The 57,671-nt window shown below is 57.0% G+C and carries 46 protein-coding genes and 1 pseudogene (2 of these 47 cut by a window edge); 18 read left to right on the top strand and 29 right to left on the bottom strand.

Going from position 1 to position 57,671, the window contains the following annotated elements:
• From CEE69_RS00760 to CEE69_RS00725, 8 genes are all read right to left on the bottom strand, one after another.
• Positions 1–1,216 carry the 5' portion of a NirA family protein gene (locus tag CEE69_RS00760; RefSeq protein ID WP_099258647.1) on the bottom strand. Its footprint begins 626 nt before the window's first position, so 1,216 of the gene's 1,842 nt are visible here — the first part of the coding sequence; the start codon lies at positions 1,214–1,216; its stop codon lies off the left edge, out of view.
• Positions 1,209–3,470 (bottom strand): molybdopterin oxidoreductase family protein, encoded by a 2,262-nt coding sequence (locus CEE69_RS00755; RefSeq protein WP_099258646.1) that lies wholly within the window; start codon positions 3,468–3,470, stop codon positions 1,209–1,211. The genes CEE69_RS00760 and CEE69_RS00755 overlap by 8 nt, the downstream gene beginning before the upstream one ends.
• Positions 3,467–5,287, bottom strand: coding sequence for a DmsC/YnfH family molybdoenzyme membrane anchor subunit (locus tag CEE69_RS00750; protein ID WP_099258645.1), 1,821 nt, complete (start codon positions 5,285–5,287; stop codon positions 3,467–3,469). The genes CEE69_RS00755 and CEE69_RS00750 overlap by 4 nt, the downstream gene beginning before the upstream one ends.
• 5 nt (positions 5,288–5,292) lie before the next feature.
• Positions 5,293–6,228: a GAF domain-containing protein gene (locus CEE69_RS00745; protein WP_099258644.1), complete on the bottom strand. Its 936-nt coding sequence runs from the start codon at positions 6,226–6,228 to the stop codon at positions 5,293–5,295.
• A gap of 12 nt (positions 6,229–6,240) precedes the next feature.
• A complete protein-coding gene (locus CEE69_RS00740) occupies positions 6,241–7,089 on the bottom strand; it encodes an ABC transporter ATP-binding protein (RefSeq protein WP_099258643.1) in 849 nt (282 codons plus the stop codon).
• Positions 7,090–7,178: 89 nt separating this feature from the next.
• A complete protein-coding gene (locus CEE69_RS00735; protein ID WP_199169766.1) occupies positions 7,179–8,177 on the bottom strand; it encodes an ABC transporter ATP-binding protein in 999 nt (332 codons plus the stop codon).
• Positions 8,174–9,289, bottom strand: a complete 1,116-nt coding sequence (locus tag CEE69_RS00730; RefSeq protein WP_099258642.1) for an ABC transporter permease — start codon at positions 9,287–9,289, stop codon at positions 8,174–8,176. Before CEE69_RS00730 ends, CEE69_RS00735 begins: the two co-directional genes overlap by 4 nt.
• An 81-nt stretch (positions 9,290–9,370) precedes the next feature.
• Positions 9,371–10,990, bottom strand: coding sequence for a CmpA/NrtA family ABC transporter substrate-binding protein (locus CEE69_RS00725; RefSeq protein WP_099258641.1), 1,620 nt, complete (start codon positions 10,988–10,990; stop codon positions 9,371–9,373).
• A 717-nt stretch (positions 10,991–11,707) separates the two neighbouring features.
• Between CEE69_RS00725 and CEE69_RS00720 the strand changes: the two genes are divergently transcribed.
• The 4 genes from CEE69_RS00720 (at position 11,708) to CEE69_RS00700 (ending at position 16,579) form a co-directional block, all read left to right on the top strand.
• Complete coding sequence (locus CEE69_RS00720) at positions 11,708–13,345, top strand: alginate export family protein (protein ID WP_099258640.1); 1,638 nt, start codon at positions 11,708–11,710, stop codon at positions 13,343–13,345.
• A 289-nt stretch (positions 13,346–13,634) separates the two neighbouring features.
• Positions 13,635–14,531 carry a UDP-2,3-diacylglucosamine diphosphatase gene (locus CEE69_RS00710; RefSeq protein ID WP_099258638.1) on the top strand — a complete coding sequence of 299 codons (897 nt, stop codon included), beginning with the start codon at positions 13,635–13,637 and terminating at the stop codon, positions 14,529–14,531.
• Positions 14,532–14,579: 48 nt separating this feature from the next.
• Positions 14,580–15,827, top strand: coding sequence for a DUF3419 family protein (locus CEE69_RS00705; RefSeq protein ID WP_099258637.1), 1,248 nt, complete (start codon positions 14,580–14,582; stop codon positions 15,825–15,827).
• Positions 15,824–16,579, top strand: a complete 756-nt coding sequence (locus CEE69_RS00700; RefSeq protein ID WP_099258636.1) for a class I SAM-dependent methyltransferase — start codon at positions 15,824–15,826, stop codon at positions 16,577–16,579. Before CEE69_RS00705 ends, CEE69_RS00700 begins: the two co-directional genes overlap by 4 nt.
• Before the next feature lie 22 nt (positions 16,580–16,601).
• On the opposite strand, the gene CEE69_RS00695 is transcribed toward CEE69_RS00700, so the two are convergent.
• Positions 16,602–17,669: a transporter gene (locus CEE69_RS00695; RefSeq protein WP_099259181.1), complete on the bottom strand. Its 1,068-nt coding sequence runs from the start codon at positions 17,667–17,669 to the stop codon at positions 16,602–16,604.
• Positions 17,670–17,807: 138 nt separating this feature from the next.
• Positions 17,808–19,262: a sulfatase gene (locus tag CEE69_RS00690; protein WP_099259180.1), complete on the bottom strand. Its 1,455-nt coding sequence runs from the start codon at positions 19,260–19,262 to the stop codon at positions 17,808–17,810.
• Between the two features lie 220 nt (positions 19,263–19,482).
• Between CEE69_RS00690 and CEE69_RS00685 the strand changes: the two genes are divergently transcribed.
• Genes CEE69_RS00685 through CEE69_RS00675 form a run of 3 tightly spaced genes read left to right on the top strand, consistent with a single transcriptional unit; the run spans position 19,483 to position 23,534 of the window.
• Positions 19,483–20,973 (top strand): sulfatase-like hydrolase/transferase, encoded by a 1,491-nt coding sequence (locus tag CEE69_RS00685; protein ID WP_099258635.1) that lies wholly within the window; start codon positions 19,483–19,485, stop codon positions 20,971–20,973.
• On the top strand, positions 20,970–21,383 hold the full coding sequence (locus CEE69_RS00680; RefSeq protein WP_099259179.1) for a (2Fe-2S) ferredoxin domain-containing protein: 414 nt from the start codon (positions 20,970–20,972) through the stop codon (positions 21,381–21,383). Before CEE69_RS00685 ends, CEE69_RS00680 begins: the two co-directional genes overlap by 4 nt.
• Before the next feature lie 48 nt (positions 21,384–21,431).
• Positions 21,432–23,534, top strand: coding sequence for an FAD-dependent oxidoreductase (locus tag CEE69_RS00675; RefSeq protein WP_099258634.1), 2,103 nt, complete (start codon positions 21,432–21,434; stop codon positions 23,532–23,534).
• A 131-nt stretch (positions 23,535–23,665) separates the two neighbouring features.
• Here CEE69_RS00675 and CEE69_RS00670 read toward each other — a convergent pair whose 3' ends face one another.
• Complete coding sequence (locus tag CEE69_RS00670) at positions 23,666–24,211, bottom strand: FKBP-type peptidyl-prolyl cis-trans isomerase (protein ID WP_099259178.1); 546 nt, start codon at positions 24,209–24,211, stop codon at positions 23,666–23,668.
• Between the two features lie 311 nt (positions 24,212–24,522).
• Between CEE69_RS00670 and CEE69_RS00665 the strand changes: the two genes are divergently transcribed.
• The gene (locus tag CEE69_RS00665; protein WP_099258633.1) at positions 24,523–24,822 is read left to right on the top strand and encodes an MTH1187 family thiamine-binding protein; all 300 of its coding nucleotides are present in this window, start codon (positions 24,523–24,525) and stop codon (positions 24,820–24,822) included.
• Between the two features lie 721 nt (positions 24,823–25,543).
• Positions 25,544–26,053 carry a transposase gene (locus tag CEE69_RS00655; RefSeq protein ID WP_099258631.1) on the top strand — a complete coding sequence of 170 codons (510 nt, stop codon included), beginning with the start codon at positions 25,544–25,546 and terminating at the stop codon, positions 26,051–26,053.
• Positions 26,054–26,207: 154 nt separating this feature from the next.
• Here CEE69_RS00655 and CEE69_RS00650 read toward each other — a convergent pair whose 3' ends face one another.
• Together CEE69_RS00650 and CEE69_RS00640 are read right to left on the bottom strand one after the other, a co-directional pair.
• Positions 26,208–28,730 carry a heavy metal translocating P-type ATPase gene (locus CEE69_RS00650; protein ID WP_099258630.1) on the bottom strand — a complete coding sequence of 841 codons (2,523 nt, stop codon included), beginning with the start codon at positions 28,728–28,730 and terminating at the stop codon, positions 26,208–26,210.
• Positions 28,731–29,055: 325 nt separating this feature from the next.
• The gene (locus CEE69_RS00640; RefSeq protein ID WP_099258628.1) at positions 29,056–31,014 is read right to left on the bottom strand and encodes a hypothetical protein; all 1,959 of its coding nucleotides are present in this window, start codon (positions 31,012–31,014) and stop codon (positions 29,056–29,058) included.
• A gap of 205 nt (positions 31,015–31,219) precedes the next feature.
• Between CEE69_RS00640 and pyrE the strand changes: the two genes are divergently transcribed.
• Positions 31,220–31,801, top strand: a complete 582-nt coding sequence (gene pyrE / locus CEE69_RS00635) for an orotate phosphoribosyltransferase (protein WP_233214461.1) — start codon at positions 31,220–31,222, stop codon at positions 31,799–31,801.
• Here pyrE and CEE69_RS00630 read toward each other — a convergent pair whose 3' ends face one another.
• Positions 31,802–32,017: a hypothetical protein gene (locus CEE69_RS00630; protein ID WP_099258626.1), complete on the bottom strand. Its 216-nt coding sequence runs from the start codon at positions 32,015–32,017 to the stop codon at positions 31,802–31,804.
• 453 nt (positions 32,018–32,470) lie between these two features.
• Between CEE69_RS00630 and CEE69_RS00620 the strand changes: the two genes are divergently transcribed.
• On the top strand, positions 32,471–33,373 hold the full coding sequence (locus tag CEE69_RS00620; RefSeq protein WP_233214460.1) for an efflux RND transporter periplasmic adaptor subunit: 903 nt from the start codon (positions 32,471–32,473) through the stop codon (positions 33,371–33,373).
• 9 nt (positions 33,374–33,382) lie between these two features.
• On the opposite strand, the gene CEE69_RS00615 is transcribed toward CEE69_RS00620, so the two are convergent.
• From CEE69_RS00615 to rpmF, 6 genes are all read right to left on the bottom strand, one after another.
• A complete protein-coding gene (locus tag CEE69_RS00615; protein WP_099258624.1) occupies positions 33,383–34,096 on the bottom strand; it encodes a response regulator transcription factor in 714 nt (237 codons plus the stop codon).
• Positions 34,083–35,372 carry a beta-ketoacyl-ACP synthase II gene (gene fabF, locus CEE69_RS00610; protein WP_099258623.1) on the bottom strand — a complete coding sequence of 430 codons (1,290 nt, stop codon included), beginning with the start codon at positions 35,370–35,372 and terminating at the stop codon, positions 34,083–34,085. Before fabF ends, CEE69_RS00615 begins: the two co-directional genes overlap by 14 nt.
• A 444-nt stretch (positions 35,373–35,816) precedes the next feature.
• A complete protein-coding gene (locus CEE69_RS00600) occupies positions 35,817–36,062 on the bottom strand; it encodes an acyl carrier protein (RefSeq protein WP_007324899.1) in 246 nt (81 codons plus the stop codon).
• A gap of 139 nt (positions 36,063–36,201) precedes the next feature.
• Entirely contained in the window at positions 36,202–36,960 is a 759-nt protein-coding gene (fabG, locus tag CEE69_RS00595) for a 3-oxoacyl-[acyl-carrier-protein] reductase (protein WP_099258621.1), read from the bottom strand.
• Between the two features lie 179 nt (positions 36,961–37,139).
• Complete coding sequence (fabD, locus tag CEE69_RS00585; RefSeq protein WP_099258619.1) at positions 37,140–38,069, bottom strand: ACP S-malonyltransferase; 930 nt, start codon at positions 38,067–38,069, stop codon at positions 37,140–37,142.
• Between the two features lie 40 nt (positions 38,070–38,109).
• A complete protein-coding gene (gene rpmF / locus CEE69_RS00580; protein WP_099259176.1) occupies positions 38,110–38,292 on the bottom strand; it encodes a 50S ribosomal protein L32 in 183 nt (60 codons plus the stop codon).
• A gap of 339 nt (positions 38,293–38,631) precedes the next feature.
• Between rpmF and CEE69_RS00570 the strand changes: the two genes are divergently transcribed.
• From CEE69_RS00570 to CEE69_RS33585, 3 genes are all read left to right on the top strand, one after another.
• On the top strand, positions 38,632–40,044 hold the full coding sequence (locus tag CEE69_RS00570) for a magnesium chelatase (RefSeq protein WP_199169774.1): 1,413 nt from the start codon (positions 38,632–38,634) through the stop codon (positions 40,042–40,044).
• A gap of 119 nt (positions 40,045–40,163) precedes the next feature.
• Entirely contained in the window at positions 40,164–41,594 is a 1,431-nt protein-coding gene (locus tag CEE69_RS00565; protein WP_099258618.1) for a malic enzyme-like NAD(P)-binding protein, read from the top strand.
• On the top strand, positions 41,500–41,694 hold the full coding sequence (locus CEE69_RS33585) for a DUF1589 domain-containing protein (RefSeq protein ID WP_158230933.1): 195 nt from the start codon (positions 41,500–41,502) through the stop codon (positions 41,692–41,694). Before CEE69_RS00565 ends, CEE69_RS33585 begins: the two co-directional genes overlap by 95 nt.
• Positions 41,695–41,974: 280 nt before the next feature.
• Here the strand turns inward: CEE69_RS33585 and CEE69_RS00555 are convergent.
• The 3 genes and pseudogenes from CEE69_RS00555 to CEE69_RS00545 all read right to left on the bottom strand — a co-directional run bounded on the left by CEE69_RS00555 (position 41,975) and on the right by CEE69_RS00545 (position 45,833).
• A pseudogene (locus tag CEE69_RS00555) lies at positions 41,975–43,248 on the bottom strand (cytochrome-c peroxidase).
• Positions 43,249–43,428: 180 nt separating this feature from the next.
• On the bottom strand, positions 43,429–44,532 hold the full coding sequence (gene mutY / locus CEE69_RS00550) for an A/G-specific adenine glycosylase (RefSeq protein WP_099258616.1): 1,104 nt from the start codon (positions 44,530–44,532) through the stop codon (positions 43,429–43,431).
• A gap of 131 nt (positions 44,533–44,663) precedes the next feature.
• Positions 44,664–45,833, bottom strand: a complete 1,170-nt coding sequence (locus CEE69_RS00545) for a PDZ domain-containing protein (RefSeq protein WP_099258615.1) — start codon at positions 45,831–45,833, stop codon at positions 44,664–44,666.
• A 281-nt stretch (positions 45,834–46,114) separates the two neighbouring features.
• Here CEE69_RS00545 and CEE69_RS00540 point away from each other — a divergent pair, with 281 nt between their 5' ends.
• The gene (locus CEE69_RS00540) at positions 46,115–47,638 is read left to right on the top strand and encodes an ammonium transporter (RefSeq protein ID WP_099258614.1); all 1,524 of its coding nucleotides are present in this window, start codon (positions 46,115–46,117) and stop codon (positions 47,636–47,638) included.
• A gap of 89 nt (positions 47,639–47,727) precedes the next feature.
• On the opposite strand, the gene CEE69_RS00535 is transcribed toward CEE69_RS00540, so the two are convergent.
• Genes CEE69_RS00535 through CEE69_RS00520 form a run of 4 tightly spaced genes read right to left on the bottom strand, consistent with a single transcriptional unit; the run spans position 47,728 to position 51,909 of the window.
• On the bottom strand, positions 47,728–49,005 hold the full coding sequence (locus CEE69_RS00535; protein ID WP_099258613.1) for a molybdopterin molybdotransferase MoeA: 1,278 nt from the start codon (positions 49,003–49,005) through the stop codon (positions 47,728–47,730).
• Between the two features lie 6 nt (positions 49,006–49,011).
• Positions 49,012–49,638: a molybdenum cofactor guanylyltransferase gene (locus CEE69_RS00530; protein WP_099258612.1), complete on the bottom strand. Its 627-nt coding sequence runs from the start codon at positions 49,636–49,638 to the stop codon at positions 49,012–49,014.
• Positions 49,639–49,665: 27 nt separating this feature from the next.
• Positions 49,666–51,078 (bottom strand): NAD(P)/FAD-dependent oxidoreductase, encoded by a 1,413-nt coding sequence (locus CEE69_RS00525; RefSeq protein WP_099258611.1) that lies wholly within the window; start codon positions 51,076–51,078, stop codon positions 49,666–49,668.
• 3 nt (positions 51,079–51,081) lie between these two features.
• Complete coding sequence (locus CEE69_RS00520) at positions 51,082–51,909, bottom strand: glycosyltransferase (protein ID WP_199169765.1); 828 nt, start codon at positions 51,907–51,909, stop codon at positions 51,082–51,084.
• 673 nt (positions 51,910–52,582) lie between these two features.
• Between CEE69_RS00520 and dgt the strand changes: the two genes are divergently transcribed.
• From dgt to CEE69_RS00500, 3 genes are all read left to right on the top strand, one after another.
• The gene (dgt, locus tag CEE69_RS00510; protein ID WP_008672323.1) at positions 52,583–53,725 is read left to right on the top strand and encodes a dGTP triphosphohydrolase; all 1,143 of its coding nucleotides are present in this window, start codon (positions 52,583–52,585) and stop codon (positions 53,723–53,725) included.
• A 235-nt stretch (positions 53,726–53,960) separates the two neighbouring features.
• Positions 53,961–54,968, top strand: a complete 1,008-nt coding sequence (locus CEE69_RS00505) for a PIN/TRAM domain-containing protein (RefSeq protein WP_007338937.1) — start codon at positions 53,961–53,963, stop codon at positions 54,966–54,968.
• A 120-nt stretch (positions 54,969–55,088) separates the two neighbouring features.
• The gene (locus CEE69_RS00500) at positions 55,089–55,418 is read left to right on the top strand and encodes a co-chaperone GroES (RefSeq protein ID WP_007330019.1); all 330 of its coding nucleotides are present in this window, start codon (positions 55,089–55,091) and stop codon (positions 55,416–55,418) included.
• Positions 55,419–55,532: 114 nt separating this feature from the next.
• On the opposite strand, the gene CEE69_RS00495 is transcribed toward CEE69_RS00500, so the two are convergent.
• On the bottom strand, positions 55,533–56,459 hold the full coding sequence (locus CEE69_RS00495; protein ID WP_099258609.1) for an ABC transporter ATP-binding protein: 927 nt from the start codon (positions 56,457–56,459) through the stop codon (positions 55,533–55,535).
• Positions 56,456–57,671, bottom strand: partial view of a hypothetical protein gene (locus tag CEE69_RS00490; RefSeq protein WP_099258608.1) — the 3' end only. Its footprint extends 1,541 nt past the window's final position; only the last 1,216 of its 2,757 coding nucleotides appear in the window; its start codon lies off the right edge, out of view; its stop codon occupies positions 56,456–56,458. Before CEE69_RS00490 ends, CEE69_RS00495 begins: the two co-directional genes overlap by 4 nt.

Here is a 57,671-nt window from a genome sequence, read left to right as displayed (position 1 = left end):
GCCCGACGGGGAAGACGATTCCGAGCGAATTCAAACCGGGCTGTTTTTGCGGGAACACACCGACGTGAGCACTGCGGTCCTCAATATCCTGGACGGTCAAACGGTTCACATCGACCTTGGTCAGCGTTCGGCCCATTTGCGATTCGACTTCCCCGATGAATTTCTCGAATCCCATGTCATCGAGAACGTATTTCAGCCGTGCTTTTTTGCGGTCGGTGCGGTCGCCGGTTCGGATGAAGACTCGAACAATCGCGGCTGCAACCTCCACGCATTCACTTTCGCGAAGCAGCACGCCGGTGTAGCGGGCAAAGTCTTTGTGACCGGTGATGCCACCCAAACAAAGTTGGAAGTAGACGCCGGCGGGCAAGTCCTCCGACGCGTTCTCGTCGAGCACGCGAACGGCTTTGAAACCGATGTCGTTGGTGTCTTCGAGTGATGCAATTCGGCCACCGCCTTCGAAGGCGATGTTGAACTTGCGAGGCAACCCGTACATCTCGCGATGGTTGAGTATGTAGTGGTGCATGCGTTTGGCGAGCGGCAGGGTTTCGATCAATTCGTCCGCGTCCAAGCCCGACATTGCGCTGCTGGTGCAATTACGAATGTTGTCGCCGCCACTGCCCAACGGAACGATGTTCAGCTCGCGGGTGCCGAACAAAATGTTCATGGCTTGGTCCGCGGGGATCTCACGCAGTTGGATGTTGCCGCGAGTGGTCAGGTCCAGGTACGGGCCAGCGGATCGGTCTGCCAGATCAGCCAAGCCTCTCAATTGCCAAGCTTGGATCTGACCACCGGGAAGTCGCAACCGGCACATGAAGCTGTCTTGAGCCGGCGTGACATAGAACAGCCCGTGGAACTTTTGCAGGAACACGTCCGTGCTCTTGGGGAACTCGCCCGCGTCGCTGCGAGCCTGCATTTCGTCCCACATGTCGAGCGGGTTTTTGTCACGTTTGGCTTGCTCTTCTTTCGAAAGCTTTTTGCCTGCCGCGAGTACCGCTGATTGGGCTTCGAAAGCGAATCGGTCGGGGCCCGTTGGCACCGATTCGCCGTCAACCGTCGTGGAACCCGCACCAATCGCAAGCGTTGTCCCCTGACCGCCTGAACCTGAGATGACGGGCAGGCCTTGAACGGCGCGAGCGACATCGGCGCCGAAGGTGAAGCCGGCGAGGTATTGCTGTTGTTCGTCAGAAAACGGTTTGGAGTCCTGTTGGTCAGTCATGGTCGCTTGTCAAAACGGGGGCGATACGTACCGCACAGTCCTTGTAGCTGGGTTGGCCACTGTGTGGGTCAAAGTGAGAAAGAGTCAGCCGATTGGTGCACTCGTAGTGCATCGGCATGAAGGCTTGTCCGGGCTGGACCGAGTGGGTCAGGCAAGCCGTCGCGTCGGCGTGGCCGCGGCGTGATCGGACGCGAACCAGGTCGCCGTGTTCGATGCCAAGTTCTTCCGCGTCGTTGGGATGCATCTCGACATAAGGTTGGTTCGGATACAGCGAACGAAGCAGTGGGCTTTGGCGAGTTCGCGTTTGTGTGTGCCATTGGCTGACGGTTCCCCGGCCGGTCAGCAACACAACGGGATAATCGCCATCCGACGGTTCTGGCATTGGGGTAACGTCATCGACAATCAAACGGGCTCGTTTGTCGTCGTAGAAGAATTGGCCATCGGCGAATAATCGGCGTTGTTGTTCCGGTTCGAATCCTCCGCTCGCATGATCTTCTGACCATGGCCACTGGATGCCGCCGCAGCGATCGATTTGTTCGTAGCCTTGAATGCCCGTGATGTCGCTGGGCTGATCGCGACTGGCACGTTGCATGATTTCAAACGCGGCTTCGGGCGATGACCAATCGGCGAACATGTCACCGAGACCCCAGCGATGTGCGATCCCGCGAAAAATTTGAAAATCGGCGAGAGCTTGGCCGGGTGCGTGGCGAACCTTTTTGAGCAATCCGTAGCGGCGTTCGCTGTTGATGAACGTGCCTTCTTTTTCGCCCCATCCTGCCGACGGAAGAATCAAGTCCGCGTGCGAGCAGGTCTCCGTTGTTTGGTACATGTCTTGGACGACCAGGAAATCCAATTGATCGAACAACTCTCGAACATCGCCCTGGTCAATCCAACTGTGTGCCGGATTGGTTGCCACGACCCACAGGCCTTTGATCTCGCCGTTGCGAATGCCTTCGATGATTCGGTCGTACTTCCAACTGGTTGTCGTAGGGATTTGCTCGACGGGAATGTTGAGTGCTTCAGCAACCTTGTGACGGTCCGCATCGTTGTCGAAGGAATGATGCCCGAACAGGTTGGTTGTGTTGCTCCACAACCGCGAGCCCATCGCGTTGCATTGACCGGTGATGCTATTGGCTCCCGTTCCGGGACGCCCAATGTTTCCGGTGATCAGAGCGATGTTGATGATCGCTTGAGCGGTGCGAGTGCCTTGGTAACTTTGGTTGACCCCCATCGTCCACCAGAGTGAAACCGCGCGGCCTCGCCCGATCGCTTCCACCGCATGGGACACGTCATCGACGCCCAAGCCGGCTTCTTCGCAAACGGTTGCCAAATCGTACTGGGCAACGTGCTCACGCAGTTCGTCAAAACCTTGCGTGTGGTTTTGAACGAAATCATGGTCGACGAAGTCACGTGTGATCAATTCGTTCGTGATCGCGTACAGCAACGCCAAGTCGTTCTTGGGTCGCAACTGCAAGTGCTGGGTTGCCGCAGCGGCGGTTTCGGTCCGCCGAGGATCGATGACGATGATCTCCGGATTGTTGGGATTGCGAAGCACGCGTTCCCACATGATCGGGTGCCCGATGCAAGGGTTGGCTCCGATGAAGACCAAGCAATCGCTTTGTTCGAAATCGTCGTAGGTGTACGGCGGCGAGTCGAACCCGAAGGACTCTTTGTAAGCGGTGACCGCGGTTGCCATGCACTGACGCGTGTTCCCATCGCAGTGGCGAATCCCCATCCCGAATCGTGCCAATGCGCCGAGGAACGCCATCTCCTCGCAAGCAATTTGTCCGGTCGACAAAAACGCGATGGACTCGGGCCCATGTTCGGCTTGGACCTTCTTCATGCCGTCGCAGAACTTCGTGAAAGCGTCGTCCCACGTGATCGGCGATCGCTTTCCGGAGTCGTCACGAAGCAGCGGCTGGGTGGCTCGTTCGGGAGAATCCAAAACTCGCAGGGCTTCCCAACCCTTGGGGCACGCCATGCCTAAGTTGACCGGGTAGGTCGTTTCGGGAGTCAGTCCAACGGCTTCGCCATCCTTTAAGTGCAATCGCAACCCGCAACCGGTCGCACAGTAGCCACACGTTGCCGTGGTCGTTGTGTCTGCCGCCAGTGAGTCGTGTGTCATCCCCAACCCGTGATCACCGGGATGAAGGATCAACTCGCGGGTCATCGGCCCGGTTCGTCGTTGCAACAAAGTTGGCAACTGGAATCCTTTCGCGACGCCGTTCCGGATGTCTTTCGTTGAGATACTCATCGGAGGGTCCCCGGCATGCGATCGTGAACAACACTAGAGAAATAGATCAATCGTTCGGTGGTCTCGCCTGCCACCAGAAGTAAAGTTGCCGCCAAAGTGCAAAGAGCCATCAACGTCATCGAGCCGCCAATTGCCAAGACCGTTGAAAGAACCAACAACGCCAAGCCGCCATAGCCGAATGCGACTCGTCCCAGACTCCATTTGGAAAGGTGATGACGGACCAATCGTTGGCTGCGTCGATCCCATGAGTCGTTCTTTGGTCCTGGTTCACTGCGAAGCAGAATGCTGTGTTCCCAAGCCAGTTTCGCGATCAAAGCGACGGTCGTCAGGCCGAGCAAGATCGAGACGGAACTTCGTTGCTGCGTCGTCGCGGCGATCACCAACGCACTGGTTGCCATGCCGCCAATCAGCGCGGTTCCCATGAACCGAATCATCGTTCGATCGAAACGCCAGAGAACACGTTTGGTCGCGATGTAAATCATCGCGCTGCTGAACAATCCTGCGATTCCGAACGTGATGGCTCCGAGCAGGATCAGTCCGGGAACCCAGTCGGGGATCGATACCCAACTCGGTAAGTATTCGGACACCGCAGGCAGCCACATCGCGACGACGCCCATCGTCAGGATGCCCACAAATTTACCCAGGAGAACTGCTTCGCGGCTGAGCCATGACGTTCGCAGTCCCAAGAAGATCCGCCAGGATCGCAGGGGTTGGCCGAGGTGAAGTGGAGCCAGATTCATTCCAACCATCGAAATCACCAGAGCCACCGTCGCGGTCCAACGAGTCGTCTCGGTGGGCATCGGTGAACCTGCCAGCCATCCGATCCCGGCCAGTATTCGCTCGGTCAGCAGCATTCCCACGCCAACTTGAGTGGCAATCAGCAATCCAACGAGCGGCCAGTGGTCTTCGGCAGGTTCGTCAATCCAGTTGTCCTGCGCGACGCCTTGGAATCGTTTGTTCGGGTCTTCGCTGCGGAAGACGGTGGTTGGTCGCGTGATCGACGAAAGCGGTGCTCCGGCAACCAAACGCTCATCCGCGGGGACTTCTTGACATTGCTGTTCAACGACGCGAATTGCAATCGCTTCGTTGGGGCACGATTGCACACACGCGGGTGCTTCGCCAACGGACAGTCTTTGGTGACACATGTCACACTTGCGAACGATGCCCAAACGTTTGCTGTACTTGGGGACCTCGTAAGGACACATCATCGTGCAGTACTTGCATCCGATGCATTGATCGTCGAGGTGCCGGACGATGCCTGTTTCGGGATCTTTGTCGTATGCTTTGACCGGGCAACCGTTCAGGCAGCCTGGGTCTTCGCAGTGATGGCATGCGGTCGTGACGTGTTGCACGCCGATCGCGGCGGGAATCGTCGCGGTTTCCGGTTCGGGCGTAGACTCGGTTTCTCCGATGACCAAGGTGCCAACGCGGCGCCAACTTTCGGTCTCGTCCAGGCCGTTCATTGTGTGGCAAGCCACCACGCAGGCCTTGCAGCCACTGCACGTGTCGAGGTTGACATCGAAAGCGAATTGCTGTCCCGGACCCGGCGGACTGGCGGGCATCAGCTTGGAATAGTAGCGTGCTTGCGCGGGTTGGTCGGCTGTCGGAGCCGCGGTCTGTTCTTCAGCGGTTCCGGCGTCATGTGCCGAAGCAAAGTCTTCCACCGCGGTCAGCGTTTGCTGTTCTTGCAGCAGGAGGCTGACCAGGTCGAACGAGTCGCCTTGGCCTTCGATCGGCAACCCCGGTGATGGCACTGCGACTTGCGCAGCGCCATCGGGGTGGGCGAAGTTCGAATCGGTAGGAAGAAGGCTGGACATGAGAATCAGAACATCAAAACGGTGATGGAGCTGAGATGGGATCCGTCAAAGAACGGGATGGCGAGCCCAGCGGTGGGACTCGGCATGACGCGATCGGCCGGTCGAGTGAGCAGCAGGGCTTCCATGTCTTCGATCAACACAACACGCTGGTGCTCCGCGACCAAACCCAGGATGCCGGTCGCCAACGGAACACGTGTTCCGGAATCGAGTCGAAACGCTTGCTCCACATCGCCGTACGCTTGGCTGGTCAGTTCGCATTCCTTGCCGTCGATGTTCCAGACCTCGATTGCTCGAGCCATCGGAGATCGCTTGGACTGAATGAGAATGGCGGTGGAAAGGTATTGCTCAGCAAAAATGGGCAGCCCGACGGCCGAATTGAGCAGGTCAGCGGACGCACCCGCCGCACGCAAGAAACCCATGTGGTTGGCGAGGTCATCTTGCGCCAACGCTCGACCTTGCTCCCAAACCACACCAGGAAGTCCATTGCCCTTTTCAAAGCGAACAAACGAGCTGACGTTTTGGAATCGTTCGAGTTTGCCGTAGTAGCCTTCCCGCAAGGCGACTTCATCGTACGGGCCGACGGGACGCCAAACTTCGAAGACTCCGACCGGATCGGGGATCGCTTCATTGGCAGATTTCGCGAACAAGACGATGACGGACTGAACGGCTCCGTCGCAGTGAACCGGAATCGCCATTGCCGCGGAAACGTCAGTTGGAAGCAGCGATGGGTCTTGCACCACGATCGCATCGGATTCATGCAGGCAGCGCTGCGCGATCGGCAGTGCGCTGGCGTCGCAATCAGGAGAAAGGTCTCCCGTGCCGGTGACGTCGCAGACATGAACGCCTTGCAGATAGCATTGATCTGAAACGGCGAGCGGTGGCAATGAGGTACGCAAGTTAATCGAAGCGTTGGATGGTTCAGGAAGGAAGGTCGACGTCATGTTGGCAACCCTTTATGTGGCACTGGCGGTTGCGAGTTCTTCTTCTTGGGCTTTGGCCCGTTTCTCCGCATCGGCTTTCAGCTTCTTGTGGTCTTGGTCTTCCAAGAACTGAATCATCTTGCCGCGAAAGTCGTAGTACTCCGGGTGATCGAGCACATCGGCCCGAACGCGTGGGCGATCAAACGGCAAGCTGAAGATGGCACCGACTTTGGCGCGTGGACCGTTGGTCATCATCACCACGCGATCACTCATGAATAGCGCTTCGTCGACATCGTGCGTGACCATCACCGTGGTGACTTTGTCGCGAATCAGGATCTCCAGGAGGATCTCTTGTAATTCCATTCGCGTCAGTGAATCCAGCATGCCGAAAGGCTCGTCGAGCAACAGCATTTTCGGTCGCAACGCAAACGCTCGGGCAATGCCGACGCGTTGTTGCATGCCTTGGCTGAGATCCTTGGCTCGTTTGTGCAGGTTGCTGCCGAGGCCGACGAGGTTGAGATAGTACGAAGCCAAATCGCGACGGTCTTTCTTGCTGGCTTGCAAATAAACCTGGTTCACACCCAGCATCACGTTTTCAAGTGCCGTCATCCATGGCATCAAACATGGTGATTGAAACACGACACCGCGATCGGGGCCGGGACCATCAATTTCGCGACCATCGATGGCGACTCCGCCCGTGGTGATTGGGTTGAGTCCGGCGACCATGGTCAGCACCGTGCTCTTGCCGCAACCGGAGTGACCAAGCAGTGAAACGTACTCGCCCTTTTCAAGGTTGAGATCGAATTCCTCGACGATCACGACCGGCCCATTGTGGGTGTCGTATGTCTTGCCGAGACGGAACATTTCAACGTAGCCGCGCATGTTCGGTTCAGTGTTTTGGAAGGTGAAAGTGTTGGGGATTCACAACGGTGGGGGCGTTGCCGAAGCGAACGCACCACGAATCAGAACGACTAGCGAGGACCGGTGTTGAAGACGGCTCGCGTCGGACGTGTCAGGTCGGAGGGTTCGATGTCGGGCAATCGGAACGCTTTGGTTGGGTTGGCTGCCGACTCATCTCGGCGTGCCTTTTGACGAACGGCGACCAAGTAGTTGGTGACGGCGTTGCGAAGCCCTTTGAACTCTTCGTTGTCGTTCAGTTCGGTCTTGTTGCGAGGGCGATCGATGCCAACCGTGAACACGGGTCCAAGCGAAGCGTTGGGGCCCGGGTTCAGCGGCACGATGCGATCGGCGACCATGATGGCTTCGTCGACATCGTTGGTGATCATCACGCACGTTTGCTTTTCTTCGCTCCAGATCTTCAGGATTTCATCCCCGAGCTGTCCGCGTGTTAGTGCGTCGAGTGCGGACAGTGGTTCGTCGAGCAATAAGACTTTGGGTTTGAGTGCCAACGTCCGAGCGAGGCTGGTTCGTTGACGCATCCCGCCGGACAACTCATGCGGCCGGCGATGCGCCGCGTGGCTGAGTCCGACCATGTCGATGAACTTCTCGACGTGTTCGCGGCGTTGCTCACGCGACCATTCTTTGAAGACCGCGTTGACGGACAAAGCGATGTTGCCACGAACGGTCAGCCAAGGCAGCAGCGAATAATTTTGAAACACCATTCCTCGATCTGGGGACGGGCCCTTGATGGGCTCGTCATTCATGGTGATGGTGCCTTGATCAGGAGCGATCAATCCAGCCAGCAACTGCGTGAACGTCGTTTTGCCACTGCCGCTGAAACCAACCACCGCCAAGAACTCGCCTTCGCGAACGTTGAGGTTGATGTTCTGCAGGACTTCGTTGCGTGTCACTCCACTGCCGTACCCTTTGCAAACGCCTCGCATTTGAAGGATGGGTTTAGGAGCCGACGAGACAGGTCGTCGTTTGATCGTTGGCGTTGTTTCGAGAACCGTGCTCATGTTTGCACCCATGGATGATGAAAGAGAAGAAACCGAGACATCCAAAATCAAACAGGGGATGGATTGCCAAAGCTGACCAAGTTGCGGAAGAAGATCATGATCCGGTCCAAGACCAATCCAATCATCCCGATAACGATCACGCTGAAGGCGATGCGTGCGTAGGTCAGTTCGCTTCCGTTTTGGAATTCATCCCAAACGAATTTCCCAAGACCTGGGTTTTGAGCCAGCATGTCGGCGGCGATCAAAACCATCCAACCGACGCCCAGGCTGATTCGCATTCCCGCAAACATCAGGGGCAAACTGGCGGGCAAAATGATCTTGGTCAAACGTTGCCACCAAGACAGTCGCAGCACGTCGGCAACGTTGATGAAGTCCTTGTCAACGCTGGCGACACCAAGCGTCGTGTTGACCAACGTGGGCCACAGCGAGCACAGGCAAACGGTCGACGCTGAGATCAAAAAAGCTTTGTTGAAGAACGTTTCACCGCTGGAGTAACCGGCGTAGTACCACATGATGACGATGAATGCCAAAGGCAGCCAAGCCAGCGGACTGACCGGTTTGAAAATCTGAATGAACGGTGTCATGGCGGCGTTGAACCAGGGGCTCATCCCGCAAAGAACGCCGACGGGAACCGCAACGATCGTGGCCAGGAAGAAGCCGAAGAAGACGGTTTTGACACTGGTCCAGATCTGGTCGATGAATGTTGGGGCGCTCGACGGCGTGAAGTTGGCGGCCGTGACGGCTCGCTTCTTCAGCGCCAGAGATTTGTTTTCGAGAAGTGTTTGTGTTTCGCCGGAGGCCTCGGCCGCAGCAGCGGTGTAAGCGTTTGACTCGGCCAACAACTGAACTGCTTCGGTCAACTTTGCTTGCTTGGCAGCTTTGTCAGCTGCACGCTGATCGTAGTGCATCCCGATCAGTTGCTTGCCCGCGGCCCAAGTCGCTTGAGGGCTTGGCAGTTTGGCACTGTCGGTCACGACGTTGGAAGCGGCTCCCGCCCACAACAAAAGGAACACGCAGACTGCCCCGATAGGCAGCAAGATGAACTTGGCGATTCCGATGCACTGTTCTCGTTTGTCCTCGCCTGCTGCCAAGCGAACGAACGGCTCAAGAATCGGAAGACCGGCCACGTCACAGAAACGGAGAAGATTGCCACGCCAGTTCATCGGGGATATGTCCAGAAATCGTGAGGGATTGAATGCAAAAAGAAGGAAGACGCCGGGCTGCTGCGAACCCGGCGGTTGCAGCTATTTCTTGGCCAAGGACTCGTCATCCTTGTTGCCAATTTCGAAGCTGTTGATGTAGCCAATCGGGTCTTTCGCGTCGTATTCATTGCCGTCAATGAACTCGGTCGTGACCGCGCGATAGCCGTCGTAGTCAGGAGCCGGAATCTCGTTCGGATCCAACTTGCCTTCGCTGATCAAAAGCTCGGCTGCCTGGCGATAGATTTCAGGACGGTAGATTTTCTTCGCCGTGTCGGCGTACCAACTGGCAGGCTTGGATTCGGTGATTTGTCCCCAGCGTCGCATTTGCGTCAGGAACCAAATCGCGTCGCTGTAGTGCGGGTAGCTGGCTTCGTGTTTGAAGAACACGTTGAAGTCAGGCATTTCGCGAACGTCCGTGGATTGGAAGATAAACGTGCCCATCATCGAATTGCCGATCACTTCCTTTTCCGCACCGACATAGTCCTTGCGGCTGAGGATCTCGACGGCTTCTTCGCGGTTGACCAATTTGCCGGACTCGTCGGTGGAATCCAGCCACTTGCCGGCGCGAATCAGAGCCTTGATCACGGCCAAGTGAGTCTGCGGATGTTTCTCTGCCCATTCCTCGGTGACACCGAAGACTTTCTCGGGGTTGTTCTTCCAGATGTCGTAGTTCGTCGTCACCGGGACACCGATGCCGGTCACCACGGCCTTTTGATTCCAAGGCTCGCCAACGCAGTAACCTTTGACGATGTCCGCTTCCAAGTTTTGTGGCATTTGTGGCGGAGGCACAGTCGACAATTTCACTTGTGCGTCGGTGAATCCTTTGATGTCCGACTCGGTGTACATCCCCGGATGAATCCCCGATGCAGCCAACCAATATCGAATCTCGTAGTTGTGTGTGCTGACCGGGAACACCATGCCCATCGGGAAGGGTTCACCCGCATCTTGCAGGTACTCTTCGACGATCGGCTTCAGGCTTGCGGCGCTGATGGGGTGTTTCGGTGTCGGGCTTTTCAGTGCGGGGTCGTTCTCCTGCATCTGTGCCCAGACTTCGTTGCTGACGGTGATGCCATTGCCGTTGTAGTCCAGGCTGTACGCGGTCACGATTGGTGATTTGGTTCCGACGCCGATGGTGGCACCGATGGGTTGACCGGCCAACATGTGGGCGCCGTCGAGTTGCCCATTGATGACGTTGTCGAGCAGGATCTTCCAGTTCGACTGGGTGTCCAGCGTGACGTTCAATCCCTCGTCGTCGAAGTAGCCCTTCTCTTTGGCGATCACCAATGGGGCACAGTCAGTCAGCTTGATGAAGCCAAACGTCAGGTCTGACTTTTCCAAGTCAAGCATCACGGCGGAATCAGAAGGCTCCGCGTCGATTTCGATTTTGCTAATGTCCACCTTCGCCGCGGCGGCTTCGAGATCTTCAAGCGTGACCCCTGAGTCGCTGCATCCGGTAAGCATGCCCGAGAGAGCAACGAAACCGAGCAACGCGAGTTTGCCGGAGGTCGCGATGAACGATGCCCGAGTTGATCCTGCCGATTGTTTCAGTGATACCGATTGGCGAACCGGAGCCAGTTCGGCTCGCGAAGAAGCGTCGGATTCCGACTGAGTGAACGGGACGCTTTCTGATTCAAGGCAGAAGCTGGAGGGGCAAATTGGCATGGGGAAAACCGTCCTGCGAGATGAGTGCTGAAACCATGTGCAATAAAGTGGCATCAGTGATGCAGGTTTAACGGTTCGCAAGCGTCATGCCGGATGCACGGGCGCGAAGTGAGCGAATGTTCCCTTTGGGTGCGAGGGTTCCTTTGAAGGGGGCCTAGTGTGAAAACGCGGCGCTTAATTGCTGTTGCGAGCATTTCGAAAAAGTTCGTCTCGGAGCGAGGTGCGTAAGGTTTCAGCAACTCACGCGGCTCGCTGCACGTGGATTAGGCAACCGTGTTGAGGGGCCGAAAATATCCGATCGTGGTGAGCATGCGACGGGATTGGATGCCCATTCTTAAACAGTGGTTATCGGTCCGAATGCCTCCGCAGTCGCCAATTCGCGGGCGAAATGGCGGTCGGATGGTTCCCATAGAAGCCGGCATTCCGTTGGGACTGAGTCGAGAACTGCAAAGGTGCATGGGCTGGTCGACTTTGACCTTTGCAACGTTTGAGCGTGATTGATGTGGGTGCATCTTGAAACACTCAGCGATTGGCGATGCAGCGTCACTTTGAATGCGCCGATAGCCAAAATGGGTCGCTATGAAGTTCTGGATGTTGATTCCGATTCATCTTTGATTCATTGCGTTTCCTTTATCTCAGGCGGAAGGAAGCAAGACGATCCAACTCGATCCGGATGATCCGAATTTTCAATCAACTCCATGAAGGAGATACAACGCCATGTCCCAACGCAAATGGAAACGTCGCTTGCTCAGTGCGATCACGATCGCAACGGCAGCCCTTTCCACTCACGTTCAAGCTCAAGACACTTCCGGTCTCGAACCGGTTGAGGTCCTCGTCGTTCAACAGGGCTCAGGGGCACTGACCGAACCCGGTCCTTCCCCCACGGCACCGAGCGAAGCATCTTCGGCTTCCTCGATCGTTGAACCACAATCACCCATCGCTGAACCTGTCGTGGACTCGTCCGCTTACTCGGACCCCTACGCTTCGTATTCAGCTCCATGCACTTGCTGCGCAAACGGATGCTGCACGAAGAAAAAGAAAGAAGCCGCGATGGCAAAAATGAAAGGTGCCTACCAAGGCGTCTTTTATGCCAACGACTTCAGCTACTTGAATGATCCTTGCTACGACGGCCCTTCGTTCTTCGGCGACTCGTTGAAGGGATTGCTCAACGGCACGTTGGACGTCGGTGGTGAAGCACGAGTTCGTTATCACAACGAAAACAATCACCGTGGCTTGGGCATCACCGGCAACGACGACAATTTTTGGCTGACCCGCTACCGCATGTTTGCGAACTGGCGTTTGTCGGACAACCTTCGGTTCTACGGTGAGTACCTTTACGCGGACTCGGGCGGAGAGTTGTTCAACAACCGTCCAATCGAAGAGAATCGTGGCGAAGCTCAGAACCTGTTCCTGGAAGCTCAGTTGACGGACAACTTGTCTGTTCGCGGTGGTCGCCAAGAGTTGTTGTTGGGTGCTCAGCGTTTGATCTCGCCATTGGATTGGGCCAACACTCGTCGTACCTTTGATGGTGTGCGTGCAACCTACGCAAACAAAGACGGTTCGATCGATGCGTTCTACACCCACCCCGTGAAACGCACCGCGGCCTACGAAGACAAGTGGGATGCCACGAATCAAGATGTTCAGTTCTTTGGTGCGTACATGACCCGCAAAGACACTTGGTTGGGGCAGTGGGAAAACTACTACCTCGGCCTCAACAACGACACCACCAATTTTGATTACCACACGATCGGTAGCCGAATCGTTGGCAAGACGGACTCGAACTGGATGTACGAGTACGAAGGCGGAACGCAGTTCGGAACCAACAGCGACGGAACCGACCACAGCGCCGGATTCTTTACCGGTGGTTTGGGACGTCAAGTTGCAATGACGAGCGACTGGAAACCGACCCTCTGGTTCTGGTACGACTACGCTTCGGGTGGCGACGACGAACTTCGCGGTGGCGATGGTTTCGACCACATGTTCCCGCTGGCCCACAAGTACTTGGGCTTCATGGACTTGTTCGGACGTCGTAACATCCACGACGTCAACGCTCAGTTCATCACGCCAATTTTTGGCGACAAGGTCAAGTTGGTTCTTTGGTACCACTACTTCATGTTGGACGAGAAAACCACTCCGTTCAATGTTGTGATGAATCCAAGCAACCCTGGCAACGCCGCGGGCGATCGCGAACTCGGGCACGAGATTGACGTCTTGTTCCAGATCGCGCTCAACCCACGCAACAGTGCTTTGGTTGGGTACTCGCACTTCAATTCTGGCAAGTACTACAGCACGACCGCTGGCGTGCAAGACTTGGACGCAGACTTTTTCTACTTCCAGTATCAAATGCGATTCTAAGTCGCGTTTGTCACAAATTGGAAATCGAATTCGATCGCCCGATGTAATCCATCGGGCGATTTTTTTTGCGCTGTGACAATCCGAGAGATGCGGTTGCGGTGGAGACTCGAAGTTTCCTGCAACCCGCATCGGGCGTTAACAAGAACGTCACACTCGCCTGATACTCTTCGCTCGAATTCAGTTTCAAGTGACGGTCGTTCAGCATTGGATTGCATCCCAGTGGCTCAAAGATGGACTTCTTCGAGCAGGGGGCGACCGTTTCCAATCCTTCCAAGCCAAGGAAGCTGGTATGCAGCGGCCCGCCCCGACACCGGTCCGGACGCTCTTGGTAAGCGACGTGCATCTAGGATCGAAGCATTCGCGTGCCGAAGAGTTTCTCGCGTTCCTTCGCGAATTTCAGCCCGACTCACTGTATTTGGTGGGCGACTTCATCGACGGGTGGAAGATCAACACGGGATGGCATTGGTCGAGCGTGTGTGACGACATCGTCGCTCACCTGATCAGCCTTGCTCAACGAGGTACGAAGATTCACTACGTCTCCGGCAACCACGACGCTTTTCTTCGCAACCCCGCCTTCCGTGCGGGATGCTTGGCGACGCTGCCGCGGTTTGAAGTGGAAGACGAGTTCGTTTTGGAAACGGTCGCCGGCTGGAAGTTTTTGGTCACGCACGGTGACCTTTTTGATTGCGTCGAAAACAACGCTCAGTGGTTGTCCAAGGGGACGACGACGATCTACGACGCCTGTCTTTGCCTGAACCGTTGGTATCACAAAACTTGGCAGCATCGTGATCGCAATCCGCACGGCGTTTGTTCCGTTTTGAAAGATCGCGTCAAACGCTGGATTCGGTTTGTCAGCGGGTTCGAAAGCAAGATTCTGAATCATGCCAGACAAAACGATTGCGACGGAGTGATTTGCGGTCACATCCACACGCCCGACATCGTGAAGGGCAATGCGATGTGGTATTGCAACACGGGAGATTGGGTTGAGAACTGCACCGGGTTGGTCGAACGCCACGATGGCCAACTGCATTTGGTCCGACGCTATGACGAGGATCTGTTTCTTCGTCTTCCAGCTCAACGCGGGCCTATGAGTCGAACCTTCCACGAAGAAGCATCGACGGACACCGAAGAAAGAGAACTCGTCGCGGCAGGTGCCGGGACGTCATCGAGCGGTTACGCCGCTTGATGCATCGAACATTCCAAGTTTTTCCATCACAACGAAAGTCAATCTCGCATGGTCGCAAACTGGCTCGGCAACAAGTGCTTCAAAGTCGTTCACCAAAAGAACCTCGTCTACAACACTTGCTGGGAAGACCCCCGCATCGACCGCCAAGCACTCTCGCTGGGACCAGATGATTCCGTTCTCGTGATCACGTCCGCAGGGTGCAATGCTCTGGACTATGCACTGCAGTCACCCAGGTCGGTGCACGCCGTCGATATGAACCCGTTACAAAACGCATTGTTGGAATTGAAGTGTGCGTCAATACGCACATTGAAATACCAAGACTTTTTTGACGTGTTTGGCCGCGGCTACCACGCCGATTGGCAATCGCTGTATCACAATCACGTTCGCAGCTCGCTGACTGAGGATGTGCGATCGATTTGGGATCGTCGTTTGGACTTCTTTGACGGGACTTCCCGCCGTAAAAGCTTCTACTTTCGCGGAACGTCAGGATTGTTTGCTTGGTTGGTCAACGGTTACCTGAAGCGGCCTGCCGGTTTGAAGGAAGCGATCGCGGAACTGCTGAAAGCGGAATCGGTAGATCAGCAGCGTGAGATCTACCAGGAACGCGACATCAACCGGTTGCTCTGGAGCAAACCGCTCCGTTGGGCTTTGCGTCGAGACACGACGCTGGCGATGCTCGGTGTCCCACGCAGTCAGCGCAACCAACTCGATCAATGCTATCCCGGCGGCATTGGCGGGTTCATCCAAGACCGGATCGAAGCGGTTTTCAAAACGCTCCCATTGCGTGACAACTACTTCTGGCGAGTCTATCTGACGGGCAGCTACACGCCCGAATGCTGCCCGGAATATCTCAAAGAGGAAAACTTCGAGACGTTGAAGGGCGGTTTGGTTGATCGCGTTCAAACGCACACCAACACGGTCGAAGGTTTCTTGACTGAGCATGATCAGCCAATTTCACGCTTCGTGTTGCTTGATCACATGGACTGGTTGTACGACCGCTATCCCGAGTTATTGGCATCGGAGTGGCAGAGCATCCTGAATCGTGCCACGTCCGACGCTCGCGTTTTGTGGCGAAGCGCGGCCTTGGCGGTCGACTTTGTCAATCCTCTGATGTTGCAGCACGAAGGTAGTCAAGTTCAACTGGGCGACTTGCTTCACTACCACGATGAATTGGCAACTTCCTTGCACGCTCGAGATCGAGTCCACACCTATGGCAGTTTCTACATCGCCGATTTGTTTGGTCGCATGGCGGGTGAGACTGACGCAACGACCGAATCGGCTGGAGTGGCGGCATGAGTGAGGCTGTCAAACCCACCTCACGTCTCGACGATCTGAAAGTCCTTTGGCATTTGCTGTTTCGTCCCGTGCGTGGCAAAACACATGGCGAACGGCTCGAGAGTTTCTACGAAGGGCAAGCTTCCCACTACGATTCGTTTCGAGCGAAGTTGCTGCACGGGCGATCCGAATTGATGTCGTGGGTGGACTTCCCTGACGATGGTGTCTGGGTCGATTTCGGTGCCGGAACCGGGCACAACTTGTTCTCGGTGGAAGAACAGTCGAAGTCGCTTTCCGAAGTTCACTTGGTCGACCTTTCACAATCGCTGTTGAAGGTCGCGTCGGAGCGGATTGAGGATCATGAGCTCAAGAATGTGACGCTGCATCATGCTGATGCGACCAAGTTTGAGTTGCCTGAAAACAGCGTTGATGTCGTCACGTTTTCGTATTCACTGACGATGATTCCGGACTGGTTCGAAAGCGTTTTGATTGCTCGGCGAATCCTCAAGCCCGGCGGAACCATCGCCGTGACGGACTTTCACGTTTCGCGAAAACACGCTGCGTCGGGTAGGCGTCAACACGGTTGGCTGCGGCGAACGTTTTGGTCGCTCTGGTTCGCGTCGGACAACGTTTACTTGTCCAGCGATCATCTGGCGATGCTCAACCGCCAATTCGAGACCGAACGTTGTGATGAACGGCTGGGAAGCGTTCCCTACATGCCGCTCATCAAGGCACCGTACTATTTGTTCCTCGGTCGGAAACCAGCCAACTGAGGAGCGAAGTTGCTTCGTTCTCTTACCAAGCCTTGGACCAACTGGCGATGACGGAGTAATCGGTTTCCAGTTGGATGCCGTCCAGGTCTTGTGCAATGGTCGGCACGAACTCGAAGTTGAAGTAGTGACCGTGGGCCATCAACTGGGTGCCGATGCCGAGGTTGTACCAGTAACCGCCTCGGAATTCTTCGACGTTGGTGGAAATCAACAGGTTGTCGGCCGAAGAGTCGGCGCCGTCGTAGTCCGTGCGCCACAGGTGTTCACCGCGGAGCGACACGGACCAATTGTCGGTCAACAGAACGCTGGTCCAGGAGTTCAAGCGAAACTCATCACTGACGCTGTACCCACGATAGTTGCGACCGATTGGCAAATCGGTTTGGAACTGGACGCCACCGCTCCACCAATCGCGGAAGTATTTCCAGGTCACTCCTGGACGAGCGTTGAACGTGCCGCTGCCGAGTCGCATGGGGTACGGCAACGGTTGGGACATCATGCCGTTGGTCGGTGCGGTGGATTCGCGATAGATGTCGCCGGTTGGGACGGAGCATCCGAGGTTGACGAGGAAGTCTTGCGAGTCGGTGCTGTAGAGCCGCAGCAACGCACCGAACGACGTGTCACCAAAGCCACTGTTGTGGGTTGTGAATTCGCCGCCCCGGCCGGCTGGGTTTCCGTCGCCGCGAATGTGGTCCATCGTCAACGCCGGCATCATCAGCATCGTGTACAGCGTGATGTCATCCGATGCCCCGTACATGATGTGTGCCATGTGCATTTCCATGGTCATCTGCGTGGGGGTGGCACCGGCGTTGGTTTGGATGCCTTCGACGATGATGCCGGGTGGAGGCCCTGCCGGACCAATCGCGTCTTGATCGCTGATCGTGTTCTCGCCGATGCGATTGTCTTCCATCGACATAACCATGTACTTGTACTCGACCATCCACTCGCCTTTATCGTGCAAGTGATCGCCCATGATGCCGGCGGGAGCGTGCTTGTCCGCCAAATCTTTCCGGCCGGGAGAATCTGCGTGGGCAATGGTGGAGTACAAAGCGAGAAAGACTGTGGTCGCCGTGAAACACAAACGCATATCGAGCATCCTGGGAATGTTGGGGATACTCGGTTCAATCGGAAGATTCAGATTGCTGCCATTGTTCGATTCAATCGGCACGTAGAACCCGCAATGGCCGCAAGGTTTGACGGCAATATGCGGGTTGGATACCGGCGATCGGATGAGTCAATTGGCTGTGGCAAAGCGAGCGTTTTGCCGAGTGAGCGTTTCCTGCAGTTCCTGTCGAAGCTTCGCAGCGAGATCAGGCTGCTCGCTGGACAAGTCATTCTGCTCGCCAATGTCAGTGTCGAGATCGTAGAGTTCGACGCGATCGTCCTCCGCGAACTGGAGCAACTTGTACCGGCCACGGCGAATGGCCGACTGCGGACGAGTCCGGCTGGTTGTGAAATCATCAACGCCGATTGAATCCGGAGCTTTGGCGAAGCCGGTCTCGGGATGGTAATACGGAAAGTGCCAGATCAACGAGCGTTCGTTAGATGTCGTTTTGGCCTGACCATGCATCGCAGTCGCAATGCTTTCGCCATCGCACTCCGGCGGATCGCCGCCGGCCCAGTCGATCATCGTGGGCAGCAAGTCGTACCCGATGACGGGCTGATCGTTCACGGTTTTACCTGCGATCTTGTCCGGCCAACGAACCATCATCGGCACACGAATGCCGCCTTCATACAGGTTCCACTTGGAACCTCGCAGCGGAGCGTTGGCGGTGTACTCGGGATGCCCGCCGTTGTCGGAGTAGAAAACCACGATGGTCTGGTCGGCTTGTCCGGACGCATCGAGCGATTCGAGGATTTGCCCGACGTGATGGTCAAACGTTTCCAAGAAAGCCGCGTACTCGATTCGGTTCTTACGCCTCTTAGAATTCGAGGGAACACGAGCGTCATACTTTTCTCGCAACCAACGGCATGGAGTGCGAACGGGAGTGTGGACATAGAACGAAGACGCCATCGCGAAGTACGGGCGATCGTGTTGCTTTCGAAGGAAGTCGCCCACTCGGTCAACCATCGAGTCGGGTGCGAATGTGCCGACTTCGGTGATCGGTTCGACTGGTGAACGTTTCCAGTTGTATGGGTGTGCGCCGTAGTCTTCTTCGGCGACCTCAAACCCTTGTTGTTTGGGTCCGTGCGTGGGGCTCCAACCCAAGTAACGTTGATGATGCGAGCTGACGTGCCACTTGCCAAAGAACGCGGTTTGGTAGCCCTCGTCGTTCAAGCATTCGGCGATGGTCCGCTCGGCGAGCGGCAGGTTCAACGTCAGCGGCGGAGCGGACAGCAGTGTCGGCAAATCAATCTTTTGTTGTCCTGGTTCATTCTTGGTAACAAACTCAAAGTGCAATCGAGCGGGCGTCTTGCCGGTCAAAATGGACGCTCGGGAAGCGGAGCAAATTGGCGCGGGCGAGTAGGCCTGGGTGAAGCGAACCCCATCTGATGCCAATCGATCCAAGTGCGGAGTGTCGTGCCATGGATGCCCGTAGCAGCCCAAGTCGGACCAAGCCAAATCGTCCGCCAGAATGAACAGGATATTAGGGCGATTGGATGTTTCTGCTGTGGCGAAGGCGGGTGCCAACGCGACGATACAGAGAACGGTAACGGCGGCCCTTGAGAGAAAGGTTGGCTCAGGCATCTCGGTCGATTTTGTGGTGGGGTGGTGCGTCGAAACGCGGTGGGGCACAGGCGTTGTTGCAAGAACATGAACGCTTGTGGAGCGACAGCGGACGGGCGGGATGTTTTCTGCCTTCTTTGTCGCTGGAGCCGCTAGCATCTTGGGTTCGAGGCCCAGTGTCAAATAGACTGTGGCTCTCCTTCCTCCCCGCCTTCCTGATCGAACCCCGCCTCCATTCATCATGCCAGCGACCCTTCTAGCCGCGGTTTCTCGTCTCTTTTTGCTGTCTTTGTGTTTGGCCTTCGTCGCCGAAACATCCATTGCCGCTGAGTCAGCCACGCCGAACATCGTGGTGATTTTGGCGGACGACATGGGCTACGGTGACATGGGGTGCATGGGCAGCGAAACATTGCAAACACCGAACCTGGACGGGCTTGCCGCATCCGGCGTGTTGTGCTCGCAAGCCTATGTGGCCAGTTCCGTGTGTTCGCCATCGCGAGCCGGTTTGTTGACCGGACGTGATCCAAGGCGTTTTGGCTACGAGGGCAACTTGAATGCATCATCCGCAAGCTATGCGACTCGGCCGGAGTTGCTGGGATTGCCAGCGAGCGAAAGAACACTGGGTGATCATCTGAGTGCCGCCGGCTACGCGACCGCATTGATCGGGAAGTGGCACCTGGGAATGGGAGAGATGCACCATCCCAACCTCCGCGGCTTTGATCACTTTTGTGGAATGCTCACCGGGAGTCATCATTACTTTCCCACCACGATGAAGCACTCGATCGAATGCAACGGCCAGCGAGTCGAGGACTTCTCCAGTGAGTACCTGACAGATTTCTTCACCGACGAAGGATTGCGGTTCATCGACCGGCACGAAGCTGACACGCCGGACCAACCGTGGTTTGTGTTCTTTTCCTACAACGCACCGCACACGCCGATGCATGCCACGGAAGCGGACTTGGCTCGCTTTGCAAATATCGAAAACAAGAAGCGACGAACCTACGCTGCGATGATGTTCGCACTGGATCGAGGTGTCGGCCGAATTCGAAACCACTTGGAAGAGACCGGCCAATGGGACAATACCCTGCTGGTATTCTTTTCTGATAACGGAGGTGCAACCAACAACGGCAGTTGGAACGGCCCGCTTCGTGGTGTCAAAGGTTCGATGCGCGAAGGCGGAATTCGCGTGCCAATGATTTGGACTTGGCCAGCAAAGTTCCCCGCCGGAAAACGTTACGACGGCGTGGTGAGTTCGCTGGATCTGCTGCCGACGTTTTGTTCCGCCGCGGGCACGCAACCGCTGCCTTTGGCCGATCCGATGTCACACGAGGATGCATCGAATCGAAAGCGAATGAACCGGTTGGTCGGAACGCACGACGGAATCGACATGACGGCTCACTTGGTCGACGGTAGCGAGCCGCCTCGCCGTTTGTATTGGCGATTGCAGGGGCAAGCCGCGATCTTGGACGGCGCGGACAAATTGCTACGTCCGTCGCATCGACCCGCGGAGTTGTTTGATGTCGCCAGCGACGTGTCTGAATGTCACGATTTGTCGGCGAAACATCCCGAACGAATGAGCGAACTGTTTCGAGAATTGGGGGCGTGGGAATCGATGCTGACGACGGTGCCGCTGTGGGGATCGTCGCCATATTGGTCGGGGCAATCCGCAAAACACTATGGCGCTTGGGAACCACGGCCCGAGCCATCGACGTCATCGAAGGAAAACCCATGACCGCAGACCCCAACTCTGGTTCACAAGAATCAAACGACTTGGTTGAATCCGAATCTTTGCAAGAGATCGCTGGCAAGCTTGGCATCCGATCGGCAAAGCGGCATTTGTTTCTGTGCGCGGATCAAACCAAACCAAAGTGCTGCGACAAAGACGCCAGCTTGGAATCTTGGAACTACCTCAAACGGCGGCTCAAGGAACTTGGGTTGGTCGGTACCAATGCCAGTGTCATTCGCACCAAGGCCAATTGTTTGCAGGTGTGTGCCGCCGGGCCGATCGCGGTCGTTTATCCTGATGGCGTTTGGTATCGCGACTGCACGCCGGAGGTGCTCGAACGCATCATCCAAGAACATCTGATCGGCGGCGAAGTCGTCGAAGAACATTGCTTCACTCGCAATGAATTAGCTCCCTGAACGGAATGACTCGAACCTTCCTTGATGCCCCTCTCCTTGGACGTTTGCATGAGATTGACACCACGATCGAACCTCTGTTTTTCACTGACGCTGCTGCTGTTCGTATGGTCGATGCCAGCCAAAGCTGCGGATTCTGAACCGGTGGACTTGATCGTCTACGGCGGCACATCGGCTGGAATCGCAGCTGCGGTGCAGGCCAAGCGGATGGGCAAGTCCGTGATCGTGATTGAACCGAGTCAACGTGTCGGCGGACTGACGACGGGTGGCTTGGGGCAAACCGACATCGGCAACAAAGCGGCCATCGGTGGCATCGCTCGAGAGTTTTACGAAGACATCTCGTCCTACTACCAAGATGCCGCGGCGTGGAAGTTTCAGCGAGCGGAAGAGTATCGCGGTGGTGGCCAGTCGAAAACTGCTGCCGGAGAAGCTGCCATGTGGACGTTCGAACCCAGCGCGGCGTTGTCAATCTATCAAGACTGGATCGAGCGAGACGGTATTCGTGTTGATTACGGAAAGCGGTTGGATCGATCTTCGTTGATGATGACCCGCAGCCTGCCCGCTCGAATCATTGCTATTCGGATGGAATCCGGTGAAACCTATCGGGCTCGCATGTTCATCGATGCGACCTATGAAGGCGATTTGTTGGCCGCCGCTGGCGTGAGCTACACGATTGGCCGAGAAGCCAACGAGCAGTACGGCGAAACGCTGAACGGGGTGCAGACCAAAATGGCGATTCATCACCAACTGCGAAAAGGCATCGATCCCTACGTTGTCCCTGGTGACTCAAGCAGCGGGTTGCTTCCACACATCGATCCGAACGGGCCGGGGGAAGAAGGTGCCGCTGATCATCGTGTGCAAGCCTACTGCTTCCGGATGTGTCTGACCGATCACCCGAAAAACCGCATCCCATTTCATAAACCAGAGGGCTATCAACCGCTGTGGTACGAACTGATGCTTCGCAACTACGAGGCGGGTGAAAACGCGGCGCCGTGGATCAATTCTGGTATGCCGAATCGCAAAACCGACACCAACAACCGATTGGGATTCTCAACCGACTTCATTGGCCAAAACTATGATTACCCCGAAGCCACATACGAAGAACGCGAGGCCATCGTCGCGGAGCATCGACTGTATCAACAAGGGTTGATGTGGACGTTGGCTAACCACCCACGCATCCCAGAAAACGTCCGCAATCAAGTGTCTCGGTGGGGCATGTGCAAGGATGAGTTCGAAGCGGGCAACGGCTGGCAAGATCAGCTCTACATTCGTGAGGCACGACGAATGGTAGGTGAGTACGTGATGACCCAGGGCAATTGTCAGGGTCTGGCGGTCGAGGATCCGATCGGATTGGCGGCCTACACAATGGATTCGCACAACCAGCAACGCTATGTGGACGAGAAAGGCCAGGTCCGCAACGAAGGCGATGTCCAGGTCGGAGGTTTCCCGCCGTACGGTATCAGCTACCGATCTCTCGTCCCCAAGCGACGCGAGGTGTCCAATCTATTGGTGCCAGTTTGTCTGTCGGCATCACACATCGCCTTCGGGTCGATCCGGATGGAGCCCGTTTTTATGGTGCTTGGTCAAACATCTGCGACCGCCGCAGCCATGGCAATCGATGATCGAGTCGCAGTTCAGGACGTCGACTACGAACGGCTGGCAAAGCGTTTGGTGGAAGACGAGCAAGTGCTGTCCTACACCGGCCCGAAACCCAAACCCGGGATCGATCCGAAGTCGCTCGATGGGATTGTGGTCGACAACTCGCAAGCGAAAACGGAAGGCGGTTGGATGACCAGCAGTTCGTCAGGCAATCGAGTCGGATTGAACTACGTGCACGACAACAACGCCAGCAAGGGCGAATGCGTTGCGGTGTATCAAGCCAAGCTAAAGCAACCAGGACGCTACCATGTGAACTTGCTGTGGCCGGTGCATTCCAATCGAGCCACAAACGCATTCGTGAAGATCACCGACGCCGCGGGAGAACACCATGAGGTGCGAGTGGATCAACGCGATGCGAAGTCCGGCGGCCGGGCCAAGCTGGGTGAGTTTGAGTTTGGCACGAACGCGATCGTGGAAGTCCGAAACGCCGATTCGGATGGCTACGTCATCGCTGACGCGGTGCAGTTTATCCTCGCAGAAGGCAAGAGCGACTGAGGGCGGACGGAGCAGATGCGGCAGAGACTTTCGGTTTTGGCCGTTTGGCGTTGGCTACGGTTCCCTTGTGGATCAGTGGCGAACGCCAAAACCGTTCATTGGTTTGACACCAAGCAATCACGCTTGTCCGCTTAGTCGATGCTCACAAGTTCGACGATGAAGTGAAGGTGCGCGTGAGCGGGAATGGATCCGGGCGAACCACGTTCGCCGTAGCCGAGGTGGGAGGGAACCCACAGTTCAATCATTCCGCCTTCACCAACGAGTTGCAATCCTTCGGTCCATCCGGCGACCACGCTTCCCAAGGGGAAGGTTGTCGGTTCGCCTCGTTCGTAGGAGCTGTCGAACTCTTTTCCGTTGTCGAGCCAACCGCGGTAGTGGACGGTCACGGTGCTGGCGGCCGTCGGCTTTCTGCCATCGGAATGACGCAGCACCCGGTAATTCAGCCCGGAGTCCGTTTCCGAGAAGTCCGGCGCGGGACTCGCGTCCATCGGGCCCGTGTCCGCTTGAAGTTCAGGCTTGTCCAGGAACGAGATGGACGTTCGTTGCGCTGGTGCGGAATCCTGGGCAACCGGGAAGTCTGGTTCCGGCACAATGGGTGGGCTGGTTGGCGCAGTGGATCGACACGCCGGAGCGATGAACAGCAGGCCCAATAGACAGCCTGGTAACCAAGTTTTCATGTTTCCGCTCCGGTCTTGCATCCTGCATTCATCCGACAAACCCGTCGGAGATGAACCTAACTCTGGAATTCCGTTTGGACGTTAGCGAAAGCGGGCAAATCTCGAAAGTCCGATCTTCTTCCGAGGTCGCTGCGATCATTCGGCAGTCTGTCAGAAACCGAATTTTCGAATGCTTGGATCGAGCGTGACGGCGAGAGGTGCACGTGATGAGGCCACTGCCACTCCCCATGCGAGCGTCTAAACTCAGTACAAGCCTTTAAACTCAGAGGTCGATCAACCGACCCGGACCGAATACGAGGGATTTCAACGAGATGAAAGTCATTGTCGATTTGTGCGTCGTCCCGATGGGCGTGGGAGTTTCGGTGGGCAAGTATGTCGCTGAGTGCCAGAAAGTGCTGCAGGAAGCCGGGTTGGAACACCAGCTTCACGCCTACGGCACGAACATCGAGGGTGATTGGGACCAAGTTTTCGCTGCGATCAAACGTTGCCACGAACGTGTGCACGCGATCGGTGCCCCACGAATCACCACCAGCATCAAAGTCGGAAGCCGCACCGACCGCGAGCAAACCATGCAAGACAAAATCAACAGCGTGGTTGAGAAGAAACTTTAGAACCAGGCAATGGAGCAGAGGGAATTGGACGAATTGTGTTTATTCCGAAATCTAAACCAATGCTCGAACTTCAGTCCGCGTTGCGCGGTGAGGTCGGCGTGAGAGAGACGAATCGTGCGGAGTGTGGTCTCACAACACTATCGTTTCAAAGCGTTGATTTTCCAAATCGGCACGCGTGGATTGACACGGACTTAGGAGGCAACATCTCGGTCGATCTGGAAGACTGGTCGACTGACGAAACATGGGACAATGCCGTCGCCTGTTTCGTTGCATGTAATATCGAGTCCGCTTCCACGGTGACAGCACGCTGGCTTCAAGGAGAAGATCTAGAGTCATGCCGGAACACAAATGGTGTGCGCGAGTCGAGTAGGCCGGATTACGGAACGAAGTGACGGAGATCTGGCAGCGCATCGTGTCACGGTGAAAGTGCATGCTGGATTGCCGTGTGGGAACCGGAGGGCTTGCGCCCTACCGCTAGCAGGGGTGGGGATTTGGTTGACCGAAGACTTGAAGGGAGTGGGATTTTGTTAGCGGAGTGGCGCAAGCCGCCCGGTGCCGTGCTGCATACTTCCGGTTGACGTACCAAACGATCCGCGCGGCAGGAAACGAGTTCTCGTATTGTTGGGTAGAATCCAAGCGGCACCGTACGGTTCGCGCTGGAAACGCCGAACAGTGAAGCAGGTGTCCGAACTGAACCGCTCATCGCACGAGGAGTTTGAGGTTGCAAGACGACCCAATTGCATTCTTTTTGACTTGGACGTGCTATGGAGCCTGGATGCCAGGTGATGATCGCGGCTGGACCAAGTGGCATCGCGGGGACCAGGTGCCACAACCTCGGCTCGCGAATTGGTGTCGTGGCCAGATGGTTGATTCGACAGTCATTTTGTTACCAGAGCAGCGAACAATGATCGAATCCGTCGTTCGCGAACATTGCGAAAAGCGGTGTTGGTATTTGCACGCTGTCAATTGTCGAACCAACCATTGTCATGTTGTTGTGACGGCACCGAACTACGACGGTGAGAAGGTTCGAGATCAATTGAAGTCGTGGGGCAAGCGGCGGATGAAAGAACGTGAGCGTCAGTTGGGTGTCGCTGAAGAATGCGTGCGTGATCGCTGGTGGACGCGGAAGGGGAGTGTGAGATATTTGTTTGATGAGGATTCGCTTGCGGCTGCGACAATGTACGCGTCGGAAGCTCAAGACGCAGGCGGTTCGAGTGCGAACCCGTTGTGACTCAGCGTTGTGACTCAGCAATGTGAGTCCGACGTCGGTTTGGTGGTTGCGTGCGGAACCGGAGGGCTTGCGCCCTGCCGCTAACAGAGTCAGACGCGACACGCCGCGTGCCGCGTTTCCCACTCCGAACGTGAGCCTAAGGCTCGTCATCAATTTAGTTCGGTGCGTTCAGCTGGATGGTGCGGAGTCGGAGGGCGTTGCCGATGACGGAGACGCTGCTGAAGCTCATGGCGGCAGCGGCAAGCATGGGGCTGAGCAAGATTCCGAAGAAGGGGTACAGCAGTCCGGCCGCGATGGGGATTCCCAAAGCGTTGTAGGCGAACGCGAAAAAGAGATTCTGCCGGATGTTTCGCATCGTTTTTTGGCTCAGTTGTTTCGCGGCCACGACGCCTCTCAGATCGCCGCCGACCAAGGTCACGCCAGCTGACTCCATCGCGACGCTGGTTCCCGTTCCCATCGCGATGCCGACGTTGGACGCCGCCAAAGCCGGTGCGTCGTTGATGCCATCGCCGCACATCGCGACGGTTTTGCCCTCTTGCTTGAGTTGCTGAATGAAGTCGTGCTTGGCTTCCGGTGACACGTTGGCTCGGAAGTCATCGATCCCAAGTTGTTGCGCCACGGCCTCGGCGGTGGATCGAGCGTCGCCGGTCAGCATCACAACTTGCAGTCCCAGTGAGTGCAGGGCTTTGATCGCATCGGGCGTGCTCGGCTTGATCGGATCTTTGATGGCAATGATGGCGGCGAGCGAGCGATCGATAGCGACGTAGACCACCGTGGCTGCGTCCGCCTGGTGCTGTTCCGCTTGATCGTGCACAGCGTCCAAGCCCGTCACATTCAAATCGGACAACCAATTGGGGTTGCCGATCGCAGCCTGTTTGCCATCGACCTGAGCAACCACGCCTTTTCCGGTTGTGCTTTGAAAATCTTTTGCGACACGTTTTTGAGTGTCGATGGAGTCTGCGTGTTCGACGATCGCACGACCAAGCGGGTGTTCGCTGGACTGTTCCACCGCGGCCGCGATGGCCAGAACATCGGGTTCGCTCCATTCGCCGTGCGGTTCGATAGCGGTGACGGCGGGACGTCCCCTGGTGAGCGTTCCGGTTTTGTCCACGACGATCGTGTCAACCTTTTCCATGATTTCCAAAATCTCTGCGTCGCGAATCAGCACGCCTTCTTTGGCACCGCGACCGACGCCCACCATCACGGACATCGGCGTCGCCAATCCAAGTGCACACGGACACGCGATGATCAAAACGGCGATGGCGGAAACGAACGCGTAAGCCAGCGAAGGTTCGGGGCCAAACATTGACCAAACGATGAACGCGAGAATGGAACTGAGGATGACGGCTGGCACAAAGTACTGGGCCACTTGATCGACGAGTTTCTGAATTGGGGCTTGGCTTCGTTGCGCGTCGGCGACCATTTGCACGATCCGGTTCAGGACCGTGTCGCTGCCGACTTGGGTGGCTGTCATCTCGAGCGAACCGGATTGATTGAGCGTGCCACCGGTCAGCGTATCGCCTTTGTTCTTTTCAACTGGAACGGGTTCGCCGGTCAACATCGACTCGTCAACTCGGGACGAGCCGCTCATGACTTCGCCATCGACGGGAATCTTCTCGCCCGGTCGAATTCGCAACCGGTCGCCGGTTTGAACTTCATCAAGCGAAACATCCTGCTCGGATTCGCCTTCGATCCGATGAGCGATCTCAGGCGTGAGTTGCATCAGCTCGCGAATCGCACCGCCGGTTTGTTGACGAGCGCGCAGCTCGAGGACTTGGCCGAGCAACACCAAGGTGATGATCACGGCGGCGGCTTCGAAGTACAGAGGTGGCCGGTCGGCATCGTAGAAGGCCGCGGGGATCCAGTCGGGCACCAAGACAGCGAGCACGCTTAAACCAAACGCGGCGAGCGACCCCAACGCGATCAATGAGAACATGTTGAGGTTCCAGGACCGGAACGATTTGGCACCTCGAACAAGCAGCGGCCATCCGCACCAGAAAACGACCGGCGTCGCGAGGGCGAACTGCAGCCAGCCTTCGATGTTCGGGCGGATCCAGCGGCCGATTGGGAGGCCGATCATAGGGCCCATGGAAAGGATCAGCAGCGGAACTGACAATGCAACACCAATCCAAAACCGACGTTTCATGTCGTTGTATTGGGCTTCGTCTGCGTTCGATGATGGGTCGACGAATTTGGGTTCGAGATCCATGCCGCAGATCGGGCAATCTCCCGGTCCGACCTGTTCGATCTCCAGGTGCATCGGACAGGTGTAGACCGCGTCGGGGTTGGCAGCTTGGCTGGCCGGGGATTTTCGATGGGATCCGCAGCAGGTGGAGGTGTCGCTAGGGGTGTGCTCGGCCCTCCCCTCGCTTTGTTCGACCCTCCCGGAGGGAGGGTGATGACTGTGGTCGCTTTGCCCAGCCTTCCCGGAGAGGGTGTGAAGTTTGGGTGCGTCTTGTTCGGTCGTGTTGCAGCAGGACGATTCGGGCTGGGCTGCGTTGGAGTCTTTTTGCTCGCGAGCTCTCAACACGCCTTCCGGATCAGCCTCGAATTTTTTCTGGCAGCCGGCGCAGCAGAAGTGGAATGTCCGCCCGTCGTGTTGGCTGGAGAGTGCGGTCGACGGGGCCACCGACATGCCGCAAACGGGATCGATGGCTTGGGTTTCGGTGGGATTCATTGCGTTGGCTTGGGAAGGAGTTCTCCCATCACCTTACGCAATTTCCATTCCAGCTGTTCTGGGTGCGACTGCCGTCAGAGACGGTCGAGGTGTGTTTCGACGGTCTCGGAAGACCATCGTACGAGTGAGATTGTGTCGACGGTCTCGGAAGACCATCGTATGAGTGAGATTGTTTCGACGGTCTTGGAAGACCATCGTACGAGTCAGAGTGTGTCGACGGTCTTGGAAGACCATCGTACGAGTCAGAGTGTGTCGACGGTCTTGGAAGACCATCGTACGGGCTAGGGTGTCGCGTGGTGTTGGAGGACCAGCGTGCCGGTGATGGCTAGCGGACGACGATGGTGAGCCAGCCGTCTTGGGCGTCGATGCCGATGACCTTGGCGGAGCGTCCCGCGAGGGTGGGGAGTTGCAGCGTCGAAGGCAGCGTCCATTCGCGATGCAGCAGCGTCATTGGGAACAGCTTGTCGAATCCTTCCTCGATGTTGGCCTTGATCGCGGTTTGGGTCATCGTCAATCGCCGACCGCCAGGAAACTTCAGGTCGATCTCTTCGTCGCGAACCAGCATCATTCGGCCGTCTTCGGTGATCGCGGGACGATACGCCGCGGAAACTTCCAGTCGACGGTCCAGCTCTCGGTCACCTTGAGCGAAACGGTCGCCACGCAAGCCAATGCGAAGCGTTTGATCGCGAGCCTCGAAGTAGACCGGACGAAATCCGGAGAAGTCGACTTCAAAGCTCTCGGGTTGCTCTTCGTTGGTAGCGGATGCTTCGTCGGTGGTGTCGTTCTTGTCTGACGGGATTCCAAACGAACTGGTCAGGTCACGCAGCTTTTCAGGCGTGAAGGTGTCGCCGGCCAACAACTTCATCACCGTGTTGTTGAGGATGCTCTCGTGCACCTGAACCGCGGCGCTGTATCCGCCCGGGTAAGTTCCCGGCGACGACGCGGTGCGAACCGTTGATAGCGAAGGGGCTTCGCCGGGAGCGGACAAGCCAAACGGACGACGCATGGTCGCTCGCACATGCACGGCATCGGTGGTGGAACCGATCGTGCGAACAGGAGCGGGCAGATCCAAGCGACGCAGCCAGGGGCTCATCTTGGCATCGAGGTCGGGAAAGGTGCGAGTGGATGCTTCGTCGGTTTGTTCGCGAAAGCCTTCCAGCACTCGATCTTGTAGTTTCTTGCGAGAGATCGCTTCGGCCTGCGGTTTCATCTCGGCCGCTTTCTTGGAAGCGATTTTGCGAACGAGTTTGAGCGGATGATTGATTTGATTGATCTGCGTCGAAAGGCTGGCGGTTGCGATTGGCTCGCCCGCGAAAATTCGCTTTTCAGTGATGACCAATTGGCGAGCCGCGTAGACCTGACCGAAGCCGGATGATCGCAGAGTGACCGGCCCGTTGTAGCCTTTCGTTGACGTTGAAAACTGTCCATCAAGACGAATCAACAATCGAACGTTGCCTTCGGATGGCAACAGTGAACCGGTGACATTTCCAACAACTCTCGCGTCGCCGATGATGCGTGTGCCGAGCAAGCAATCATTGACTCGCTCGGGATTGTTGACCGGACGGGTGATGGCGTCGGAAATCACGCGGCCGTCCACAAACGCACGCAGGTTGGGCGATGAATAGCGGCCGGTGATTCGGGAAACTAAACCGCTGGCTTGATTGGCCGCGGCGAGTGCGTCGACGATGGATTCGATTCGTGCGACCTCTTCGCCGGACAGATCAGCGAGCGATCTCGGCGCCGATCCGTCCGCTTCCTCAGTGTCTTCGTTGGGCGAAAGAATTTCGCTCAGAGTTGTCAGTTGTCGGTCGATCACGGCGAGGCCGCGTTTGGGATCGCCATAACGTAGGGCAGCCAGGTATCGATCCACCGAATCTCGCAAGGCAATCAAACGAGAAAGCTCGAGACCTTCTTCGGGGCCGCTGAGTCGCTGGGAAAGTTCGACGGCGGCGTTGCCTCGCTTGGCAACCGATTCGTTGTTTTCGATCGCGGATCGCAGGGGACCGAAATCCAAGAACTTCATCCAAGCGTCGTGATTGGATGGATCGGTCACGCGTTGAAAGAACGCTTCCGCGGCATCCATCGACGCCACCACATCCGCTTCGGTTTCCTCGGCCGACGGCAATCGGTTCGCGTCGAGTTCGGACTTCGACTGCTCGATCAGCTGCAACCACTGAGTTGTTTCATCTGCGATCACGCGAGCCTGGTTCACGCAAGTCGATGCACCGACCAAGGCGATCGCAACCACGAGACGAAAGGAGCCGTGAAGAACAGAGGATGGCATGGAGCACGCTGACGAGAGAATATGCGGGTTGAGTGAAGTGGGTATTCTAGCTGGTGTTGGTCACACGCAAGGCCCCGGTTGGCATCGCAATCCGATCCAACGTGTGGTTGAGCGGCTGAGATCGGTTGCGGCGGGTGTCTGAATCGCAGCGATTGTGGTATTCGTTCCGATTGAACCGCTCACTTTCCCGTTGGAGAATTCTTGGATGTCGTCTGACTCGGCCAATCGTGACCTCGCCCCGTTGATCGCCTTGATGGAAACCGAAGCTTTGCAGCGTGGTGAGTTCACGCTGGCAAGCGGGAAAAAGGCGAACTATTACCTGGACTGCCGCCGCGTGACGTTGCACCCCAAGGGAGCTTGTTTGATCGGACGAGCGATGTTGGACGTCGTGCTCGACAACGCGAAGGAATCCGGCGTGATGCCCGCCGCGGTCGGCGGAATGGCCATCGGTGCCGATCCGATCGCCGCCTCGATCGTGACCCTCGCCGGTGGTGACGACGTGGACCTGAAAGGGTTCATGGTTCGCAAGGAACCCAAGGGCCACGGAATGGGACAACAAGTCGAAGGCCCCGTGACTCCCGGGCAGAAAGTGGTGATCGTGGAAGACGTGATTACAAGCGGCGGCAGTGCTTTGAAAGCCGTTGAGGCGGTCGAAGCATTCGGACTGGAAGTCCTTTACGTGCTCGCGATCATCGATCGATTGGCCGGCGGTGCGGAAGCATTCGCCAAGAAAGGTCTCGAGCTGAAAACGCTGACGACGATTCGCGACTTCGGTTTGGAACCCTGATCAGCTCGCGGGTGCGTCGATCTCGACGTGCACGATGATCAACACGTCACCGGCCGCGAACGAGTTCATCGGGCCGGTGCCTGCGGCCGGTGCGGGTGCCAGGTTCCCGTTGATGGACAGCACCCGAGCACCGCTCTTGCGAATCCAGCGATTGATTTGCCGTTCGAGTTCAGGCAATTCGGAATCCACGCCTTTGAAAAGTTTGACTTGTTGCACGAGGGTTTCCAGGAAGCGGTTTTCAAGAAGAACGAAACGGAATCAGTGCCTTCGTCGATCACACCAAATGGGTTCGGCGGAACGACTCAGCGATGGCGAGCATCGTAACAAATCCCGACTCGAATGGGCGTTCGTCACGGATCAAGAAGCAGGGCAAATCACTTCAAACTGCATGAGTTCGCCGCCGGCCGTTGAGCCCGGTTGCGTTGTGGAAACTGGTGCGAGCACGGCGGCCAATCTTCCGCAGCCCTTCGATTGAATCGCCCTTGGGTGAGAGCCAGTCTGAACTTCGGCCGCAGGCACCCAGAATTGAATTAGACTGGCAATCTGGTTTGATCCACTCAAAACAAATTGTCGGAGAGTCGCCCGGTGTTTTCTTCTGGCTTCCAATCAAAATTCGCGGGTTTGCCCGGCCTACGCACAAGGTCGCTAGCGATCCGTTGCTTGATCGCAGTGCTGTTTGCTTCCGCAACGATCGGTGGTGTCTCACCGTTGCTGGCCGACGATGCAAAGTCCGCGGCAATCGTGATCGAAGGAGCTCAAGCGATGTTGGCCACCGACCTGGCACTGGCCGCTCCCATCGCCGGGCGAGTGACTACGTTGGCGGTCGCGGAAGGGCAACGGGTCTCGGAGAACGATTTGCTCGTTCAGTTGGACGATCGCCGCGCACGAGCCGAGTTGGCCGCCGCCGAAGCTGCCGCGAAAGCTGCGGAACTGAGTGCCGCCAGCGACGTTGATCAGCGATATGCCGAACGGACTCGCGAGGTTCGGATGCGAGAGTTGGAGCAGAGCATCGACGCGAACAAACGTTACAAGAACAGTGTGACGGCCACCGAGATTGATCGGTTGCAGCTGGTCATCGATCAGGCCGGGCTATCGATCGAACAAGCCCGAAAGGAATTGGAGGTCGCGGAGGCTCGAGCAAGCGAAAAGCGTTCGCTGCTCAAAATGGCGGAGCTCAAGCTTCGTGACCATCGCATTGGATCACCCATCGTCGGAAGCGTGGCCGAGACAATGGTGTCGGCCGGTGAATGGGTGGACGCCGGAACGCCGTTGCTGCGATTGGTCTCATTGGACCCAATCCGAGTCAGCGGGTTTGTTGACGGCCGCCAGTATGGGCCGGAGCTCAAAAGCCGTCCGGCTGAATTTGAGTGGACTGAGTCACTCGATGGCAAAGAGACCGTCACCAAGTTGCAAGGCGAGGTGACGTTTGTGTCGCAAGAAGTTCACCCGGTGAATTCACAGATTCGGGTGTGGGCCAGCTTTCGCAATCCAGATGAAAAGGCGAGACCAGGAATTCGCGGCACCATGCGAATCTTGCCAGCGACGGGCGAAGCCAAGCCGCTGGGCAAGTGATCGAGTCGATCAGGAAGCTGGCGGGACCAATGCGGCTGGTCCGGCGTCCAGGTTGACTTCGGCAGCCAGGAGCATCTTGTACAAGTCGACTTCGTTATCGATGCCGAGCTTGGTGAAAATACTGCCGCGGTGCTTGGAAGCGGTCTGAACGCTGATGCTGAGTTCCTGTGCGATGCCTTTGAGAGGCGAACCTCCGGCGAGCAACAGCATGACTTCTGTTTCACGAGGCGAGATCTTTCGCAGCAAGTCGAGGGCCTCTTTGCGGACTTGATAACGAAAGCGATCACGACGGTGTTTGCGGATCGCGCTGTTGATCGCGTGCAGGATTTCTTCGTGGCGGAAACCCTTTTCGATGAAGTCGAAGACGCCTTGCTGGAAAGCAGCTCGGCAATTTTCCGCGTCGCCGTGGCCGGTGACCAAGATGACCGGGATGGTCAACTCGCGGCGAGACATCTCGGCTTGCAGTTCCAGGCCGCTCAGTCGTGGCATCCGCAAGTCAGCGACGACGCAGCCATGCGAATCAGCATGCAAAAGTTTGAGCAAGTCTTCTGCCTGATTAAACGTTTCCGTCTTCAAGCCTTCTTGCGAGCACCAGCGTTGCAACAAGTCCAGTTCGGCTTGTTGGTCATCGACCATGTAGACCACTGGTTCGGGACCAGCGTCCTCCTGAGGCGATGCATTGGGGTCGAACAAATCGGAGTTCGGATTATCAAGAGCCGTCATGAGAGAATCGTCCAAAGAGAACGCACGCGTTATGACCCCCAAACCCGAAGCTATTGCTCATTGCCACATCGACCTTTTGTTCCCGCGGTTGGTTGGGAACATAGTCGAGATCGCAATTTGGATCTGGAGTGTCGAGATTAATAGTAGGAGCAATCACATTGTTTTGGATTGTTTGACACAGAATCACAGCTTCAATCCCGCCGCTCGCACCCAGGGAGTGCCCCAAGGCACTCTTGGTGCTGCTGATCGCAACATTCTGGGCGTGGTCGCCCAAGACTGACTTGATCGCGCGAGTTTCAGCTTTGTCACCCAAAGGTGTGCTGGTCCCATGTGCATTAATGTAATCGATTTCAGTCGCCGCGCGGCCACTGTCCTGAATCGCGGCTCGCATCGCAGCGCCGGCGCCCAATCCTTCTGGATCCGGAGCGGTGATATGACCCGCGTCGCTGGTTGTTCCATAGCCCAGGACTTCCGCATAGATCTTCGCGCCGCGGGCTTGTGCGTGTTCGAGTTCCTCGAAGACGAGCAGTCCGGCACCTTCGGCGAGAACAAATCCGTCTCGGTCGGAGTCAAACGGACGGCTGGCACGTTGCGGATCATCGTTGCGAGTCGATAGAGCCTTCATGTTTTGGAACGCGGCCAGACCCATTCGAGTGATCGCGGCCTCGGTGCCGCCCGTGATCACAACATCGGTTTCGCCGCCGCGAATGCTTCGCAGGGCGTCGCCCATGGCGTTGGTGGCACTGGCACAAGCCGTTGCGACGGCGTAGTTGGGGCCTTTGAGTCCGTACCGGATGGAAATGTTACCGCCGGCGGCGTTGACCATCATCTTCGGGACGGTGAACGGACTGACACGGTCCGGCCCTTTGTTGAGCATTCGCTCGATCTGTTCTTCGATCTCGTTCAGGCCGCCGATTCCCGACCCCAAGATCACGCCGCAGCGATTGCGATCGGTTTTGTCCCAGTCGATACCTGAATCCAGGACGGCTTGCGCGCCGGCGTGAACGGCGAATTGAGTGAATCGATCCAGTCGCTTGGCCTCTTTGGGTTCCACATGGTCCGCGACGTTGAACTCAGGGATGTCGCCCCCAAAGTGAACCTTGTATTTCGAGGTGTCCATGATGGACAACTCATGGATTCCCGATTTGCCTGCCAACAAGGCGGACCAAAGAGTCTCGACGTCGCATCCCAAGGGTGTGACGGTACCCAAACCGGTGATCACGACGCGTCGTGACATGGAAGGATCGTAAGAAGGTGTTGAGGAAGCGTCCGTCATGAGCGTGGTGACGAATTAACGTGGGTGAGTGTTAAGAGAAGGGACCGCGGCACACGCGAGAGGCAACATAACAAAAAACGCCGCCAGCACCTTGCCATTGTAACGAAATGACAGGGCGAAATGGCGGCGATGCAGTCTGCGTTGCGGATGATTGCGATTGGCGAAAGATTGCCGGGCGACGCAGATTCTGCGTCCAGTCGCGCCACGCGGGAATGCGAGGGCATCGGAGGTTCCCGTCGATCTTGCCAAAGACCTGGGCTCCAGCGCGAATGGCTGGAGCTCACACAGCTGGATTTTCACAATGGGCAAAAACCGCGTCCGGCTTCGCCGCCATGGATTCGAAACCCCTCACAGATCTTGAAGCAAGATCCCGCGAGGCGTTCCGTGCAATTTATGATGCATCAGTAGACGAGGGAAATCGTCTGCGTGCATTCTCATCAAGAACTAGGCGTCTTCGCCTTTTTCCTTTTCGATGAAATCGATCGCTTCGCCGACCTTTTGGATCTTTTCGGCGGAGTCATCAGGAATGCTGATGTCGAACTCTTCTTCGAGCTCCATCACCAATTCGACGGTATCGAGCGAGTCGGCACCGAGGTCGTTGACGAACGATGTTTCGCGGGTGATTTTGTCTTTGTCAACGCCGAGCTGTTCAGAAACAATGTCGACCACGCGTTCTTCGATAGACGCCATGGGCGTAACTCCGATTAAAATGTCAGTTGGTTCGAAAAGGGAAAGTGCAGATCTGTGGGGCAGGGCACAACCGAGGCGGCACTCCATAGCCGCTCGGGGCAGAACATAGGGGACGCAGCTAAAACGCGTCAATATGCCGTTAGCCGACCATTCCACCGTCAACGACGATGGTTTGCCCTGAAATGTAGCTGGCATCACGGCTGGCCAAGAACAAGACCGCCGCTGCGACGTCCTCGGGCTTGCCAACGCGTTTGGCCGGGATTCGTTTTTTGACTTCTTCCATGACGACTTCACCAAGTTCAGCGGTCATTTCGCTGGCGATGAAGCCGGGAGCGACCGCGTTGACGGTCACACCGCGAGAGACAAGCTCCTTGCTCATCGTTCGCGTCATTCCGATCATGCCCGCTTTACTGGCCGAGTAGTTGGCTTGGCCGGGGTTGCCGATCAAACCTGAAATGCTGGCCATGTTGATGATTCGCCCGTACTTGCTGCGACGCATCACGCCGGCAGCCGACCGGCAGCAAACGAAGCAGCTGGTCAGGTTCGTCGCGATGACGGAATCCCATTCTTCGTCGGACATGCCACGCATCAGTTTGTCGCGTGTGATCCCGGCGTTGTTGACCAGGATGTCGAGGCGACCGTGTTTCTTGTGAGTGCCTTCGATGGCTTCCGCCGCAGCCTTGCGATCGGTGACGTCGCAAGGCAAGGCTTCGCCTTTTCCGCCGGCGGCTTCGATTTCAGCGACGGTGGCGGCCAGCTTGTCTGCATTGCGAGCGACGCAGACCACATGGGCTCCATTTTGTCCCAGTGCGACGGCGACCGCGCGACCGAGACCTTGGCTGGCACCGGTGACGATGGCAACCTGATCTTTCAAATCAACCGACAGGGAGAGATCCATGGGGGCAAGTCTGTGGGGTTGGGAGTTTGGGGAGAAAGTGGGGCAAGAACGCGAATGTTTTACTGGCCCGTTTCCGAGCGAGGACGTTCAGATGCGTTCATCGGCGGTTGTACGACGCCCTTCCAAGGCCGTCGAATTTGAATTCCGCTTCGTAGCTGCTTGGTGTGGACTTCGGTGAATCAGGGTTGGTCGCCGAAACCGTCCGTGGGTGTTTTGCGAGCGATCCGTTTGATCGTGCCTCGCAAAACGCGACCGGTTCCTGCTTCCAGGAAACCATCGATTCCGTCACCGAGCATCGCGTTGATGGAGTCGTCCCAGCGAACTGGATTGACGACTTGGCGTGCCAGCAACTGACGAATTTCGTCGGCGGAAGTGTGTGGTTTCGCGTCGACGTTGCTGTACACCGGAATTCGCGTGTCCGACAACTCGACCTCTTCTAGAGCCCGTGTGAGTTGTTCCACTGCGCCATCCATGATGGGAGTGTGAAAAGCTCCGGCGACGCTGAGTGGCACGACCTTCATCGCACCCGCGGCGGAAGCGACTGGTTCGAGTCGTTCCAAGGCTGATCGATGTCCGGAGACGGCGATATTGCCAGGGCAGAGAAGATTGGCCGGTTGCAGGATTTCGTCGCCGCTTCGGCACTCTTCGCAAACTGCGGTCAGTTTCTCAAGATCCAGACCCAGCACGCTGGCCATGCCAGATTCGGTCGCGTCAGCACAAGCCTGCATGGCCTCGCCTCGCTTTTGAACCAGCTTCAGACCATCGGCGAAGGAGACTCCACCGGCGTAGCAAACAGCGGTGTACTCGCCCAAGCTGAGTCCCGCGGCGGCGACAATCTTCTTCGCCAGCTCTGGATTCAAGTCGTCATGGACTCGAGCAGCCGCGATTCCGACGACGAACAATGCCGGTTGGCTATGAACGGTCTCGTTCAGCTTTTCAGCAGGCCCATCCGCACAAAGGGATTTCAGGTCGTATCCCAGGACGTCGGCGGCTTCACCGAACAATTCGTTGGCGATGGAATATTCCGCGCACAACCATGTTCCCATGCCGGGCGTCTGAGCACCTTGGCCGGGAAACAGGATCGCTGGTTTCGCTGCGTCAAGACTCACGGCAGGTCGTACTCAGTTCAGAATTCTGTGGCGGTTGAGATTACTGGTCGGTCGTTTCAACGACAGTTCGACCTTGGTAATAACCACATTTGGGGCACACGACGTGCGTTGGAACAGCGGTGCTGCACTGCGGGCAGTACGTCACTTGACGTTTTTTCAAGTGATCGTGGGCGCGGCGTTTGCCGGTACGGCTGTTGGAGTGCTTGCGTTTTGGGACGGCCATGGCAGACAAGCCCGCGAACGGGCGATCTTCGAATGGGTGGAGTGGACGAATTTCAAACCGCGAAAGATAAGCACCTGACGTGGGTTCCGTCAACGCGTCCTGGACCCAAAAGTCCCGGTTTCCATGGCCTTTTGCCACACCGCGGTCTCTTCCCGGTTGGATTGCGTCAATTCGGAAAGACTCACCGATTCGGTGGAGATGTCTGAACCATGGGCCTCCCCGGTTGCATACGATTGAATCAGATAGGATTCATCGCAGCGAGATGCTTCCTTGCACCGACGCCTCTTTACCCTGAGCCCACACGTGACCAGCCCTGTGCCAAGTCCCGCGAAAACGACGATGGATGCCCCCGAAGCCCGCAATTTACAGCAATTGATCGAGAGCGGATGGAAGTCCAAAACGGTCAAACAAGAAATCCGCGACAACTTTTCGCGGATGCTGGCCGACCGCGAAGAGTTGTTTCCGGGCATCGTGGGATACGAAGACACGGTCATTCCGGAAATCAGTCTGGCTTTGTTGGCCGGTCACGACATGTTGTTCATGGGCGAAAAAGGCCAAGCGAAAAGCCGAATCATGCGGCAGTTGGTCCAATTTCTCGACCCGTGGATTCCCTACATCGATCATCCCGACCTTCCCGTTCACGAGGATCCGCTGAACCCGATTTCGTCATTGGGCAAGCGTTTGGTCGCCGAGCATTCGCCTGAAGACATCCAAATCGGGTGGTGGCATCGCAGTGAACGGTATGCGGAACGGTTGTCGCCAGGCACCAAATTCGCCGACATCATTGGCGAAATCGATCCGGCGAAACTGACCGGCGGAGTCAGCATGAGTGCCGAGGAAGCACTCTCGTTTGGCTTGATTCCGCGAATGCACCGCGGCATTTTCGCGATGAATGAATTGCCCGAGTTGGATGATTTGGTCCAAGTCGGTTTGTTCAATATCTTGGAAGAACGCGACGTGCAAATTCGCGGCTATCCAATTCGGTTTGAGCTCGACGTGATGATTTTGTTCTCGGCCAACCCGTCGACGTACAACCGGTCCGGTAAAGTCATTCCGCAGCTGAAGGATCGGATCGGGACGATCGTGCAAACTCACTACCCATCCGAACGGACGCAGGGAATCGAAATCCTGCAGCAAGAAGTTGGCGACGATTTGGGCGGTCCTTACCCGGTGCATGTGCCTTTGTTCATGTATCAGATCATCGAGGAGATCACCCACCAAGCTCGCCAGAGCAAGTACATCGATCAGGCGTCCGGCGTGTCAGCACGTTTTTCGCTGGCGAATTTCCGGACAATCGTCGCATCGGCTCGGCAACGCGGCATCGTGCACGGCGAGAGTCCCGCCGTTCCTCGGATCAGCGACCTCGGGCATCTGTATGCCAGTTCGCTTGGCAAGTTGGAATTGGATTTGATGGGCACGCATCAGATGTCTGAAAAGCAAGTGATCGACTCGGTGATCGCGGAAGCCATTCAAACTGTGTTCGGCGAATACATCGAAGAACACGGGCTGGCCGAAATCGCGGAGATCTTCCGTGGCGGCGTCCGAGTGGAAGTTGGAACGATGTTGCCGAGCAGTGAGTACGCGGAGCGTTTGCAGCATGTTCCGCCGGCATGGGACCGGGCGTTTGAGGTCAACGCGAGCGAAAACGAAGCGATGCGAGCTTCGTGCGTCGAGTTCGTTCTCGCGGGACTCTATAGCTTGGACAAAATCAGCCGCTCGCAACGCCACGGCAAGATCAGCTACGAAACTTGAGCCGGGCGCAGGGACGTGGCAGAGATTCTCTGGCAATGACGTGATTGCGGCGACGTGGTACAAGGTCGGCTCGTTGACCCGACCGCCGACACCCCAGCCTTGAAGGGTGACTCGCCAAGATGAACCAGCACAGCCCGTCGTACGCCATCACGATCCGTTTGCGTTATTCCGATTCGCCCGGGGCGATGGGCAAGATCACCACCGCGATCGGCGAAGCGGACGGGGCGATCGGCGCAGTCGACATCGTCAACATTCGCGGTGGCAAAATCTCGCGTGACTTCACGGTCAACGCTCGCGATGTCGACCACGGCAAGCGGATCGTTGAGCACCTTCGCACGGTGGAAGAGGTCGAGGTGGTGCACACCTCCGACCGTGTCTTCCTGATGCACTTGGGCGGCAAGATCGAAGTGCTGCCAAAGATGCCGATCAAAACGCGGGACGATTTGTCGATGGCCTACACACCCGGCGTTGCTCGGGTATGCAATGCGATCGCGGAAGATCCCGATTCGTCGTTCGCTTTGACCATTCGGCAAAATACTGTCGCTGTGGTCAGCGATGGTTCCGCTGTTTTGGGATTGGGGAACATCGGGCCTCGCGCCGCCATGCCGGTGATGGAAGGTAAAGCGATGCTGTTCAAAGAATTCGCGAACGTCGACGCCTTTCCAATTTGCTTGGACACCCAAGACACCGAAGCGATCATTGAAACCGTTCGCCAGTTGGCTCCGACGTTTGGCGGAATCAACTTAGAAGACATCTCGGCACCACGCTGCATCGAGATCGAAGAACGGTTGGACAAAGAACTCGAGATCCCGGTCTTCCACGACGATCAACACGGCACCGCGATTGTGGTGTTGGCGGGACTGAAGAACAGTTTGCTTCGCGTTGGCAAAGCACTTCCAAAGATTCGCATCGTGGTCAACGGTGCTGGTGCTGCGGGAACCGCGATCGTGAAGTTGCTGTTGATCTCCGGTGCGAAGGACATCGTGGTGTGCGATCGCGAGGGAGCGATTCACGCGGGCGAACCCAGCCAGCCGGATGCATCGAAGCAGTGGATCGCTGACAACACCAACCCACGTGGTGCGTCGGGCAAGCTTTCCGAAGTGATTCAAGGAGCCGATGTGTTCATCGGTGTGTCAGCACCCAACGTTTTGCAGACGGAAGATGTGGCTGCGATGGCGGCCGATCCGATCGTGTTTGCGTTGGCCAATCCTGATCCAGAAATCTTGCCCGCCAACGCGGCTCCTCACGTCCGCATCATGGCGACGGGACGGAGTGATTTCCCTAACCAGATCAACAACGTGTTGTGCTTCCCGGGTTTGTTCCGAGGGGTGTTGGACGTCCGAGCGACGACGATCAACAACGAGATGAAATTGGCGGCCGCGGAAGCGATCGCGGCGACGATCCCCGAGTCGGATCTGCTGGATGATTATGTGATCCCCAGCGTGTTTGACCGTCGTGTCGCGAAAGTCGTCGCTCAGGCGGTCGCGAAAGCCGCGGTCGAAACTGGCGTCGCACGTCGGCGAAACAAACCCGCCGAAGAGATTATGTGAACGCGGCTGCGAGTTAGGCCAGGTTATCACCTGGCACCAAGCCAATGCTTTGGAACAAAGCGAGGCGTGCAGGACTGTGGCACGGCGGTCCCCGCCGTGATTCGAGGTTGTGCCGCCTTTCGGCGGATTTGCACACGGCGTACCTCTCCCGAAACGAAGTTTGGGGAGAGCGGCGCCGTTCAGGCGTACGCGAGGGTGAGGGCCGAGCATGGGAAACGGCTCGCATTGCCCTCCCCGGAATTCTCGCTGAACGCTCGAATCCCGACCCTCCCCAACTGCGTTCAGGAGGGTGATTTCAACCTCGCGAGCACGGCACTTGAAAACTGCACGACCTCGTTCTTGATGGGGGACCACCGAGCTACAGGTTGCTTGACCGCGGATCAGCCGTCGGCTGGCAAGCGTCCCGCTTCGATGACGGGGAAGTCGCTTTGCAATCCTTGACGCATGAACTCAACCAAGTCGGCCTCTTCTTGCTCGGTCAACTTTAGTGGCTTCATCTTGTCGCTGAGATGCGGATTCGCGTGACCGCCCTTGTTGTACCAAGCGATGACTTCTTCGAGCGTTTCTTGGCTGCCGTCATGCATGTACGGGCCAGAGTCCGCGACGTTTCGCATCGTGGGAGTCTTGAACGCACCGCGATCCTTTTCGTCCTTGGTGATTTCGAATCGACCCAAGTCCGGTTTCTCGGAGTCCATTCCAACGCCGATGTTGTGGAATTGTTCGTCGGTGAAATTGGCACCCGCGTGGCAAGCGGTGCAGTTGGCTTTGCCGAACGTCAACTCCATGCCGCGGATCGAAGATTCGGACATCGGGTTTTTCGCGGCTTCTTCCTTCAGCTTGGCATACTGCTCGGCGAGTGCGGGCTCTTCATCGAGGTATTCCAAATCGTCGGCAAACGTCTTTTCAAATGCCGACAACGGGGTGTAATAGTCGTAAGGAGCCGGACCGGTCACGATTGCTCGTTCGAACGTCGCAAGTGCTTTTCCGATATTGTCGATCGTCACGCCGTCATCGAAGACCTTCTCGAACTGGGCTTTGTAGATCGCATTGTCCGACAAAGTTTTGACGCAGACTTCGTGGGTGTTGCCCATTTCGATCGGGTTCGCGATCGGTCCGACCGCTTGCTCTTCCAGCGACGCGGCTCGTCCGTCGTGGAATTGGTGTTTACTAAGAATGCGATTGAACGAGACCGGTGAGTTTCGGTTGCCGGTTTGGCCGCCGATCCCCACACCGAATTGCGTCGGAGCTCCCCAGCCGGTTTCAGCGGCGTGACAAGTCGCACAGGAAATCGTGCCGTCGGCTGACAAGCGTGGATCGAAATACAGTTGTCGGCCCAATTCAATCTTGGCCCGCGTGATCGGATTGTCTTCGGGGATGTAGATGTTTCCTGAAGCGGCGTCCAACCCTTTGGGAAGTTCGACGTTCAGTTCCGCATGGTTGTCGGGATTGGCCATGAAACGTTGGGCTTGTTCCAACGTCAGTGGTCCATCGCCGGGGATTCCAGCGGTGAGTGTTGGGTCGCCGAGTGAAACGGTTTCCGCGGCGAAAGCGGTCGGAGCGGCGGCAACCAAAGTCGCCGCGGCACACATCAAAAAGCGATGAATGGTCATGGTGAAATTCAAAGTGTTTGGGAAGCGTCGTTGAAACGAAGCATCGGGCGGACGAATCCGGCTTGTTCTCTCGGCTGGCAGTGGCAGCAGGAAAACCGATGGCAAGGCAGTGCGAAACGCGTCGGTTTCTCGCCTCGAGGCAGGACTTACAGTTTAGCATCTCAGTCACGGTTCGCGACTCAAATTGAGGCGATTCGTTTTGAGACCGAATGGGACGAGTTGGCTTAGAGTTCAGAGAAAAGAGAACGCTGCGGCCGGTCGAGTAAGCGGACGATTTTTCGCCCGGTCACACTCATCGGCATGTCCGCCAACTCGTCGACCGTTGCCCACTGCCAGGAGTCCGGCATCGGTCCGTCCTCTGCGACGCGGTCGCTGTTCACGTTCCACTCGCCAAGGTGAACGTGCAAGGTCATACGGTAGCGAGTGACCGCGTGTTTGATGGTTTTTAAACGCATTCCGAGCGTCACATCACCGCCCAGTTGGCCTGCCAACCACGATTCCATTCCCACCACGTCGTCGGCTTCGGGTGGACCGGCGCGAGGGAAATCGATCATCCCGGCGAAACGAACTCCTTCGGGAATTGTTCGCACGAGGTACCGATCGTCGCGAGAAATCACGACGGCGATTTCGGTTCGAGACTCGTATTGGACCTTGCTGATTTTGCCCGGGATATCGTCCTGCAGTCCCTGTTGGTTGGCGTGGCAGATTGTCGCCACCGGGCACTCGCCGCACTTTGGCGAGCGAGGAGAACAGATCAAAGCGCCCAGTTCCATCGCGGCTTGGTTGAATCCCGCCGGGCCGTTGGACCGATCGTCTGACTTTCGGCGTGGCAGCATTTTGTCCGACAATTCCCACAGTCGGGCTTGAGCGATTTTTTCGGTTGGCGGAACGGTCAAGCCGATCCAACGGCTGAAGACTCGTTGCGTGTTGCCTTCCAAAATCGGAAACGCTTGGTTGCGAGAAATCGACTGGATCGCTCCCGCGGTGTAGCGGCCGATGCCTGGCAATGCCAACACGTCGTCGAAGGACTCCGGGAACTCGCCGTCGTGTTCTTCCACCATCTTCTTCGCTGCGGCGTGCAGCGATCGGGCGCGGCGGTAATAACCCAGCCCTTCCCACATTCGCATCAGTTGGTTTTCGTCCGCATCCGCCAAATTGCGAATCGTTGGATAGGTGCTGAGGAAGCGTTCGAAGTACGGCAGAACCGTGGCCACCTGAGTTTGCTGGCACATGATCTCGCTGATCCAAACCCGGTACGGCGAGTGATCGCGTCGCCAGGGAAGATCACGCGCGTTGTCCGAGAACCAAGTCAGCAGTCGCTTGCGCACTCGAGACCGCCAGTTGGAATCACGCCAGTTGCCGGAGTCGATCTGCGGGGCTTCGTTGTCGATGGTGCTGGATAGATGAGAGAAGTGGGGCGTTGACCAGAACGAATCGTCGATGGCGAACTAATGGCGAACTAGTTGGGTTCGGTCAGTTTGCCAAGTTTGGCGTCGGTTTCATACTCGACATTCAAGCGACGGTACCCAATTCGAATCGTTTGCCCAGGATCCCGCGTGTTGATTACCGCTTGCAGGTCCGCGAATTTTTTGACGGGTTCGCCGTTGGCACGAATGATCACATCGTCGCGTTGCAGGCCAGCAACTTCGGCGCCGCTGTCGTCAACCACACTTTGGATAATGCATTCATTGAATGAGTCGTTGCAGCGGACTCCCAAGAAGCCGCCACGTTTAAATTCGATGTTCAGACCCGGCAAGGTTTGCCGCAGTGCGTCGACCTGATCGGATGAAAGGTCGGTGCCGTTGAGTGTGAGCGATATGCGAATCGGAAGCGTCGCGATGGCGTCGAGCAGTTCTTCGTTGAGCGGAACGTAGCGGAACTCTAAGTGATCGATCGATTCCAAGTCGCCGATGACCTTCATTGTTTCCATGTTGATGTCGCCGTAGAGCAGCGACAAAGTTTTGAGGTCAGGCATCTGGGTCACGCCCTTCAGCACGTCTTGTCGAATGGCGGGGCCTTCGATGCGGGCGAACTCAACGCGGTCGACCCAACGCAAGAGTTCCAGTAGCGAGTCGTCGCCCTGGTAGGCTTCGTTGATTTCCACGACGCGTTGCAGGTTGGTCGTGGCGCCGTAGACGAATTCTTTGACGCCGATGAGGGCGCCTTGCATCGATAGGGTTTGAACGGTTTGAGAGCGACGGACGTGAGTGATTTCTTCGATCGCCATCGTGGCTCGTTCACCGCGACTGCCGCCCATCGTCGACAGGGTCAGTAGCGACTCCCACGCGTCAGGTTGCTCGGAATCAGGACGCGCCAATTTGGGATGATCGGAATCGCCTTCCAGGATCGGCCGAGCCATGGCGATCGATTGCAGGATTCCGATCGCACGCTGGGTGGTCTCCAGGTCGCCCCGCTTGAGCACTTTGACCAAGGGCTCGATTGCGGCGGAACCCGCTTTCAGAAGTGCGTTGGTGGCGTTCTCGCGTCGCAAATATGAATCGCTGGACAAGCTTTCAATTTGAGCGGCAATTTCCTCTGGTGTGGCGGCGTGGGCGACCGGAATGAGGGCCAAAAAGAGCGCAAAGCCAGCAATTTTCGTGCTTTGGTGGATCAAAGAAACGGAACGCATGGGGCCACATGGTGGGTGGGAGGGCCGCGAAATGGCATGGTTGGGGTCAGGATGACACCTTTGCAAGGAAGGGCAGGGTGTCCCGGGTTCGGCCGTCATCGTATTCTACCGGAAATCATGAAGAACGCACGCGTCGATCGCGTTGTTTGCGGTTGGCTTCCTTCGGGGGAGTGAACTCGCTGCGATGCGAACCGTTGACCCTTCCCACAGGTCGCATTGACGTGAAAACGGCGTCTCATGGTCCATCATCCCCATCGACTTGTCACTGGAGACTCCCCGGAATGTTGTCACGCACGTTGGTTGTTGTTTGTTTGCTCACGTGCATTCTCGGAGTGCCGCTGGTCGGCCCGCCGGTTTCGAGCGTGATCGCCCAGGACGACGTGGTGGAATCCACTTCGCCAGAAAGCTCGACACCCGAGACTGAACCGGTTGAGCCGACAGCTTCTGCCGAGGAATCGGACGCCGCTGAAGAGTCCGAAGCTCCGACGCTGGAAAGTCTGCAAGCCGGAGTCGATGAGGCTTTGCTGGCCGGCCACAACGGATGGATGCTGGTTTGCTGTGCGTTGGTGTTGTTCATGACCGCCCCGGGTCTGGCAATGTTTTACGGCGGTTTGGTCCGTCGCAAAAACGTTCTCAGCGTGATGATGCAGTGCATCTTCTTGATGGGAATGATGACGGTGCTTTGGGCGCTTTACGGATACTCATTCGCGTTTGGTGGCGCCGGTGGTTGGTTCGGCAACTTTGATTACTTGTTCATGGAAGGCGTGCAGCGGTACTGGGACGACGACCTTGGTGCGGCCGTCACACCGATGGAAGGATCCATGACCCGAATGACTCACATGTTGTTCCAAGGCATGTTCTTCATCATCACACCGGCTCTGATCTGTGGTGCGTTTGCTGAACGGATGAAGTTCAGTGCGATGGTGGTCTTTTCGATCCTCTGGGGCACGTTCATCTATTGCCCGCTGACCCACTGGGTTTGGGACGAAGGACCACTTTCGTACTTCGCGGGTGACAAAGCCTTGGCTGGTGGAGCACTCGACTTCGCGGGCGGAACGGTTGTTCACATCAGCAGTGGTATCTCGGCTTTGGTCGCGGCGCTGCTGATCGGTCCTCGGATGGGTTACCCACGCGAACCTTTGCAGCCGCACAACCTGACCTACACGGCACTTGGTGCCGCGATGCTGTGGGTCGGATGGTTCGGTTTCAACGCGGGCAGCGAACTCGCATCGGACGATTTGACCGCCAGCGCTTTCGCAGTGACGCACTTTTCAGCTGCGGCCGGGGCGGTTGCTTGGGTGATGCTCGAGTGGTTGGTCCTTGGCAAACCGACGGTTCTCGGTGCCAGCAGTGGTGCGGTTGCCGGATTGGTTTGCATCACTCCCGCCGCTGGATTTGTGCAGCCAATGCCGGCTTTGATAATGGGCGCTTTGGCCGGTGGCATTTGCTACTGGGCCTGTTCGACGCTGAAGCACAAGCTTCGCTACGACGATGCGTTGGATGCGTTTGGTGTCCACGGAGTCGGCGGAACACTCGGTGCGATCCTGACCGGTGTTTTCGCGACTCGTGCGGCATGGGACGTCAGTGACGGCGTGCCGATCGGATTGATTGAATCGGGTGGCGACTTCACGTTGGTTATTGGCCAAATCGTTGCCGTGTTGGTCACTTACGTGTTCGCTGGATTGGGAAGTTTGATTCTTCTCAAGCTGATCGACATCTTCATCGGTTTGCGAGTTCCTGCTGAAAGCGAGCAACGTGGTTTGGATATTTCGGACCACGGCGAAGAAGGCTATCAGTTCGCCTGATTCATCGTGCGACGACTAAATTCAAAACGCCCGAGCATTTCGATGTTCGGGCGTTTTTTGTTGGTCGGGAGGGGGTTGAAGAGCTTTGCTTACCAAGCGAAGTATGGCCACGGTCCGGCGGAATCGGCATGCGGTGGCATCTCGATGAAGCCGTCAGTCCCGGCGAGTGTGGCGACATCGCCCGAGCCTTTGCCGATCACCAATGCCGCAAGGCCAGGCTGGGTCATTCGGACGCCTCGCAGCCAGTACAACGGCAGTGTTTTCTCGCTGACCTCTCCCAGCATCACCAGCGGAGCAAACTCCTCCCAGTTTGTCATGCCGGCCAATTTGCGAATCAGTGGCATCGCGAATCGGCGGGCTCCCATCGTTGCACTGACCGGGTTACCGGGCAGTCCCAGGATCAGCGTTGATTTGGATTCGCTTTGGTGAACGGCGCCCAAGATCGGTTTGCCAGGTCGCAGCGGAAGTTTGTGAAAGACGATCTCCGCGCCGGCTTCTCGCAAGATTCGAGGCACGTAGTCGTAGTCGCCCATCGAAACTCCGCCGGTCATCAGCACCACGTCATGATGCTCGATGGCATGCTGCACCGCGGTCAGAAGTGCGGCGGGTTCGTCAATTGCGTGCATCGGAGACGCACACTCAATCCAAGGTTGGTTGGTCAGCAATCCGAGCAACGCCGACGCGTTGCTGTTTCGAATCTTCCAGGGCGGCAATGGCGATTGATCCGAGTTTGTGGCGGATGCCAATTCATCTCCGGTCGTCAACACCGCGACACGAACAGGCGTGTGGAGGTCGACTTGTTGAATGCCAAAGTTGGTCAACGCAGCGAGCCGCGGAGAGGTCAATTCCAAGCCTGCCTTGACCGCGGTCGAGCCCGCAGAAAGGTTTTCTCCCTGGCGTCGAATATTGGCTCCCGATGGGATCGACTTGGCTTTGTCTGTCCACTGGATTTGGCCGAGCGAACTGGAATCGGGCATTGAAGCCCCCGTGGTTTCATCGGTGTGTTCTCGATGGATCACCCGGTCGCAACCATCCGGAATGATCGCTCCGGTGAAAATTCGAATGACACCGGTGTCGGATGCGGGCGGTGGAGGTGAACCGGGGACGCTTTCGCCGGTCACTGCGATCGGTCCTTCTTTCAACAAGTCCGATTCACGAATCGCGTATCCATCCATCGCCGACACGTCCGCCGCGGGGCTGTCGCGGTCGGCGTGAATTGGCGCGGCGAGAACTCGGCGATGAAGCGTTTGGGATGGACTGTGTTCGCCAATCTCGACGCGTTGGACGCCGGTTGTCCCGAGTCGCAGGGCCAGTGCATCGATGGCTTCTTCGGGTGAGTCGAACGCGAAATGGCGAGTGGCCTTCATGGGGATTTATTCAGAGGGGAGATTGCGGTCGACGGATGCGTCTCGATCCGCTGGCGTGTTGACGTTGCGAAGGCGTGATGCTGGAAGATCGACGGTTCGATGGTCGGTCGATTGTAGGAACCGATACAGGCTGCGATGCTTTGACTCAACAACGCCTTGGATTTGATCCAGATATCCAACCGGATAGATTCCGACCAGAGGTTGCAGGCGTTCGGGATCGGTTTGCCGGGCAAGTAAAATCTTCGTCGGCTGTTCACGCCAGGTATTGATCAAGCTTGTCAAATCACCGGCCAACAAGTCGGGCAAATCCACCGGGGTGAACAAGCATCCTTGGTAGCCGTTTGATTCGGCGTGCAGCATGCCGACGCATACTCCCATCGCTGGTCCCAAGGCAGGCAGCGAATCCGATATTGAAGCGACCGATGCTGGCAACCGGAATGGGTCTCGATCGGCTTGGGAAGCCAAGTTGACGACGACATCGTCGGCGCAGACCGACTGCAGGCGGTTGAGGCTGTGCGTTAGAAACGTGCCGCCATTTGGATGTGGCAACAATGCCTTCGGCGTTCCCATTCGTGATGAGAGCCCGCCGGCGAGCAACACGCCGAGCAATCGAGGTAGAGCGGCGTGGGGCATGGCGGTCAGCTTCTTTTGCGACGCGTTTTATGTTGCGACACGTCGTTGGTAGTCGGGCCAGACTTCTTCGGTGAACTTTTCTTCGCCCAAAGTGATCGTCTCGTTGACGTTCAAATTGCCTTTGACGATGTGAGCGGAGTTCAAAGCGTAAAAGCCAGGGACGCTGGTCACAATGTCAGGCAATCGTGTTGAGTAATCAATCGTGGCGAGAGCCGCGACGTACTTGGCACGAGCGATCTTGAAATCGATGACCTGATCACGCGAGAAATGGTCGTACATTTTCTCGAGCGTCGACAAACATTTCTCTTTGTAGTCTTCGTCGGATTCGTTCAGGCCCTCGTGATCATCCGGCAAGTACTTGGGCAGATAGACCAAGTGATTGCCACCCAATTGCTTTTCCGAATTCACGATCGTCGACATCTCGATCACAGCGGTCAGCGGGACCCAGGTGTCGGTGATGTTGGTGACGTAGTACTCGCTGATTGGTTTCTTCATCAGCATCGAAGCGCAGACGACGCCGAGGTATCGAATCCCGCGATGTCGTTTTTTCTCTTCGTCGGAAAGTTGCGGCACCGTGTCGGCGATCACCGGCGACGCGATGGTAGAAACAACGTTGTCGAATTTTTCAATTCGACCGTCACCGAAGTCCACTTCGAATTGACCGCTATCGAGCTTGCGGACTTGGCGTGCCGGAGACGACGTGAGCGTTCGAGCCCCGCGATCTTTCAGCCATCCAACCCACTTATCCAGAATCGTCGCATAGCCGCCGGGCACGTAGCCAAACATCTCCGTCTTCATGCCGCTGCGGCGGGCTTTGTACATGCGAGCAGTGTGGGCCCAGATGAACGCGGCGGAGGTTTGCTTGTAGGCTTCGCCGAGTTTGGCTTGCAGGAGCGGCTGCCAGATTTTTTCAAAGACGCCTTTGCCCGACCAACGACGCAACCACTTTTCAACCGACAGTTTTTCGAGCCGACGCCAGTTTTTGATCTTGGAGGCGTAGAAGATCGTTCCGCCGAGTCGCAGTTTCTGAATCAGATTCAGCGGCGGGAATTTCAGGAACTCCGCCGTGTTGCTCATCGAGATCAGTTGGCCGCCCGAGTAGAAACCGGTTTTGGTTTCGACCCAATCCATTTGCGATTCCAAACCGAGGTCGGTCAGAAGGTCTCGCAGTTTCGTGTCGCTAAGCAACGTCACGTGGTAGAAGCGATCCCAAACCACATCGCCGAGACTCCATGCACTCGTTAAGCCACCGAATGTTGGTGCGGCTTCGGCGATCGTGACTTTTTGGCCTCGATCGATCAGGTCACGAGCGACCTGCAATCCCATGACACCACCACCGATGACCAGCCAGTTGGTGCTGGGCGTTCCATCGTTTGCGGTGTTTGGATTGGCGGCGGAGGCGGAATCGGATGTCGAATCAGGCGGGGAGGCAACCGACATCAATCAGGCTCCTTGGACTCGGTGGCGACCGAGCATCTTCAGTGTCAGCCAGATGGTTTTGAAGACTTGCATTTTGCTGTCGCCGCCCTTTTGGTCATAACGCAGACGCAGTGGCGATTCGCCGAACACGCATCCTTGTTTGCGAAGCTTCAGCAAAATGTCGGCCATGCAGGAGAAGCCGGTCTCGCCAACGAAGTCATCACCGTAATGATCAAAGGCGTCTCGCAGCGCTGATGCACGATAGGCTCGATATCCCGACGTGTAATCGCGAACGCCACGCGTTGGGAACAACACGGTGAACAGGAAGCGTGCCCCGATACTGAGGAAGTGACGCTCGATCGGCACGCCAACGACTCGGGCACCGTTTTGGAATCGCGAGGCGATCACACAGTCGCATCCTTCGTGGACCGATTGGACCATTCGGTTGATCAATCCGGGTGGATGCGTGTTGTCGGCATCCATCGTAACAATGATGTCGCGTTCGCCGGCGCGGTCGACCGCCTCTTTCAAGCCGTCGCGGATGGTGACGCCGAGTCCTTGGTTGACTTCGTGCCGCACCAAATGGATTGGCATTTGGAAAGACATCTGCGAAGCGATTTTGGCCGTGTCGTCTTTGCTGCCATCGTCGACGATGACGACTTCGTATGGCAGACCGCTGTCCGCGAAAGCTTCGCCGATTCGTTCCAACAATTCCGGCAACGATTGCTCTTCGTTGTACGCCGGGAGGGCCATGATGACTTTGGCCGGGCGGAATCGGTTGGTGATCGGGGCGGTGGTGGTCGCCGAAGCGGCGGGGACGGGCGATTCGGAGCCGATTACTGGGTCAGTCATGCTGCTAATCAAGGTGGGGTGGAGGGCCGATCGTAGTGATGGGTCGGAAAAAGACGCGAGAACCGTTTGTAGGGACCGCACCGATTCGGCGGGCTCAGTCTATTCCGATGTTCGGTTTCGGCAACCAATTCGTTGGGCGCATGTCCCCCCGCCCGCCGGGGAGGAGGCTTTCACGTGATTTTCGTGGGCAATTCACCGCTGAATTTGGGTGGAAAGCCGTTTGGAGGCAAAAATCGGTAAAAAATGACGCGGTTGGGAAGCTGCATGCCAAAATGGCTCGTCGTGCCAGTGCCCGCGGGCTCAGATGCTATGGGAGAATGGCGCCATGAAAGCTACTCTGAACTGGCCGCAGGCCACCCGGCAGAAGCCATTGAGTTGAATAATGGCTGCCGGACGGCTGAGGATGGCTGTTTCGAGCCCGCTCCTTCATCGTTTGGATGGGGACGGATTTGAGATTCGTCGCGTGAATGCGACGCAAAGTGTCGTCGCGGCGCGAATCGTGCTGCATGTTAGGAGGGTAGAGACGGAATCTGCCATTGCTTGGCATCTGATGGTGGAGGTGTCGCTCGAGAGTCCGCTTTCTACTGACCACTGAAATTACTCGCTGACAAAACTAGAACGCCGGCGTCGGTCGGCATTGATGGAACGACGACTCATGTCTCTAGCCGGTCCGATGATCGATCTTCGCCGTTACGCCGATCGCGAACACTTGTTGCTGGCGTCCTACGCCATGCACAGCTCTGACACGGCGGGGCGAGTGCACCCCGAGCAACCTCACGCTTATCGCGGCCCCTACGGCCGCGACCGAGACCGGATCTTGCACAGCAGTGCGTTTCGGCGGCTTTCAGGGAAGATGCAAGTGTTCACCGGCGAGATGGGCACGTATCACCGGACTCGATTGACTCACACGTTTGAAGTCGCCTCGGTCGCCCGGACGCTGGCCCGAGTCCTCCGGCTCAACGAAGACCTCACCGAGGCTCTCGCGTTGATGCACGACATCGGGCATCCGCCTTTTGGTCACTGCGGAGAGGACGTTCTCTCGGAGTGCATGCAATCGGTCGGAGGTTTCTCGCACAACCAATTCGCTCTGACGATCGTTCAAGAACTCGAACAGCGATACCACGCGTTTCCCGGTTTGAACCTGTCGCAGGAGACTTTGGCCGGCCAAGACACCCGGGCACACAAGGCCGAAGCCGCCGTGGGGCATGCACCGTTGTTGGAGGTCCAGATTGTCGACGCGGCAGATTCGATCGCCTACGACGCTCACGATATCGATGACGCACTGCAAATGGGATTGTTGTCGATCGATGCTTTGTCCGAGCTGGCGATCATCCGCCGGACGTTGGAACGTGTTCGCGAAAAGGCGGGTGAGTTGCCGGTTGGGCCGCTGCGTCAATTGTTGGTTCACGAGCTGATCGATTTGCAGGTCGGCGACTTGCTTCACATTTCGATCGAGCGAATGCAGGACGCGGACGGTTTGTCAGCCGATGCCGCCTGTCAGGCTGGGATTCGAGTCGGGCATTCGCAGACGATGGCGTCGGAGCGAGCCGAGTTGGAGAGTTTCTTGTTCGAGGCCGTCTACCGGCATGATCGGTTGATGCCGGTCCGGGAAGCAGCCGCGAATCGTGTTCGGACGCTGTTTGAGGCTTTGCACCAAAACCCTGATCGGTTGCCCATGCGGTTCCGGCGTCGACTCGAGCACCGGCCGAAAGCCCGGGTGGTGGGCGAGTACTTGGCGGGAATGACGGACCGGTTCTGTGACCAACAGTTTTCCGTCCTGCGGCAGTCCAAGAATGGGCCGCTGTCGGATTGGTGAGTAAATCAGTGCTGAGCACGCTTCTGGTCCGTCGGGAGAGCTCGAGTTCTCTGGATCCGGTCGGACAATTTGTCTCCCGTGGACCCACTCAATCGATTTGTGGCAACCGTTAACCTAGGGTTCTCCTGCACAGGCGAACCCCCTGGGCGTTCCAGCGGTACCATCTACACTGGAGCCTCCCTCTTTTCATCCCCGTATTTGCTGAAGCGGCGTTTTGACCAACGCCGCACCCACCATGGCACTGATTGTCCTGCGATTCATCTTTTTGCTGTGCGCCGGAGGCGTTTCAGCGATCATCAACACCTCCCTGCCTAGCGGCGGGTCAGAGGCGGTTCCGTGGTTGACGTTTGTCGCCATCATGGGGCTGGCTGTGGCGATCGTGGTGCTGGATATCTACGTGCCGCGGAAACGGATCGACACAATCACCTCGGTGTATTTCGGGGTGCTGATCGGGGTCCTGCTGACTTTCATTCTGACGATTGCGGCGGCACCGCTGATCGAGATGACCAGTAACCTGCGGGTCTTCCAATTGGTCGTCGGTTTGGTGCTGTGTTATGTCTGTACGTCCGTTCTGCTGCAGACCAAGGATGACTTTCGGTTCCTCATTCCGTACGTGGAATTTGTTCGTGAAGTCAAAGGGTTCAAGCCCTTGGTTCTGGACACCAGCGTCGTCATCGATGGCCGGATCGCGGACTTGGTCGCGACGGGAGTTTTCGACAACCAATTGATCATGCCGCGGTTTGCCCTGAGCGAACTGCAAGCGATCGCTGACAGCAGTGACAAATTGCGTCGCACGCGAGGACGCCGTGGTTTGGACGTGCTGAACCGGCTGCGTGCGGACGAGAACGTTGACTTGCAGATCTTTGACCGTGAGCTGCCTGAATTGGCTGGCCAAACGGTCGACCTGAAGTTGGTGTTGTTGGCCAAGCACTTGGAAGGCAAAGTCGTCACCGGCGACTACAACCTGAACAAGGTTGCCAAGGTCCAAGGTGTTCCGGTGATCAATCTCAACGAGATCAGCAATTCGTTGCGGCCAGTCTTCTTGCCAGATGAATCGTTCCGATTGCGAATCATCAAACCCGGCGAAGGCCCCGAACAAGGCATTGGCTATCTCGACGATGGCACGATGGTTGTTGTCGAAGGAGGCCGCCACAAAATCGGGCAAGAGATCGACGTGCGTGTGACCAGCACGCTGCAAACCAACGCTGGCAAAATGATTTTCTCAAAAGTGGACGGTCGCTAGGGTCCTGTTCGATTGACCCACCCGACTCGGACATCCCTGCGACGTTTCGCGGGATGTCTTGGGGATTCCGTTTGAGTCCCCCCGGACGCTTCATCTGAATGTGCACCAAAGAAACAAGACATGGCCAAAAAGAAAACCGCGCCGAAAGTATTCGAATACGTCGAACCGATCGGCGATCGCGTTTTGGTTCGCAAGGACGAACCCAAGCGAGAAACGCGTGGCGGAATCGCTCTGCCTGATGCAGCCGAGATTCCGACCATCACGGGCCGGATCGTGACGATCAGTGCCGTGGTCGAAAACGATGAAGAGTTGCCGCTGCGTCAGTACGACAAGATTCTGTTCCACCCAAAGAATGCGATCCCGGTGGACTTGGAACACGACAACCAACTGTTCGTTGTGCCGGTCGATGACATCGTCGCTGTCTTCCGTCGAGAAGCTCCGGAAGAGTGAACGGCTGAATTGAGACAGGTGCCAACGGCTCGAGCTAGCCGAGTGCCGGTGGCAGTTTGCGCGTTCGTGTTGGGAGCAGCCCTAGACGTTGGTGGCGTCCGGTGAAAACCGGACCTACGAGACCAGTCCTTCGGTGACGCTCATGAAGACGTCCTCCAGCGTCGGATCGCGGTCGTAGAACGATCGCATTTGAACACCCTGCGCAATCAAGTGATTGAGCAACGTCGACAAGCCCGCGTCATCGGTTTCCAGTTCCGCGATCACTCGGTCGGGACGCAGTTCCAAATCGCGTAAAGCGGGACTGCTGCGGAGGATGGAGATTCCCGCCTCGGCGTTTTCGGTGAATGCGATTTCGATCGTGCGGTTTCGCCGGATCTTGCGATACACCTGGTCGATCGGGCCGCTCATCAGCAGTTGGCCACGCTCGATGATTCCGATCGATGTGCAGCAATCGGCCAGCTCAGTCAGGATGTGGCTGCTGATCAGGATGGTCTTGCCCATCCGGCGTAGTTCTTTCAGCAACGCTTTGACTTCCACTCGAGCTCGAGGGTCCAGGCCGCTGGCCGGTTCGTCGAGGATCAACACCGGAGGATCGTGCACGAGCGTTTTGGCCAGGCACAAGCGTTGCTTCATCCCTCGCGACAAACCGTTGACGAAGTCGTCTCGTTTGTGACCCAAGTCCAGCAGCTCGAGCACGTTGTCGATGATCGGGCCCCGCTGCGATCGAGCGATGCCATAGGCGACGGCGAAGAAGTCCAGGAACTCCCAGACTCGCATTCCGTCGTAAACACCGAAGTTGTCCGGCATGTAGCCGATCGCACGGCGGACACCCATCGGATCGTTCATCACGTCGCACCCGGCGACTTCGCCGCGTCCGCGGGTCGCGCGCAGCAGCGTTGCCAGGAAACGAATCGTGGTGCTCTTGCCAGCACCATTGGGACCGATGAAGCCGAACGTTTCTCCGGCGTCGATTTGCAAGTCGATCGACTCGACCGCGGTGAACTCACCGTAGTCTTTGCCAAAGCCTTCCAGGGTGATCATGGCGTTTCCTTCGAGGTGTCGGATTCTTCGGTGGTGTCTTCCTCTTCCGTCGGCTCGGCTTCGTCCGCTTCCGCTTGTTTCGCCTTGCTTTGCCGCTCCCGCTCCCGTTTTCGTTCTTCCTCTAATTTGGTCGTGCGACTTCGGAAGTCGTCCGTCAGGTTCACGTCAGGTTGAGGCTCGTGCAATGACGGGTATTCCAGGTGAGCCAGCACGATCGTGTCGGCTTCGACTTGGCTGCAATTCGGTGCGATTTCCAATCCGCCCCAGGCGGAGGTTTCGTCCGCGTCGGTTTGATCGGGTGGGATTCTGGTGAGCCGTGCCAGCAACCTCGTTGTGCCAGGCTGGAGGTAAGAGCTGGCAAGAATCCGCTGCATGCACAGCCGAACTCCTGAGTCAACGTCGCTGGGGACTCGGACTTGTTCCGCTGGCTGGTAAGACACCGTCGGGTTCTCGCCGGGTGCTACTCCACCCAGCACCGCAATTTCGGTCGTCGAGGATCCGCTACCTGCGAGCGGTTGCCGGATGACATAGACATCCGTCAGATCCAAATTGGAATCGTTGCGAAGCGTGCTTCCGTCTTTCGAAAGCGACAGCTGTCCGCCGACCGAAACCATTTGCTCCACGTGAACCGAACCAAAAGAGTTACTGCCAACCGCGATCCCATCCAGTCGCGGGCCTGCGTCAAAACCAAGTTGCAATGTCAGGCCATCGGAGCCAAACATGGTTTCATTGCGAGAGTCCGTCCTCCGTGACGTCAGCATCGTGATCGCGGCGTCGGGGTTGTCGAATTGGACGGAGTAGTTGCTGGCGAGTGAATTGTAGAGAGCGATCGCACGCGTGAGGTGTCCACGATCGTGGTCACGTGGGATTTCCAGCAGCGCCAGTTCATTGCGGCTTCGAGCGAACCCCATGTCGAGTTGTGCCGCACGCGCGACCATGAAAGCTCCGATCAAAGCGATGGGAATCATCGCCAACCAAGCCCACTCCAGACGTCCCATCCAGCGGAACACGGCGTAATTGAGTGGAATGAGAACGATCAAGTAGATCATCAAGCTCTTCACAACCAATGACGAGTCGGGAATCGTGACTCCGATTCGTTCTTGAAGCGAATTGCGAAACGACATCATGATGGCGCTGTCGTCTTTCCAGCCGCCCACTCCGCTGACCGGGTGTTGCAAGACTTCGTCGTCCAATCGGTTTCGATAGTCGTTG

The sequence above is a fragment of the Rhodopirellula bahusiensis genome (assembly GCF_002727185.1).
GTDB classification, from domain to species: Bacteria; Planctomycetota; Planctomycetia; order Pirellulales; family Pirellulaceae; genus Rhodopirellula; species Rhodopirellula bahusiensis.
Note: the sequence above shows the minus strand (reverse complement) of the source record. Positions and strands in the feature narration are given on the sequence as shown.

Excerpts from the sequence above, each read along its gene's own strand:
- CEE69_RS00505 (WP_007338937.1), top strand. The coding sequence starts at position 53,961 with ATGGCACTGATTGTCCTGCGATTCATCTTTTTGCTGTGCGCCGGAGGC.
- CEE69_RS00685 (WP_099258635.1), top strand. The coding sequence starts at position 19,483 with ATGCCAGCGACCCTTCTAGCCGCGGTTTCTCGTCTCTTTTTGCTGTCT.
- rpmF (WP_099259176.1), bottom strand. The coding sequence starts at position 38,292 with ATGGCCGTCCCAAAACGCAAGCACTCCAACAGCCGTACCGGCAAACGC.
- CEE69_RS00725 (WP_099258641.1), bottom strand. The coding sequence starts at position 10,990 with ATGCCAATTTGCCCCTCCAGCTTCTGCCTTGAATCAGAAAGCGTCCCG.
- CEE69_RS00520 (WP_199169765.1), bottom strand. The coding sequence starts at position 51,909 with ATGACTGACCCAGTAATCGGCTCCGAATCGCCCGTCCCCGCCGCTTCG.
- fabG (WP_099258621.1), bottom strand. The coding sequence starts at position 36,960 with ATGGATCTCTCCCTGTCGGTTGATTTGAAAGATCAGGTTGCCATCGTC.
- CEE69_RS00755 (WP_099258646.1), bottom strand. The coding sequence starts at position 3,470 with ATGAGTATCTCAACGAAAGACATCCGGAACGGCGTCGCGAAAGGATTC.
- CEE69_RS00745 (WP_099258644.1), bottom strand. The coding sequence starts at position 6,228 with ATGACGTCGACCTTCCTTCCTGAACCATCCAACGCTTCGATTAACTTG.
- CEE69_RS00525 (WP_099258611.1), bottom strand. The coding sequence starts at position 51,078 with ATGTCGGTTGCCTCCCCGCCTGATTCGACATCCGATTCCGCCTCCGCC.
- CEE69_RS00615 (WP_099258624.1), bottom strand. The coding sequence starts at position 34,096 with ATGACGGCTCTTGATAATCCGAACTCCGATTTGTTCGACCCCAATGCA.
- CEE69_RS00530 (WP_099258612.1), bottom strand. The coding sequence starts at position 49,638 with ATGCCCCACGCCGCTCTACCTCGATTGCTCGGCGTGTTGCTCGCCGGC.
- CEE69_RS00705 (WP_099258637.1), top strand. The coding sequence starts at position 14,580 with ATGGTCGCAAACTGGCTCGGCAACAAGTGCTTCAAAGTCGTTCACCAA.
- CEE69_RS00680 (WP_099259179.1), top strand. The coding sequence starts at position 20,970 with ATGACCGCAGACCCCAACTCTGGTTCACAAGAATCAAACGACTTGGTT.
- CEE69_RS00675 (WP_099258634.1), top strand. The coding sequence starts at position 21,432 with ATGAGATTGACACCACGATCGAACCTCTGTTTTTCACTGACGCTGCTG.
- CEE69_RS00545 (WP_099258615.1), bottom strand. The coding sequence starts at position 45,833 with ATGCGTTCCGTTTCTTTGATCCACCAAAGCACGAAAATTGCTGGCTTT.
- CEE69_RS00565 (WP_099258618.1), top strand. The coding sequence starts at position 40,164 with ATGAACCAGCACAGCCCGTCGTACGCCATCACGATCCGTTTGCGTTAT.
- CEE69_RS00500 (WP_007330019.1), top strand. The coding sequence starts at position 55,089 with ATGGCCAAAAAGAAAACCGCGCCGAAAGTATTCGAATACGTCGAACCG.
- dgt (WP_008672323.1), top strand. The coding sequence starts at position 52,583 with ATGATCGATCTTCGCCGTTACGCCGATCGCGAACACTTGTTGCTGGCG.
- CEE69_RS00495 (WP_099258609.1), bottom strand. The coding sequence starts at position 56,459 with ATGATCACCCTGGAAGGCTTTGGCAAAGACTACGGTGAGTTCACCGCG.
- CEE69_RS00640 (WP_099258628.1), bottom strand. The coding sequence starts at position 31,014 with ATGCCATCCTCTGTTCTTCACGGCTCCTTTCGTCTCGTGGTTGCGATC.
- CEE69_RS00690 (WP_099259180.1), bottom strand. The coding sequence starts at position 19,262 with ATGCCTGAGCCAACCTTTCTCTCAAGGGCCGCCGTTACCGTTCTCTGT.
- CEE69_RS00720 (WP_099258640.1), top strand. The coding sequence starts at position 11,708 with ATGTCCCAACGCAAATGGAAACGTCGCTTGCTCAGTGCGATCACGATC.
- CEE69_RS00540 (WP_099258614.1), top strand. The coding sequence starts at position 46,115 with ATGTTGTCACGCACGTTGGTTGTTGTTTGTTTGCTCACGTGCATTCTC.
- pyrE (WP_233214461.1), top strand. The coding sequence starts at position 31,220 with ATGTCGTCTGACTCGGCCAATCGTGACCTCGCCCCGTTGATCGCCTTG.
- CEE69_RS00740 (WP_099258643.1), bottom strand. The coding sequence starts at position 7,089 with ATGCGCGGCTACGTTGAAATGTTCCGTCTCGGCAAGACATACGACACC.
- CEE69_RS00695 (WP_099259181.1), bottom strand. The coding sequence starts at position 17,669 with ATGCTCGATATGCGTTTGTGTTTCACGGCGACCACAGTCTTTCTCGCT.
- CEE69_RS00670 (WP_099259178.1), bottom strand. The coding sequence starts at position 24,211 with ATGAAAACTTGGTTACCAGGCTGTCTATTGGGCCTGCTGTTCATCGCT.
- CEE69_RS00600 (WP_007324899.1), bottom strand. The coding sequence starts at position 36,062 with ATGGCGTCTATCGAAGAACGCGTGGTCGACATTGTTTCTGAACAGCTC.
- CEE69_RS00700 (WP_099258636.1), top strand. The coding sequence starts at position 15,824 with ATGAGTGAGGCTGTCAAACCCACCTCACGTCTCGACGATCTGAAAGTC.
- CEE69_RS00710 (WP_099258638.1), top strand. The coding sequence starts at position 13,635 with ATGCAGCGGCCCGCCCCGACACCGGTCCGGACGCTCTTGGTAAGCGAC.
- CEE69_RS00650 (WP_099258630.1), bottom strand. The coding sequence starts at position 28,730 with ATGAATCCCACCGAAACCCAAGCCATCGATCCCGTTTGCGGCATGTCG.
- CEE69_RS00665 (WP_099258633.1), top strand. The coding sequence starts at position 24,523 with ATGAAAGTCATTGTCGATTTGTGCGTCGTCCCGATGGGCGTGGGAGTT.
- CEE69_RS00750 (WP_099258645.1), bottom strand. The coding sequence starts at position 5,287 with ATGTCCAGCCTTCTTCCTACCGATTCGAACTTCGCCCACCCCGATGGC.
- CEE69_RS00730 (WP_099258642.1), bottom strand. The coding sequence starts at position 9,289 with ATGAACTGGCGTGGCAATCTTCTCCGTTTCTGTGACGTGGCCGGTCTT.
- fabF (WP_099258623.1), bottom strand. The coding sequence starts at position 35,372 with ATGACGGACGCTTCCTCAACACCTTCTTACGATCCTTCCATGTCACGA.
- CEE69_RS00535 (WP_099258613.1), bottom strand. The coding sequence starts at position 49,005 with ATGAAGGCCACTCGCCATTTCGCGTTCGACTCACCCGAAGAAGCCATC.
- CEE69_RS00570 (WP_199169774.1), top strand. The coding sequence starts at position 38,632 with ATGGATGCCCCCGAAGCCCGCAATTTACAGCAATTGATCGAGAGCGGA.